We start from the raw sequence: 57671 nt of genomic DNA, 5'->3' as shown, positions 1-57671 counted from the left end.
GCGCGACTGCTGCTACACCTTGAGACCGCGCTCGTTGCGCCCCCGCACTGGCTACTCGAAGACGCGCGCGCGCTCTTCACCGCGGCGGTCACCCGGGGCTGGTCGGTTGATGGGGCGGATGGATTTGTCTACACCCTCGACTGGTCGGACCGGCCCGTGGTTCGATCCCGGATGCACTGGGTGCTGGCCGAGGCGATCGGGGCGGCGGCGACCCTGTGGCGGCGCACCGGCGACCACTACTACGAGCACTGGTACCAGACCTTCTGGGACTACGCCGTCCGCCACCTCATTGACCCGAAGACCGGAGAGTGGCACCACGAACTGGACGAGCTGAACCAGCCGGCGAACCGGGTCTGGCACGGCCGCCCCGACGTCTACCACGCGTACCAGGCCGTCCTGCTGTCCCAGGCACCGATAAAGTCCAGCCTCGCGGGTCTGTACGACCCGATGGGGACCGATCAGGTGGAGGTAGACCGGTGATCGCGGTTGTTGGCGAGGCGCTGGTCGACCTGGTCGCCGAGGACAAGGCCGGGAGCTACCGGGCCGTACCCGGCGGCTCACCTGCCAATGTCGCACTCACCCTGGCCCGGCTCGGGCAGCCAGTCCGGCTGCTCGCCCGGCTCGGTAGTGATGGTTTCGGCCAGCGGATCCGGGGCCACCTGCACGCCAACGGAGTCGACCTGACCTGGGCGGTTTCCGCGGTCGAGTCAACCTCACTGGTGGTGGCCACGCTCGACGACTCCGGCCAGGCCACCTATCAGTGCTACCTGGCTGGGACCGCCGACTGGCAGTGGACCACGGCCGAGCTACCAAGCTTCGAAGACACCGGGCTCACCGCCCTGCACTCCGGCTCACTGGCACTGGCCCTGGCACCGGGCGCGGCGGTGGTGGAAGATCTCTTCGCCCGGGAGCGGGACCGCGGGGCGCGTACCCTGTCGATCGACCTCAACCTGCGCCCCTCCATCATCCCCGACCGCGTCGGGGAGCAGCGCCGGGTGGAGCGACAGGTGCGCTCCGCGCACATTGTCAAGGCGAGCGAGGAGGACCTTGACTGGCTCTACCCAGACCGGACCATCGAGCAGGTCATGGCCGAGTGGCGGGCTGCCGGGGTGGCCTGCGCGGTGGTGACGCGCGGCGCTGCCGGTAGCTGTCTGCTGGCGCCGGACGGGGAGATGTACCGGCAGTCGGCCCGGCGGGGTGAGGTGGTCGATACCGTCGGTGCCGGTGATGCGTTCACCGGCGGCCTGCTCGCCGCCCTCGCGGACTTCGGTGCGCTCGGCGAACAGCCCGGGGCCCGTCTCGCGGCCGTCACCCCGAACCAGTGGCGCCAGGGGCTGCACCAGGCCAGCACCATCGCCGCGCTCACCTGCGGCCGGCGGGGGGCCGATCCACCCACGCTCGCCGATGTCGTCGCGGCGCTTCCCCCAGGGCCAGGGTAGCGATCTGGGCCCGGCCGGCGGGAGCGTCGGCCGGGCCCCGTTGGTGCTCGGCGGTCCCGGGCGGCGGGCTGGCGTCAGCGCGGGCCGCGGTGAACCAGCTGTGTCGGCAGGACCGAGGTCGACGGCCACGACCGGTCTCCACCGATGCGTTCGAACAGTTGCTCCGTCGCGACCCGCGCCAGTTCACGTTCGTCGTAGGCGATGACGGTCAACGGTCGCGGCATCAGATGGGACAGTTCAAAGTCGTCGAAGCCAACCAACGCCGCGTCGCTGCCTCGGTCATGAAGCTCCTGGAGTGCGCCGAGGGTGAGGCGGTTGTTGGCGCAGAAGAAGGCGGTGGGCTGGTCGGCGAGGCCGAACATGTCTGCCACCGCCCGGCTGGCCTGCTCGGGACCCTCTAGCCCACTTCGCACCAACGCCTCGTCGTACGGGATACCGGAACCCGACAACTCGGCCTGTACGCCGGCCAGCCGCTCACGCATTGTGTAGACGTTCAAGGAACCCAGTAACAGGCCGATCCGTCGGTGCCCGGCGTCGAGTAGTGAACGGATTCCGGTGCGACTTCCGCCCTGGTTGTCCAGGAGAACCACATCGGCGAGGAGTTGCCCGGGTGGTCGGTCGATAAACACCGCCGGAAGGCCCATCTCCACCTCCCGCCGAAGAAAGGAGTGGTCTGTTCCGGCGGGAACCACGAGCAAGCCGTCCACCCGGCGCTGGACCAGCTCCAGCAACAGTGTGCGCTCGCGGTCCGGATCCTCCTCCGAAGAGGCGGTGATCAGCAGTGTTTGGTGTGCCGCCGCGATCTCCGCTGCGACACCCGCGACCGTCGCGTAGAACGGGTTGGCGATTTCTTCGATGAGTAGGCCGATCGTCGCGCTGAGCTGCCGGGATCGGAGATTGCGGGCGATGCCGTTGGGCCGGAAGCCCAACTCGGAGATGGCAGTCATCACTCGTTCGGCAAGTTCGGGGCCGACGGTTGGCTCGTTGTTGACCACGCGGGAGACGGTCTTCAAACTTACACCGGCACGTCGCGCGACATCCACCATCGTGGGCCGTCGAGGCTGGGGCAGTTTGGTTGGGTGATGCAGCATTGCGCCGTCCTTGTCGGCCCGGGTCGCCGGCTCCGTGGCTGGACCCGAAAGATGGCGTGACCTTACCAATCGCGCTACTGCGAACCAAACCGCTCTAGCGTACGTGCGAAAGAACCTCCCCGCGGGTGTGGAAAGGGCTGCCTTCCGCCGCGTGCGCTTCCGGGGGAAGCTACTTCGGGGGCGGTTTTGGCGAAAAACTTACTCTTTCCGTCATGCGTGGAATTTCAGGCTTTATGGATTTTCCAGTTGTGTTGGGTGGCGTGCGACGCATGTACAGCGGGTTCGCCGGTGTTAACCAGAGCGTTCGAATGCGATGTGTGTGAACTTCTTGACGAATTTGCGCGCTGTGAGTAACGTCTCAAATAATTAACAAAGTTTACTAACTATTTGAGGAGTGTTACATGAAGAGATCACTTCGCCGGGCTCTCTGGGTTGGCGCCGTAGTCGTGTTGGCAGCCGCGTCTGTTCCGATGGCCTCCGCGTACGGAGCGGGCAGCGTCACCGCCACCTTCAACCAGGTGCAGGACTGGGGGACCGGCCACTCGGCGAAGGTGACGGTCACCAACGGCTCGAATGAGTCGGTGAGCACCTGGCGGATCGAGTTCGACCTTCCTGCCGGGACCAGTATCGGCGTGTTCTGGGACGCCGACGTCACCCGCACCGGGAACCACTACGTCGCGGTCAAGAAGAGTTGGGCCGGGCCGCTTGCCCCGGGTGTCAGCTTCAGTTGGGGGTACAACGGGACCGGCCCCTACCGAGCGCCCCTGAACTGCACGATCAACGGTGTTGCCTGTTCCGGCGGGTCTGCCCCACCAACCACGTCGCCCCCGACCACGTCACCTCCGACGAGCGCGCCCCCGACCACGCCGCCCCCGACCACCGCACCCCCCAGTGGTGACCACAAGATTGTCGGCTACTTCACGCAGTGGGGTGTCTACGACCGCGACTACCACGTCAAGAACATCCACACCAGTGGCTCGGCAGCGAAGCTGACCCACATCATGTACGCGTTCGGCAAGACGGCAGGTGGGCGCTGCGGGATCGGCGACAGCTACGCCGACTACGAGAAGGCGTACACCGCGGCGGGCAGCGTGGACGGCGTCGCCGACACGTGGGATCAGCCGTTGCGGGGGAACTTCAACCAGCTGCGCAAGCTCAAGGCCATGTACCCGCACCTCAAGGTGATCTGGTCCTTCGGCGGCTGGACCTGGTCCGGCGGGTTCACCCAGGCAGCGCAGAACCCGACCGCCTTCGCCGAGAGCTGCTACAACCTGGTTGAGGATCCGCGCTGGGCGGACGTCTTCGACGGCATCGACATCGACTGGGAGTACCCGAACGCCTGCGGTCTCACCTGTGACTCCAGCGGACCAGCCGCGTTCAAGAACGTGGTGGACGCGCTGCGTGCCCGGTTTGGCCCGTCGGCACTGATCACGGCCGCGATCACCGGCGATGCCAGCAACGGTGGCCGGATCGACGCTGCCGACTATGCCGGCGCGGCGCCCACGCTCGACTGGATCATGGCCATGACCTACGACTACTTCGGCGCCTTCAGCCCGCAGGGTCCGACCGCCCCACACTCGCCGCTCTACTCGTACTCCGGCATCCCGCAGCAGGGCTTCTGGTCCGACGCGGCGATTCAGAAGCTGAAGGGTAAGGGGGTCTCGGCCGACAAACTGCTGCTCGGCATCGGCTTCTACGGTCGAGGTTGGACCGGTGTCACCCAGACGGCGCCAGGTGGCACCGCGACCGGCCCCGCTTCCGGCACCTACGAGGCGGGCTTTGATGACTACAAGGTTTTGAAGAACACCTGTCCGGTAACCGGAACGGTCGGTGGCACGGCGTACGCCAAGTGCGGCAACAACTGGTGGAGCTACGACACCCCGTCCACCATCGGCGGCAAGATGACCTACGCGAAGAACGAGGGTCTCGGCGGAGCGTTCTTCTGGGAACTCTCCGGTGACACGACCAACGGTGAGTTGATCAGCGCCATCGCGGGCGGTCTCGGCTAGCCCGGCCGCCGCCCGATCGACCCGGGCGGGGGAGGGGCCACGGATCGCTCCTGCCCCGCCCGTGTCGGTTGGACCGGCGCTCCGGCCGGTGTGACAGACTCGCCGGTCGACGGTCGGAATCCATGGCGTTCGGAGGTGGCATGCGTACGGCGTACCGCAGGCTGGGGCTCGGCGTGCTCGGCGTGAGTCTGCTGGCGACCCTCCTCGGCTGCAGCGCGGACGAGCCGACGGAGTCCGCCGAGCAGGCGCCCGCGGTGGAGAGCGCAACCAAGGCGCGGGAGCGGGTGCAGGCGTACCTTGACGCGGTGGCGGCCAAGGACGTGGCCGCCGGCCGCAGCCAGTTCTGCGCTGTGGTGCATCCGGCGTTCGACGCCGTCGCCACCGGACCGAGCGGCGACTTCGCCGACCACTTTGAGGTGTCGCAGGCGCAGATCACCGAGGTCGGGCCCGGTCCGCGGGGCGAGGAGGTCAGTGCGACGGTGTCGGTGACCTCCGGTGCGGAGGAGTTGGTCCGCCCGCTGCTGTTCACGGTCACCCGGGACGGGGCTGACTGGTGTATCGCGAGTGAGACACCCGGCAGTACGGCGTCCGCGTCGGCCGGGGCTCCGGAGCCGACCCAAACCCCCTGATCTGGCTGTCTGACGGCCGGCGCCCGGCGCCCGACTCGGTTCGATGTCGGTGACGGATCTCTCACCTGGCGGAACGGCCCCCCTCGCGGGTTGGGTGCCGGGTCCGTCGCCGTAGGCTTTCTGGCATGCGCCAAGAGTGGCATCAGCTGAGCCATCCCGCTGTCGGTAGTCCGGTGCTGCAGACCAGCCGGCCGACCATCGATTCCGCCGAGGACGCCGCCCTCGGCCTGGACCGTTGGCGGGACCTGCCGCGCGCCCAGACCCCGCCGTGGCCGGACGATGCCCAGGTCGCCGAGGTCTGCAAGGTGTTGGAGAACGTCCCGTCGGTGGTGGCCCCGTACGAGGTTGATCAGCTGCGGCGCCAACTCGCACTGGTCTGCGAGGGTAAGGCGTTCCTGCTCCAGGGTGGGGACTGCGCGGAGACCTTCGCCGACAACACCGAGAGCCACCTGCTCGCCAACGCCCGTACCTTGCTGCAGATGGCGATCGTGCTGACCTACGGCGCCTCGTTGCCGGTGGTCAAGGTCGCCCGGGCTGCCGGTCAGTACACCAAGCCCCGGTCGCTGCCGACCGACGCCCGTGGCCTACCGGCCTACCGGGGTGACATGATCAACTCCTTGGACGCGACGCCGGAGGCGCGGGTCGCCGACCCGCAACGCATGATCCGGGCGTACGCGAACTCCGCCGCCGCGATGAACATGCTCCGGGCCTACCTTGCTGGCGGGCTGGCGGACCTGCACGCGGTGCACGACTGGAACAAGGGCTTCGTGCGGAACTCGCCGGCCGGCGAGCGGTACGAGGCGATCGCCCGGGAGATTGACCGGGCGCTGGCCTTCATCCGGGCCTGTGGGATGACCGAGGACGAGGCGTTGCGGACCGTCACCCTCTACTGCTCCCACGAGGCGCTGGCCTTGGAGTATGACCGGGCGTTGACCCGTGTCTCCGACAGCCGAGCGTACGGGCTCTCCGGGCACCTGCTCTGGGTGGGCGAGCGGACCCGGCAGCTCGACGGGGCACATATTGACTTCATTTCCCGGATCGCGAACCCGATCGGGGTGAAGCTCGGCCCGACGACGAAGCCGGACGAGGTCATCGAGCTGTGCGAGAAGCTCAACCCGGACAATGTTCCGGGCCGGCTGACCCTGATCAGCCGGATGGGCAACCACCGGGTCCGTGACGTCCTGCCATCGCTCGTCGCCAAGGTGACCGCCGCCGGCGCCAAGGTGGTGTGGCAGTGCGACCCGATGCACGGCAATACCCATGAATCGTCCAACGGCTACAAGACCCGGCACTTTGACCGGATCGTTGACGAGGTGCTGGGCTACTTCGAGGTACACCGTGGCCTGGAAACCCACCCCGGCGGGCTGCATGTCGAGCTGACCGGTGAAGATGTCACCGAGTGCCTCGGGGGTGCCCAGGGCATCGGCGATGTTGATCTGCCCGACCGGTACGAGACCGCCTGCGACCCACGGCTGAACACCCAACAGTCGCTGGAGTTGGCGTTTCTGGTCGCCGAGATGCTCCGTGGCTGACGCGAGGAGTGAGCTTGCGAGCCCCGCAGTCGGTGGCCGGTGAGGATGATGGTGGCTGACGCGAGGAGTGAGCTTGCGAGCCCCGCAGTCGGCGGCCGGTGAGGATGATGGTGGCTGACGCGAGGAGTGAGCTTGCGAGCCCCGCAGTCGGCGGCCGAAGGATACTCCGTGGCTGACGTGAGGAGTGAGGACGTCATGATCGATTTGCGTTCGGATACTGTCACCCGCCCAACCGCGGGGATGCGGGAGGCGATGGCCGTCGCCGAGGTGGGCGACGACGTGTACGGCGAGGACCCTACGGTCAACGCCCTTGAAGCCGAGGTCGCGGCGCTCTTCGGCCATGAGGCGGCGCTGTTCTGCCCAACCGGGACGATGGCCAACCAGATTTCGCTGCAGCTGTTGGTGCCACCCGGTGGCGAACTGCTCTGCGACGCGGACGCGCACGTGGTGACGTACGAGATCGGTGCGGCTGCCGCGTACGGCGGCATTTCGTCGCGGACCTGGCCGACGGTCGGTGCGGCGGTCGACCCGGACGTGGTCGCTGGCATGATTCGGCCCGACGGCTACTTTGCGGTGCCCACCCGGGCGGTCACCGTGGAGCAGACCCACAATCGGGGCGGCGGTGGGGTGATCCCGCTGGCGGCTCTGCGTGAGCTGCGTCGGGTCGCCGACGCGGCCCGGGTCGCGGTGCACTGCGACGGTGCTCGAATCTGGCACGCGCACATCGCCGACGGGGTGCCGCTGGCCACCTACGGCGTGCTCTTCGACACCCTGGCGGTCTGCCTCTCCAAGGGGCTTGGTGCGCCGGTCGGCTCGCTGGTGGTCGGCAGTGCCGACAAGATCGAACGAGCTCGGTTCATCCGGAAGCGGATGGGCGGTGGTATGCGGCAGGCCGGGATCCTCGCCGCTGCCGGCCGGTACGCCCTGGCACACCAGGTGGAGCGGCTCGCCGAGGATCACGCGAAGGCGACCCGGCTCGCCGAGGCGGTTGCCCCGTTCGGGGTCTTGGCGGCCGAGGTGCGTACCAACCTGGTCCCGTTGGATCTCACCAAGACACCGATGGACGCGCACACCTTCGCCGCCGCGGTCCGTGCGGAAGGGGTGCTGGTCAGTGTGCTCGGCCCGGACACCGCCCGCCTGGTCACCCATCTGGGTGTCGACGATGCGGCGATCAATCGCGCGATCGACGTCCTCACCCGTGCCCTGCGTACCTGATCCGTACCGCGGGTCGGGTCAGGTACGCAGTTGCTTGAGAATGGCCACGTCGCCGGCGTGGCCCACGTGCTTCTCGGAGGGGGTCTCCACCACCGTCGGCACCCCGGAGGTCGCCGGATGGCGCATCAGCTCGGCGAAGGCGGGCTCCCCGATGGTGCCCTTGCCGATGTTCTCGTGTCGGTCCCGGGTGGAGCCGCAGAGGTCCTTCGAGTCGTTGGCGTGTACCAGCCGTAGCCGGTCCGACCCCACGGTGTCTACCAGCGTGTCGAGGGTGGCGGTCATGCCACCCTCGACGGACAGGTCGTGCCCGGCGGCCCAGGCATGGCAGGTGTCGAAGCAGACACCGAGCCATGGGTGCCGGTCCACCGCATCCAGGTAGGGGCCGAGCTGTTCTACCCGGGCGGCGAGCGAGCGCCCGCCACCGGCGCTCGGCTCGACCAGCAGCATCGGCCCGTTTGCGTCACCGGCGGTGTCCAGCAGTGGCAGCAGCACTTCCCGAACCTGGCGCATCGCCGTGTCGGCGTACCCGGCGTCAACCGCGCTGCCGGCGTGGAACACCACCCCCTGGGCGCCGATCGCCGTCCCTCGGCGTAGCGCGTGTGCCAGCGTCAGCGCTGACCGCTCCACCGTCGCGGCGGTGGGCGAGCCGAGGTTGACCAGCAGGGACGCGTGGATGAACACCGGGACGCCACGCTCGGCGCAGCCGGCGCGAAACAGCGCGTCCTGCGTCGGGTTGCCGGGCGGCAATGCCCAGCCCCGCGAGTTGGACACGTAGACCTGGGCTACCTCGGCGCCCGTCGCATCCAGGTAGGGCAGGGCGGCTTTCGCCAGCCCGCCCCCAGCCGGTGTGTGCGCGCCGACCGGTCGCACTGTCGCCATCACAGGCAGCCGAGGGTGATCTGGGTACCCGGTGGTACCTGGGAGTTCTCACCGGGTGTCTGGAACCGGACGGTGCCGTTCTGGTTGAACTGCACCGCGACCGGGAAGGACTGCCCCTCCAACATCTGCTTGGCCTGCTGGCACGGCATGCCGATCACGCGGGGGACGACAACCTGCGGTGGGCCCTGGCTGACCTCCAGGCTGACCTCCGCCCCCTTCTCCACGCCGGCGCCGTCGGCTGGACTCTGCCCGATGACCTCGTTCTTGGGCTTGTCGGACTCCTTCACCGTCGGCGGTTCAACGAGTACCAGCCCGAGCTGGTTCAGGACCGAACGGGCCTCGTCCAGGGGCTTGCCGACCAGGTTCGGCACCGAGATGGGTGCCCTGCCTTTGCTCAGAGTTACGGTGACCTCGTGTCCGGGCTTGACCTCGGTGCCCGCCTCCGGGTCGGTGGCGACCACCATGCCCTCCGGCAGACTGTTGTGGTAGCTGGTGGAACCCTTGATCACCTCCAGGCCGGCCTCGGTCAGGTCGGTCGAGGCCAACTCGAACTCTTTGCCGACGACATCCGGCACCTCGAACTGCTCGGGGCCCAGCGAGAGGGTGAGGGTGATCGTGCCACCCTTCAGGATGCGGGATGCGGAGGCCGGATCCTGGGACAGGACGGCATCTTTCGGCACCTGATCGTCGTGGCGCGGATCGGCGTATCGGAGGATCAGACCGGCCCGCTTCGCCTGCGCCTCCGCGGCGGCCTGGTCCAGGCTCACCAACTCTGGGGCCTCGGTGAATCGGCCGACACCGACCCACCAGCCACCCACCGCGGCAATCAGCCCCAGCATCACGACGACAGCGGCCACCGCGAGCCGGCCGCGCTGCTCACCCATCAGCCGACGAGGCAGCGGGGCCAACCGGGACCGGACACTCTCGTTGTCGACCGCCCGTCGTCGGCCACCCCGAGGGGCCTCCTCGGGCAACCGGGCCCAGGCGGGGCGCTGCGCCGGCTGTACGGCCGCGACCACCATGGTCGGGTCACTCACCGGGGGCCTCTCGGTCACCCGGCGCAGCACCGTGGTGTGGGTATTCGGGTTACCCAACCCCTCCCGAGCCGCCTGTGCCTGGATGAGCAGCGCACCGGCGTCGGCCGGGCGGGCACCGGGATCGCGCCGGGTGGCGCGGATGACCAGGTCGTCGAGGGCCGTTGGCAGCCCCGGCACCAGGGTCGACGGTGCCGGCACATCCTGTCGGACATGCTGCCAGGCCACCTCGACCGGGCGCTGGCCGTCATACGGCACGCGGCCGGTGAGCATCTCGAACAGCACGATGCCCGCGGAATAGACGTCGGTGCGCGGGTCGGCGTGCCCATCGGTCACCAGTTCCGGTGCCACATAGGCGATCGTGGCCATCAGCTGGTTGGCCTGTGCGTCGTCGGCGCTCGCCTCCACCGCCTGGGCCAGTCCGAAATCGGCGACCTTCACCACGCTGTCGACCAGGTTGGCCGCACCTCCGGTCGGTGCCTCGGCGACCAGCACGTTTTCCGGTTTGACATCCCGGTGGACGAGCCCGGCTCGGTGCGCGGCGGCGATCGCGGCGAGCATCTGTTCGATGATCGCGAGCGCCTCGTCGGGGTTGAGGCGGTGCCGTTCGGAGAGCACGTCGCGCAGCGTGCGCCCGCGCACGTACTCCATGACCAGGTATGGCCGGTCGGCGTGGATGCCCTGGTCGTAGACCGCGACGACGTTGGGGTGGGTCAGCCGGGCGATGGTCTTCGCCTCGTCGGCGAAACGGTCCACGAAGCCCGTTGTCCGCCCCTGGGCCTCCGGGCTCGGCGCGGGATGGATGATCTTAAGTGCAACGGTGCGATCGAGGCGCTCGTCGGTTGCGGTGTATACAGTCGCCATGCCACCCCGGGCGACCCGACCGCGGATGCGGTAGCGCCCATCGATCAGTGAGCCCGGCAACGTGTCGGCGACCTGTGTGTCCATCGGCAGGAAGTCTATGTGTCCAGGGGTAGGTGGTTGGACACCGATGCTACAGGCCGGCAGTGACGTTTTGAATCCGGTGACTCGCCGGACGGCCGTTCTTGCAGCTCCGGTCGGTGCCCGGCGGCCCAGGTCCGGGGCCGTGGGGGCGCTCGCCCGATGTCGGGGCGGCGTGGCAGGGTGGTTGGGTGACCGACTCCGTACCCGCTGGCGAGCCCGCCGTGAGCCCTGCCGCCGAACCGACCGCGTGGCTGACCCTGCCGGCTGTCGCCGAGCGCCTCGACCTGACGATCAGCAAGGTCCACCAGATGATCCGGGACCGGGAGCTGATCGCGGTCCGCCGAGACGGTGCCCGTCGGGTGCCGGCGGACCTGGTGGCGACCCGAGGGGTGCTCAAGCATCTACCCGGGGTGTTGAACCTCCTCGCCGACGCCGGCTACGACGATGAAGAGATCCTGCGCTGGCTCTATCAGCCCGATGACACCCTGGCCGGCGGCACCGCCGCCGTGGCGCTGGCCGGCGACCAGGCCCGCGAGGTCAAACGTCGCGCCCAAGCCCTCGGTTTCTGACCTCGGCGTTCCCCGCCCGGTCCGGTCAAGGTCCGGATGGGCGGGGTCAGGCAGGGCGGCGAGTGGCGGCGATGGCGAGGTCGGCCAGGGCCTGGTGCGCCTCGGTATCGAGATCAACGGTGGACAGTGCGGCGAGCGCGGTGTCGGTGAGCTCCTGGATCCGCTGCTCGGCGCGGCCGAGCGCGCCGCTGGCTCCGATCAGCTCCCGCAGCCGGGCCACCCCGGCGTCGTCGAGGTCGGCGTCGCCCAGGCCGTCGAGCAACACCTCCCGGTCGGCGGGGCCGACCACCTCCAACGCCGCCGCCACCAGGTAGGTGCGCTTTCCCTCGCGGAGGTCGTCACCGGCTGGTTTACCGGTCTGCGCCGGGTCACCAAAGATCCCCAGCACATCGTCGCGCAGCTGGAAGGCCTCACCCAGTGGCAGCCCGTACGCCGAGTACGCCGCGTGGACCTCGGGGGTGGCGTCGGCCAGTGCGGCGCCGAGTAGCAACGGGCGTTCGACGGTGTACTTCGCCGACTTGTAGCGGGCGACCTTCCCGGCCCGCTCGACCGACGTGTCCCCGGTGGCCTGGGCCAGTACGTCGAGGTACTGGCCCACGGTGACCTCGGTCCGCATCTGGTCGAAGACCGGCCGTGCCCGGGCGACGGTGCGCGGGTCCAGTCCGGCGGAGTGCAGCAGCTCGTCCGACCAGACCAGGCACAGATCGCCCAGGAGAATGGCCGCCGCGTCACCGAAGCCGTCCGCGTCTCCGTCCCAGTTCGCCGACCGGTGCCGGGCGGCGAACCGCAGGTGCACCGCCGGCTCCCCTCGCCGGGTGTCCGAGCGATCGATCAGATCGTCGTGAATCAAGGCGCTGGCCTGCACGAACTCCAAAGCGGCCAAGGCGGTCGCCACCTGTTCGGTGTCGATTCCACCGGCGCCCCGGTAGCCCCAGTAGGCGAAGGCGGGCCGTAGCCGCTTGCCGCCGCCGAGGACGAATGCCTCGACCGCGTCGGCCAACGGGGCGAGAGAGGCATCAACCTCGGTCATCCAGGCACGTCGGGTCACCAGGAAGTCGGCCAGTGCCTTGTTGACGCGTTGCCGAAGCCCGGCACGGTCCACCGGGGAGACAGGAGCAGCGTAGGTCACGCCCTGACGCTAGCCGGTCGCGACGGCCGGCTACCCACCGGCGGCCTGTCGACGCGCCGGGCCCGGTCGTGCGGTGTCGACTGTGCCATGTTGCGGGGTGTCGGCCGTGCCGTACCCCTTGTCATCGTTTGCGACGGGGGAAGGTCTAGGGATCGCGGCCCCACGCCGCTAGAGTCATGGCGTGGCGCTTGGTCTTCCATCGGTTCTCCCCAATCCGCAGCCGGCGATCGGGGAGCTGATCCGCGACCGCCGGCCGACCTTCTCCTTCGAGTTCATGCCCCCGAAGACAGCGCAGGGCGAGCGGCTGCTCTGGCAGGCCATCCGGGAGCTGGAGTCGCTGCGCCCGTCGTTCGTCTCGATCACCTACGGCGCCGGTGGCTCGACTCGGGACACGACCGTGGCGGTTACCGAACGGGTCGCTACCGAGACCACGCTGCTGCCGATGGCGCACCTGACCGCAGTCAACCACTCGGTGGCCGAGCTGCGGCACGTGATCGGGCGGTTGGCCGCTGCGGGCGTGCGTAACGTGCTCGCCGTGCGCGGCGACCCGCCCGGCGACCCCACCGGCGAGTGGATCCCACACCCGGATGGCGTGGACTACGCGGAGGACCTGGTCCGCCTGGTCCGTGATGCGGGTGACTTCAGCGTTGGCGTTGCCGCCTTCCCGTACAAGCACCCCCGCTCGCCCGACATCGACTCCGACACGGCGTACTTCGTCCGCAAGTGCCGGGCCGGAGCCGATTTTGCGATCACTCAGATGTTCTTCGACGCGGACGAGTACCTTCGGCTGCGGGACCGGGTGGTAGCGACGGGCTGTGACACGCCGATCATCCCGGGCGTGATGCCGGTGACGAAGGTCAGCACCATCGAGCGGTCGGAGCAGCTCTCCGGCGCGCCCTTCCCGCCGGCTCTGGCCGCACGCTTCGAGCGGGTCGCGGACGACCCGGAGGCAGTCCGCCAGCTCGGGGTCGAGCAGGCCAGCGAGATGTGCCAGCGGCTGCTGGACGAGGGTGTTCCCGGTATCCACTTCATCACCTTCAACCGGTCCACCGCGACCCGGGAGATCTGGCGGAATCTGCGGGTCAGTACCCCCGGGTGAGCAGACGCGCCACGACACCGCGCGATCGGTGCGACGGTTGATCCGTGGTGGGCAGACAGCTGAACTGGGACCAGTACGCCACAGCCTGGGCGCGACTGCACGGTGGGTTCGATCCGCGCGCCGCGGCCCCGCCCGTCCGGGCCTGGCTGCGCCTCGCGTACCACGGGGGCTACGTGCTGGGTCGGCTACGGGTCACCCCGACCGCGGTGACCGTCGCCGGGGTGCTGCTCTGCCTCGGTGTGCCGCTGGTCGCGATACGCCCCCAGGACGGGCCCTTTCTCGGTGCGTTGCTGGTGCTGCTCGCCTCGGTGGCGGACAGTCTCGACGGCGCGGTCGCGGTGGCGAGCAACCGCACCACCCGGCTCGGGTACGTCTACGACTCGGTGGCCGACCGGCTCGGTGAGGCGGCCTGGCTGGTCGCGTTCTGGCTGCTCGGCGCGCCGGGCGCGCTGGTGGTCGCCGGTGGTGCCCTCTCCTGGCTGCACGAGTACGTGCGGGCCCGGGCGACCTCCGCCGGAATGCGAGAGATCGGTGCGGTGACCGTGGGGGAGCGGCCGACCCGGGTCGTGGTGGCCCTCGTCGGCCTGCTGCTGGCCGGGCTGGCCGGGCTGATCGCGCCGGACCTGACCGCGGGCACCAGCACCATGGCGAGCGCGGTCTGGGCGTTGCTGGCCGGCTTCGGCCTCGGACAGCTACTGGCCGCGGTCCGGGGCGCGCTGATCAACGCCAGTTGACGCTCGCGCCCCACCGGAGGCGCGCCGGCGAAGCCCGGGACCGTGGGTGGGCGGCGGCGAAGCCGAGAGAGCCCGCGGGTGGTCGGGAGAGCCCGCGCGGTAGGCGTCGGCGGACCGGCCCGGTCCGCTACCAGGCGGGGCCGATGGAGTCGGCGACGATCTGGGCGGAGAGGGCGACCATCGGCAGCCCGCCGCCCGGGTGGCAGGAGCCACCGACCAGCCACAGCCCACGGACCGGCCCCCGGTTGGGCGGGCGGAGCAGGCCGCCCGTGGTGCCGTAGATCGCCCCGCCCGGTGTACCCGTCGCACTGCCCAGATCGGCCGGCGTACGAATCTCCCGGAACAGCAACCGGTCCCGTACGTCCACCCCCCGCGCGGCCAACACGGCCAGGATCCGGTCCGCGTACGCCTCGGCGAGGCCGGGGCGTCGCCAGTCGACAGCACCGGCGGCGGTACCCTGCCGAGCGGCGTTGACCAGCACGAACCACGCCTCGTGCCCAGCCGGGCGGACCGTTTCGTCGGCGGCCACGGTGACGAAGACCGCCGGGTCCGGGGCCGGGCGCGCCCGAACCCCCCGCCCGGGCGCCCCGAAGACCGCGTCGAACTCGCTGTCGTAGGCGTCGGGGAAGAAGACGTTGTGATGGGCCAGCCCAGAGTCCCCGCGTACGCCGAGCAGCAGCACGAAGCCGGCGAGGCTGCGGTCGGTCAGCGTGGCCAGCCGTCGTGGGGTGGGTAGCAGGTCCCGGTAGAGGGTGAGCGCGTCAACGTTGGCCACCACCACATCGGCCGGCACGGGGGCGCTGGTGCCGGCGAGGCGTACGCCGTGCACCCGTCCGCCCGCCGCGTCGATCCGGGTGACCCGGACGCCGGTCCGTACCATCACCCCGAGTTCCAGGCAGCGGGTCAGCAGGGCGTCGGCGAGGGTGCCCAGGCCACCGCGGAGGTACCAGCCGCCGAAGGCCAGCTCGGCGTACGGGACGGCGACGAGGGCCGCCGGTGCCCGGCGCGGGTCAGTTCCGGCGTACGTCGCGTACCGGTCGAGCAGCATCCGGAGCCGGGGGTCGGACAGGTGGGCACGGCCCAGTCCGCGGAGCGTCCGGCCGGGCCCGATAGCGGCCAGGTCACCCAGCCGCCAGGCCAGCATCGCCAGGTCCCGGGGCGAGTCGACCCGGCGGCGCAGGACATCGCGTTCCGAGGCCGTCCAGACCCGCTCGGCACGCCGCCAGAGGCGCCGCCACTGGGCGGCGGCCCGCTCACCGAAGGCCGCGCCGACGCGGGCGGCGAACTCGTCGGAGTCGGCGCACGAATCGAGAGTTGGTCCACCCTGGGGGAAGACGTGTCGCACGATCGGGTCGAGCGGGACCAGGTCCAGGTATTCGTCGAGCTTCGCCCCGGTCGCCTCGAACAGGTCGTGGAACACCTGGGGCAGGGTCAGCAGGCTGGGCCCGGTGTCGAAGTGGAAGGGGCCGGCGGGTGTGTCGGATACGTACCGGCCGAGCTTGCCGCCCACCGTGTCACCCTGCTCCAGGAGGGTGACACGGTGTCCGGTGGTGGCCAGCCGGGCGGCGGTGGCCAGGCCACCCACCCCGGCGCCGACGATCACGATCCGCGCCATGGGTGCCTCCTAGCCGACCGGACGGCCCCGCCAGCTCAGGCGCCGTCGCCTCCGCAGATGGTACGACCGCAGGGTCAGCCAACCGAGGACCGCTACCGACGCGGGGTGCCCCAACGCGTCCGGCCACCACCGGCCGCCGGTCGCCCGGGCGCTGACCACCCGCCCGGCGACCCCGAGCAGGTAGGCCCCAGCGGCGACGGCGGCCGTCCCCGGTGCACCGCCGATCAGCGCGGCCACGACGACCAGCGCCGGGGCGGTGTAGAGCAGTAGCAGCAGCGCGACCGCCGTGGCTGCCGCCGAGGGACGACCGAACGAGGCCCACAGCGACTTCGAGTAGCCGTCGCGTAGCTGTGGCCAGTCGTCGTACATCCGACAGGTGGCCAGCCGTGAGCCGTCGGCGAGGGCGATCTGGCCGCCGGACCGCTTGACCGCCCGGGCCAACTCGACATCCTCCAGAACCCGGTCGTTCACCGCCGCGTGTCCACCGGCGGTGGTGTATCCGGCCCGGTCCACGACCAGGAACTGTCCACCGGCCGCGGCCAGGGACGGCCGGGCCGACCGCTCCATCGCGGGCAGCGGCAGGAACGTCAGCCACAACCACTGCAACAGCGGCTGAACCAGCCGGTCGGCCACCGTCGTGACCAGGATCCGGGGGTACGGCGACAGCAGCGTCACCCGCGCGGCCCGTAGCTCGCCGACCGCCGCGGCCACGGCGTGGGGGGCGAGCACCACGTCGGCGTCGACGAAGACCAGCACGGTGGCGGCCGGGTCGGCCCGGGCGGCGAGCTGCCAGCAGGCGTGCGGTTTGCCCAGCCAACCCGGAGGTGGAGCGCCGCCGTCGAGCAGGGTGACCCGAGGGTCGTCGCCGACGACCGTGCGGACGACCTCGCGGGTGCCGTCGGTTGACCCGTCGTCGAGTACCACGATCTGTAGCTGCGGCACACCGCGCTGGGCCAGCAGCGCGCGCAGGCATGGGGTGACCCGGGCGGCCTCGTCGCGCAGCGGCAGCAGCACCGCCACCGGTTCGGTCACCCTCGCCGGCGTCCCTACCGGACGGCGCAGCCAACGGCCCGCATTGACCAGGGTGTGTGTGGTCAGCGTGGCCACGCCGGCCAGGATCGCCAGCAACAGGATCATGCCGGCGCCCCACCTCGGTGGGGGCCGGCGGTGCGACGCCGGGCCGGATCGCTCATACCGACGTGCCGGCGCGACGCTGTCGTCCCGGCGGTGCTGTCCGGCCGCGTCGAGGCAGCAGCGTCGGCCGGATGCGTCGGGGCAGCAGCGTCACCGCCAGCGGCACCGCGGTCAGCGCCATGACCGCTGCGCCCCACCCGGCTGAGGCGGGCAGGCCGAGGAAGACGGCGTGGGCCAGCACGCTGGAGCCGTACGTCCACAGATAGAGCGCGAGCATCGGAGCGTCGCGGCTGTCGGTGGTGGCCACGGCGGTGCCGGCCAGTGGCCGCAGGGCGGCCATCACCAGCACCGCGAAGAGCAGCCAGCCCAGGTAGTTGCTGATGGGGATGCCGGGCAGGCCGGGCAGCGCGGGGGTGGCGTTCCGCCAGACCCAGTGCCCCTCGGCGACCATCTGCGGGTCGAGGAAGAGATCCCAGGCGGCCAGTCCGACCGCTGCCAGCGCGATTCGGCGGACAGCCGGCCCGGTGCCCCCGGTCGGCCCACCACCGGTGAGGCGGACCGCGGTCAGCCAGGCGGGCCAGGCCATCCAGGTCCAGGCGAGGGGGATGATCAGCGGTACTCCGGCCAGCTTCGGCCCGAGCTGCTCCGCGTAGTCGTAGCTGCCGAACGGGAACCCGGTGGCCACGCCGAGCGCCTCGATGGCGAAGCCGCCGCCGGTGACCACGGCGAGCAACGCCGCCGCCGTCCGAGGACCCCGGCTGAGCAGCGCGTGGCCGACCGAGAGCAGGTAGCCGAGCAGGACGGTGGCGACGGTCAGCCGGGCCCGGGTCTGCCCCGTGGTCAGGGGGTAGCAGATCTGCGCTAGTACCAGCACGGCCAACAGCGCCCAGACGGTCCGGAGGGCCTGCCCTGGCAGGGCGGCGGGCCGGGTCATGTGGGGGCCCTCCCGGAGGCGGCGGGTGGCGGGAGCGGCAGGTCCCGGCCGAGTACCCCGAACAGACGTTCGTCACCGGGGAAGCGGAAGTCGCGCAGGACGTCAACGAAGCCGAAGCGTCGGTACAGTCGCCAGGCCCGGGAGTGCTGCTCGTCCGCCTCCGGGGTGGACAACAGGGTGGTGCTCCCCTCTGCTATCCCGAGCAGGGCGCGCAGCTGGCTGGCGCCCAGCCCGTGCCCCTGCGCGGGTGGTCGGACGTGCAGCTCGACCACCTCGAAGCAGCTGGCCAGCCAGCGGCGGCGGGTGGCCGGGTCCAGCATCCGCCCCACCTGGTCGTGCCACCACTGGCCGGGCTTCCCGTGGTATCCGTAGCCGAATCCGGCCAGGTGGCCTTCGGAGGTGAGGCTGGCGACGGCGCGGAAGCCGGGGCGGCGGACGTGGGAGGCGATGTAGCCGCGCCGCGCCCTGAGTAGGTCGGCGCGGTACCCCATCGCCTCGCCGTAGACGGCCACCACGTCGTCCAGCCGCCGAACGAGGTCGTCCGGTGTCCACCGCACCAGCCTCATGCCGTTCCCACCTTCGTTCCGCCGTCCGTGGTCCAGCCCAGCACCGTCCGGTCACCGACCACGTCGCGTACCTCGAACCGGGCGAAGAGCTCCTCCGCGTACCACCCCGCGGTGGGGGTTCGCCTGATCGCGGCACGATGCTCGGGGTGACGGTACGCGAATGCGACCAGCTCCGCCGGGGTGCGCCACACGCTGACCGTGCCCTGCCAGCCCAGCGGCGCCTCGCCGACGCCGAAGCGGGCGAGCAGGCCGGGTGCGGTGTGCAGCGCGCGGGCCACCGGGGGTACCGCCTGCCAGAAGGTGACCGCCCGGGCGGGGCGGAGCCGGGCCCGGGTCAGTGCCAGCACCGGGCCGTTGGATCGCCCGCCTGGCGGGTCGCCGAACGGCTGCCGGCCGGACCACTCGCCCCGGCTGGTGAGCGGGCGTAGGTCGATCCGGACGGCGGCGCGGGCGATGCGTGCCCAGGCCCGTCCCACCGGGGAGCCGGCGAAGCCGGTGGCCGCGGCGGGGGAGTCCCACACGGTCAGCGCCGCCCACCGGGTCAGGTCCGCGTCGCGTGGACCGAAGCCGGTGCCGGTCCCGGTGCCGAGCAGTTTGGCGAAGCGGACGCCGGGCAGCGCGCGGAGCCGGCGCGGGTCGGCTGCCATCCGGGCCAGCGCCCGGGGCAGCCCGGCTCGGCTGGTCCGCCACACATGCAGGGTGACCAACTCGGGGACCGGCGCCCGGCGGTTGACCGGGCGTGGCTCGTTCGACAAGCCCGCTCACGCCACCTCGGCCGGTGTGCCGCCGGTCACCCGCAGCAGCTCCGGATAGGTGGTGGGGAAGACCGCGCGGGGTACGCCGCCAGCGGCCCAGATCTCGTCGTACTTGTCGAGGGTGGTGTCCACCAGGGTGCGTAGCGGCTGGGGGTGGCCGACCGGGGCGACTCCACCGATGACCTGTCCGGTGTGTTCGCGGACGAACTCCGGCGTGGCCCGCCGGAGTCGGGGGACGCCGATCGCCGCGGCGAGGCCGACGGTGTCCACCCGGTGCGCTCCGGAGGTCAGCACGAGCAGTGGCCCGTCGGCTGTCTCGAAGACCAGGGAGTTGGCGATCTGCCCGATCTCGACTTCGAGGGCGGCGGCGGCCGCCGCGGCGGTGTGGACGGCGTCGGGCAACAGGCGAACCAGGCTGGGTGCGCCAGCGCCGTCGAGTGCGCCAGCGCCGTCCAGCGCCTCCTGTGTCGCTCGTACTTTCGGGTGTGGGTGCATCCGGCCATTCTTCCCGGTGCGCCCCGGGCGCCTTCGTTGACCACGCCAGCGGTGGTGGCCGGTGGGTGGCGAGCCCGAGGTGGCGGCCACGGCGGTCCGGCCGCCAGGTTGACTGCGGTGGTACGGCGGCCGGCGACCCGTCCGACGTGCGGCGATGTGTGGCACACGTTGTGTTTTTGTCGACCGGAGGGTGTACTGTCAGCAGTAGTTAGAACGGGTGTTCGATACCGAGGTTTGCTTCGCATGCTCGTTCTGACCTCCGGAGTGGTGTTTCGCGGCGCTGCTCCGGGCGGGTGCGGCGCCGCGGGTCGCGCCCAGGGCCGTGGGCGGTCGCGAGCCCCGGTCCGTCAGGCGGGAGCGTCGCCCGCCGCCCTCGACCCCCGGGTGGCGGGCGACGAACCTGCTGGTCATGCCGGCCGGGTGTGGTGTGGGGAAGCGTCCACGCCCGGCCGGCCCCGCCGGTGCGTCTTCCTCCGCACCACTCGACCCGGCGGTCCGCCGGCGGATCAGGTCCGTCGGGTGGCGCCTTGGCCCCTGGAGGAGACAGCGCATGCCGATCAACCCAGCTCCAGTGCCGACGGTGCCGGCTCACGTGCTGCCGCAGCGCACCCCTGTCCAGCTCCTCGCGGTGGCCCGTTGCGGGCTCGTCGAAGCTGCCCGCACTGGCCCCGACGGTCTCCGCTACGCGGCGGCCCACCTGGCGGCTCTGCGGGCCGCCGCGGCGCTGCTCGCCGTCCATGCTCGCCCCGTGCCGACTCGGCGTAGCCGGGTTACCAGTGTCTGGGTCCTGCTCTCCGGTGTCGCCCCCGAGCTCGACGAGTGGGCCCGGTTCTTTGCCCTGGCCGCCAGTAAGCGCGCCGCTGCCGAGGCTGGCATCCCGCGGGTCGTCACCGCCCGGGAGGCCGACGACCTGCTGCGTGCCGCCGAGGAGTTCGTGCTGGTGGTGGAGGCCGCGTTGGGTGTGGCGCAGGCGCCGCCCCCGGAGGGCCGGGCGGCCTGAGTCGCGGCGCCACCGAGGGTGCTGGTAGTAGCAGAGATTCTTCTAATAAGTCCGTTTTGTGAGTTCTTGAGCTATTTGTAATGCGCTGGTCCATCAGTACAACAGCACGACAGGGGGTAGGGCCGATGGCGGGCCGCATGGTGGTCGGTTCCGCCGCGTTGGCGGGTCTGGTGCGTCCGGCGAGTGCGCCGGACCCGATCGGGGGGCAGCGGGTGCTGCCGGTCGCCCCCGAGCTGACCGGCCTGCTGCCCAACCGGGGGCTACGCCGCGGCAGCACGATTTCGGTCGCCGCTGGCCAGCTCCGGCACAGCGGCGCCACCTCCCTGGCCCTGGCGCTGCTCGCCGAGGCGTCCCGGGCCGGCTCGTGGTGCGCCGTGGTCGGGGTGCCGACCCTCGGGGCGGTCGCCGCCGCCGAGCTCGGGATCGCCCTGGACCGGCTCGCCCTCGTGCCGCATCCAGGACCCGAGTGGGCCACCGTCGTCGCCACGCTGATCGACGGGGTGGACGTCGTGGTCGCCGCCGTCCCGGCCACAGTGTCCGCGTCGGTCGCCAGTCGACTGGCGGCGCGGGCCCGGCAGCGGGGCAGCGTCCTCGTCCCGTACGGACGGTGGGACGGCGCCGACCTGACCCTTCAGGTGACCCGGGGAGTCTGGCAGGGAGTCGGTGTCGGCCGGGGCCGGCTGCGGCGGCGGGAGGTCACCGTGGCGGCGCGGGGGCGGGGCGCCGCCACCCGTCCCCGGGAGGTGACGATCTGGCTGCCCGGTGCTGGTTCGACCCGGGTGGTTCCGGATTCGACCGGCGGCACCCGGGCGGCTTCGCCCACGGGGCGTTCCGGCGCCGGGCGACTCCGGGCGGTGCCACCGGCCACCGACGCGCCCGGGCCGCTCACCCTGGCTGGTTCGGCATGACCGGGCTCCGCACGATGGTGCTCTGGTGCCCGGACTGGCCGGTGGTCGCCGCTGAGCTGGTGGAGGGGGTGCCCAGCACCGACCCGGTCGCGGTACTGCACGCCAACCGGGTGGTCGTCTGCTCCGAGCCGGCCCGGGCCGAGGGAGTGCGCCGAGGACTACGGCGGCGGGAGGCACAGAGCCGCTGCCCCCGACTCACCGTCGTCGCCCACGATCCCGCCCGGGACGCCCGAGCGTTCGAGCCGGTGGTGGCCGCAGTCGAGGAGTTGGTGGCCGGGGTGGCGGTGGTCCGCCCCGGAATGTGCGCGGTACCGGCCCGGGGCCCGGCCCGCCACCTCGGCGGTGAGGAGGTGGCGGCGGAGCGAATCATCGAGCACGTCGCCCAGGCCTGTGCGGTGGAGAGCCAGGTCGGCATCGCTGACGGGGAGTTCGCCGCCGGGCTGGCCGCCCGCAGTGGCCGGGTGGTCCCCCCGGGTGGGACGCCCCGGTTCCTCGCCGACCAGCCGGTCGAGGCGCTCGGTCGACCGGCCCTGGCCGACCTGCTGCGTCGGCTCGGTATCTGCGCCCTCGGCGACTTCGCCGCGCTGCCCCCCGGCGACGTGCTGGCCCGATTCGGCGCCGACGGTGCGCTGGCCCACCGGCTGGCCATGGGCCGGGACCACCGCCCGCTCGCGGTTCGGCGGCCCCCGGTGGACCTGACGGTCACCGCGGACCAGGACGAACCGCTCGACCGGGTTGACGCGGCGGCCTTCGTCGGCCGCGCGCTGGCTGAGCGGCTGCACGACCGCCTCGCCGCGTACGGGCTGGCCTGCACCCGTCTCGGTATTGAGGCGGTGACCGCGCACGGTCAGGAACTGCATCGAACCTGGCGGCACGACGGTCTGCTCACCGCCGCTGCCATCGCCGACCGGACGCGGTGGCAGCTCGACGGGTGGCTCTCCGGTGGCCGGTCGGGTGCCGCCCCGGTGCGACCCACCGCCGGCATCGTCCGGCTACGGCTGGTGCCCGACGGGGTGGTCGCGCTGGGGGCCCTCCAGCCCGGCCTGTGGGGGGAGGCCGGGGAGGAGCGGGATCGGGCGCATCGGGCGTTGAGCCGGATCCAGGGTCTCCTTGGCCCCGAGGCGGTGGTCACCGCGGTACTCGGCGGTGGGCGCTCCCCGGCCGACCAGGTGCGCCTGGTGCCGTGGGGCGATGAACGCCGGTCGGCCCGCCCCGGGTCCCCCACGCCGGGGTGGTTGCCGGACCGGCCGGGGGAGCCGCCGTGGCCGGGCCGGTTGCCACCGCCGGCGCCGGCGGTGGTGCTTCCCGAGCCGCTGGCCGCCACCGTGCGGGACGCCGTTGAGGAGCCCGTCGTGGTCAGCGCACGGTTGGCGGTGAGTGCGGCACCGGCGTGGCTCACCATCGGGGCCGGCCGGCCAGTGGCGATCACCGGATGGGCCGGTCCATGGCCGGTTGACGAGCGGTGGTGGGAGCCGGCGACGGCCCGGCGGCGGGCCCGGTTCCAGGTCTGCCTCGCCGACGGTGCCGCCCTGCTACTCGCGGTCGAGGGAGGCCGGTGGCTGGTGGAGGCGAGCTATGACTGATCTCTGTGGCGCCGGCGGCCCACCGATGAGCCTCTGCGGCGCTGGCGGGCGCCGATGAGCTTCCACAACCCGGATCTGCCGTGGTCGGAGCTGGAGCGGGTGCTCAGCGGTGAATCCACTCGGGGGCAACGTCGTACCCGCGATCGCGAGCGGCATCTGCACGTGGTGGACCCGCTGACGGTGGAGGCCGACGGCGGCGATGCTCCCGCGCGGGCCGGCAGGCGTCCGTACCATCCGCCGCCCGCGACAGCCCGCCCGGACGATGTGGTGCCGTACGCCGAGCTGCACACGCACACCAACTTCAGCTTCCTCGACGGTGCCAGCCACCCGGAGGAGTTGGCCGAGGAGGCCGCCCGGCTGGGGCTCACCGCGCTCGCGGTGACCGACCATGATGGCTTCTACGGCGTGGTGCGCTTCGCCGAGGCGGCGCGTGCCCTGCACCTGCCGACGGTCTTCGGCGCGGAGCTCTCCCTCGACCTACCGGGACCGCCCGGTGGCGAGCCGGACCCGCTCGGGCGGCACCTGTTGCTGCTCGCCCACGGCCACGAGGGGTATGCCCGGCTGGCCGCCACCATTTCCCGGGCCCAGCTACGCGGTGGCGAGAAGGGCCGTCCGGTCTACGGGGAGTTGGCGGAGGTCGCGGCCGAGTTGCGGGATCACGTGCTGGTGCTCACCGGCTGCCGCAAGGGCCACGTACCGGCCGCGCTGCTCACCGAGGGAGTTGACGCGGCGGCCCGGGAACTGGATCGGCTGACCGCGCTGTTCGGCACGGAGATGGTCGCGGTGGAGTTGACCGACCACGGCCACCCGATTGACGCTGACCGCAACGACGCCCTCGCCGAGCTGGCGGAGGCCGCCGGGTTACCGACAGTGGCCACCAACAACGTGCACTACGCCACTCCGGGGCGACGTCGGCTGGCCACCACCCTCGCCGCGGTCCGAGCCCGCCGTAGCCTGGACGAGATCGACGGCTGGCTACCTGCTGCCGGCACCGCTCACCTGCGTAGCGGCGCCGAGATGGCGGCCCGGTTCGCCGCCTATCCGGGGGCGGTGGCCCGAGCCGCCGGCTTCGGCGCGGAACTCGCCTTCGACCTACAGCTCGTCGCCCCGGCGCTACCGGCGTATCCGGTGGGTTCTGGGCACACCGAGATGAGCTGGCTGCGTCATCTCACGGCACGGGGGGCACGCGAGCGCTACGGCCCGCCGGAGGCGCACCCCGAGGCGTACGCGCAGCTTGAACATGAGCTGAACATGATCGAGGAGCTGGGCTTTCCCGGCTACTTCCTGGTGGTCTACGACATCGTCACGTTCTGCCGTGAGCAGGGCATCTACTGTCAGGGCCGAGGGTCGGCGGCGAACTCGGCGGTCTGCTACGCGTTACGGATCACCAACGTTGACGCGGTCCGCCACCGGCTGCTCTTCGAGCGCTTTCTCGCTCCGGAGCGGGACGGGCCACCGGACATTGACGTGGACATCGAGTCCTCCCGTCGAGAGGAGGTGATCCAACACGTCTACGCCCGGTACGGGCGGGAGCACACCGCTCAGGTGGCCAATGTCATCTCGTACCGGCCCCGGTCGGCGGTGCGGGACGTGGCGAAGGCGTTCGGGTTCTCCCCCGGCCAGCAGGATGCCTGGAGTAAACAGATAGATCGGTGGAGTTCGGTCGCCGCGGTTGATGTCGAGGGCATCCCCGAGCCGGTGGTGGCGTACGCCGACGCGGTGCAGACCTTTCCCCGGCACCTGGGCATCCACTCCGGCGGCATGGTGATCTGCGACCGGCCGGTGATCGAGGTGTGTCCGGTGGAGTGGGGGCGGATGCCCGGCCGGAGTGTGCTCCAGTGGGACAAGGACGACTGCGCCGCCGTCGGTTTGGTCAAGTTCGACCTGCTCGGCCTCGGCATGCTCGCCGCATTGCACCATGGTTACGACCTGATCGGGGCGCGGCTCGAGCTGGGCGACATGTCCCTGGACGACGCCGAGGTCTACGACATGCTCTGTCGGGCCGACGCGGTCGGGGTGTTCCAGGTGGAGAGCCGCGCCCAGATGGCCACCCTGCCCCGGCTCAAGCCCCGCTGCTTCTACGACCTGGTGGTGGAGGTGGCGCTGATCCGGCCGGGCCCGATCCAGGGCGGCTCAGTGCATCCGTACATCCGGCGTAAGAACGGCCAGGAGCCGGTCACCTTCCCGCATCCGCTGATGCGCAACGCGCTGGAGAAGACGTTGGGCGTGCCGCTGTTCCAGGAGCAGCTCATGCAACTCGCCATCGACCTGGCCGGCTTCGACGCGGCCGAGGCGGACCAACTGCGCCGGGCGATGGGGGCCAAGCGGTCGGCGGAGCGGATGGCCCGGATCGCCGATCGGCTCTACGCCGGGATGGCCGAGCGGGGCATCACCGGTGAGCTGGCCGACGATGTCTACCGCAAGCTCACCGCGTTCGCCAGCTACGGCTTCCCGGAGAGCCACGCGATGAGCTTCGCCTACCTGGTCTATGCCAGCTCCTGGCTCAAGCGGTACCACCCGGCACCGTTCCTGGCCGCGCTGCTCAACGCCCAACCGATGGGGTTCTACTCGCCGCAGACCCTGGTGGATGACGCCCGTCGGCACGGGGTGGAGGTCCGCCGGCCGGATGTCAATGCCAGCGGTGCCGGGGCGGTCCTGGAGTCCACCCCGAACACCCGGTGGGGAAGCCAGCCGGGGGAGCCGCCGCACGAGTGGGGGCTGGGTGGTCCGGCGGTCCGGCTCGGGCTGGGCAGCGTGCGTACGCTCGGTGTGGAGGTGGCCGAGCGGATCGAGACCGAGCGGGCAGCGCATGGGCCGTATCAGGATATGTCGGACCTGGCCCGGCGGGCGGGTCTGACCGCCACGCAGCTGGAGGCGCTCGCCACCGCAGATGCCTTCGCGTGTTTCGGCGTGACCAGACGGCAGGCGCTCTGGAGCGCCGGGGCAGCGGCCCAGGAGCATCCTGACCGCCTGCCCGGTACCGTGCCCGGCACGGTCGCGCCGACGTTGCCCGGGATGGCGGCGGTCGATCGTCTCGTCGCGGATGTCTGGGCGACCGGGCTGTCGCCGGAGAGCCATCCGGCCCGGTTCGTCCGGGACCAGCTCGACGCTCTGGGGGCGGTGCCGATCGCCCGGCTCGCGCTGGTGGAGCCGGGTCGGCGGATTCGGGTTGGCGGGATCGTCACCCACCGGCAGCGTCCGGCGACCGCGGGTGGGGTCACCTTCCTCAACCTGGAGGACGAGACGGGGATGCTCAATGTCACCTGTTCCCCCGGGTTGTGGCAGCGCTATCGGCAGGTGGCGAAGAACAGCGGGGGGCTGGTGGTCCGGGGCCTCCTCCACCGACACGAGGGGGTGATCAATCTCACCGCTGACCGACTGGACCCGATTGAACTCCAGGTTCGGCAGCCCGCCCGCGATTTCCGATGATCGTCAAGTGATTCGGGTTACGGTTTTTGGCTTCGGGCGGCGGAAGACTCCTGCCCGCGCTGGCAACGTGGCTCGCGCGGTAGCGAGGGGACGAACCGATGACGGGGAATCGCGCCTACAACGGTGGGGTGGCCAACACGAGCCGGACCCGGCTCGGGGCCGGGTGGGTGCCCACCCATCACGCCGAGGCCCGGGAGTACGAGATCACCGAGGGACCGGTGGCGAACTCGGTGCGTTCGCGACACGAGGAGGAAGCCGTCACCGGCGGCGAGTCCTGACCGTCCCGGGGCCTGACCGTCCCGGGGCCTGACCGGCCAGCCGTTCCGGACGGGACTGGACGTGGTGACTAGGCTGGTCGAGGTGGAGCAGACCCGAGGGCGGCTCACTGGCCCGCCGCTGACCCCGCGTACCGCTGTCATCTGGTCGGTGCTGCGCGCCGAGCTTGACCGCCGTGCCGGCACTGACCTGACCGTACTCGACGTGGGTGGCGGCACCGGCGGCTTCGCGGTCCCGCTGGCCCTGGCTGGGCACCAGGTGACTGTCGTGGACGCCAACCCCGACGCGCTCGCCGCGCTGACCCGCCGCGCCGCTGAGGCCGGGGTTGCCGACCGGGTGCATGCGGTGCAGGGCGACGGGGACGCGCTCGCCGGGCTCGTGGAGCCGGCCAGCGTGGATTTGGTGCTCTGCCATGCCGTTCTGGAGGTGGTTGACGATCCGGCGGCGGTGGTCGCCGCACTGGCCGGTGCGCTGCGCCCCGGCGGGGCCGCGAGCGCCCTGGTCGCCGGGCGGGCCGCCGCCGTGCTCGGTCGGGCCATGACCGGCCAGCTGGAGGTCGCCGCACTCCTCGCCGCCGATACCTCCGGAGCCGCCGGTCCCCGGGACCCGCTGCGGCGGCGTTTCGCCGCCGATGAGGCGGCCGCGCTGCTCACGGCCGCAGGTCTGGCGGTCGAGGAGATCCACGGCGTACGCGTCCTCACCGACCTGCTGCCCGCCGCGGTCGCCGATGGCCAGCCCGCCGCCCTGCTGGAGCTGGAGTTGGCGCTCGCCGCCCAACCGCCCTGGCGGGACCTCGCCGCCCAGTTACACCTGTTCGCCCGTCGGCAGGCATGACCGGCCCGCCGGAGCACACCCGCCGGCCTGGCGTCCCGTCGCCGTGGGCCGCGGCCGGTTCGCCGGTCGGGGCTGACTCCGGGGCGAGCGATCCGTACGGGATCCTCGCCCCCCAGTACGGCGTGGCGAGCCTCGCGGACATCCTGCCCGCCGCGCTCGCGGCGCTGGGAGTGCCCGGCGCGACCGACGTGCTCGGCCTGACTGCTGTGCTCGAAGGCGTGCGCCGGATCGCCGTGCTGTTGGTGGATGGGCTCGGCTGGCATCAGATCCCCACCGCCACGCCGTACGCACCGACTCTGGCTGGGCTGACCGCAACCGTCGGCCGGCCGCTCACCTCCGGCTTTCCGTCCACCACTCCGACCAGCCTGGTGACCCTCGGCACGGGCACTGCCCCCGGTGCGCACGGCGTGCTCGGGTTCACCCTGCGGGTCCCCGGCACCGACCGAGTGCTCAACCACCTTGACTGGGCCGGCGACCCGGAGCCGCTGCGCTGGCAACCCGTCCCCACCCAGCTGGAACGGGCCCAGGCCGCCGGGGTCCGGGTGACGGTGGTGAGCCGGCCCGAGTTCGGCGGGAGCGGCCTCACCCTGGCGGCCAATCGGGGTGGCGACTACCGGGGCGCGGCGGACGCTGACGAACTGGGTCGGGAGATGTTGGCCGCGCTGGCGGCGGGGTCCGGGCCCACCCTGGTCTCTGGTTACCACCCCGACCTCGATCGGCGCGGCCATCTCAGCGGGGTCGATTCGGCGCCGTGGCGCGCCGCCGCGGCCGATGTCGACCGACTGCTGGCTCGTCTCGTGGAGGGGCTGCCGCCGGACGCGGCGTTGCTGGTTACCGCCGACCACGGTCAGCTCGACATTCCCCCTGAGCGCCGGTTCGACCTGGATGCCGACCCGCGCCTGCGCGCCGGCGTGACGGTGGTGGCCGGCGAGCCCCGAGTGCGCTACCTGCACGTGCGGCCCGGTGCCCAGGACGACGTGGTGGCCACCTGGTCGGCCGTGCTCGGTGCCGCCGCCCGGGTCACCACCCGGGCGGAGCTGGTGGCGGCGGGCTGGTTCGGCCCGGTGCCCGAGGAGCACCTGGGCCGAATCGGGGACGTGGTGGTGCTCTGCAACGGCGACCACGCCGTGCTGGCCACCCGCTCCGAGCCGCCGATGGCGAGTCGGCTGGTGGCGTACCACGGTTCGGACACCGCGGCGGAGATGATGATCCCACTGTTGGTGGTCCGGGGCTGAGCTGCGGTTTCGCTGCCGCGTCGCTGGCCGGGGCAGGGATAACCGCACTAGCCTTCCGGGTATGGGCCGCAGCCAGTCGTTGCCGCGTGGCGGCGACCCACGTTTCGGGCCGGACGCCGACGACTCCGGCTGCCGGGTCCTGCACGTCGACATGGACGCGTTCTTCGCCGCTGTCGAGGTGTGCCGCCGGCCGGAGCTGCGCGGCCGGCCGCTCGTGGTCGGCGGGCTGGGACCGCGGGGGGTGGTCAGCTCGGCGAGCTACCCGGCCCGACGGTACGGGGTTCGCAGCGCGATGCCGACCGCGCGGGCCCGGGCGCTCTGCCCGCACGCGGTCTTCTTGCCGCCCGACTTCACCGCCTACACGACCGCCTCGCGCCGGGTGATGCAGATCTTCCGGGAGGTCACACCGCTGGTCGAGCCCCTCTCCCTGGACGAGGCCTTCCTCGACGTGGCCGGCGCCCAGCGGCTGTTCGGCCCGCCGTCGGCGATCGCCCGGCTGATTCGCGAGCGGGTGGCGACCGAGGTGGGGATCACCTGCTCGGTCGGGGTGGCGTCGAGCAAGTTCGTCGCGAAGCTTGGCTCGACGCGGGCCAAGCCGGACGGGCTGCTGGTGGTTCCGACCGCACGGGTGCTTGAGTTTCTGCATCCGTTGCCGGTGGAGGCGCTCTGGGGGGTTGGGGAGCGGTCGGCCGAGACGCTGCGTCGGCTCGGCCTGGTCACCGTCGGTGAGCTGGCGCAGGCGCCGGACGGGATGCTCCGTCGGGCGCTCGGTGCCGCCGCGGCCCGGCACCTGCACGAGCTGGCGTGGGGGCGGGACCCGCGGCGGGTCACCCCGGAGCGGGGGGAGAAGTCGGTCGGTGCGGAGGTGACGTTCGACGTTGACGTGACCGATCGGCGGGAGATCCGTCGGGCTCTGCTCGGCCTCGCCGAGAAGGTCGGTGCCCGGCTGCGCCGCGGTGGCCAGGTGGGGCGGACGGTGACGTTGAAGGTGCGGTTGGCCGATTTTCGGACGGTCAGCCGCTCCCGCAGCCTCGATGTTCCGACCGATGTCGGCCGGGAGATGTTCGACACCGCCTGGGCGCTCTACACCCTCCTGGACCCCGGGGAACCGATCCGGCTGGTCGGCGTCCGGGCTGAGCAGATCGTGCCCGTCCGGGACGCACCCCGGCAACTCGCCCTTGGTGAGCCCGCTCGGGGGTGGCGGGAGGCTGAACGCGCCGTTGACGCCGCCGCTGCCCGTTTCGGGCGTTCCGTCATCGGTCCAGCCAGCCTGTTGCGCCCCCGTGACCAGCAGCTGAGGGAAAATCAGCGCCGGCCATAGGTCGTCCCGCTTTCCGACGCGCGAGGGCCCTCGTAGACTTGTGGGTAAGCAGCTGGTTGGCTGCCACGGTCTGTCGGCCGCCCGGGCCGACCAACGTGACCGGGGAGGAGTGCCGTGCCGCTCTCGGAGCACGAGCAGCGGCTGTTCGATCAGATCGAGCGGTCGCTTGCCGAGGACCCCAAGTTCGCCTCGGCCGTGCGCGCCAGCGACCCGCGTTTCCACGCGCGGCGTCGTTTGCTCATCGCCGCCGGCGTGGTCGTCGTCGGCCTGTCCCTGCTGGTTTACGGCGCGGTGATCAAGACCCCGCCGCTGGCGGTGGCGGGTTTCGTCGTCATGTTGGCCGCGTTGGGCTTCGGGGCGCAGTCGCACCGGCGGTCGCAGTCCCCCGACCTGCATGTCGTGGGCGGGACGACAACGCGCCGCCGGTCCCGTGGGCGGTCGGGGCGTCGACCGTCAATCCTGGATCGGATGGAGGACCGGTGGCGGCAGCGCCCGGAGGGGCGCCGTTGAGACCTTGACCGTCCCGCCCCAACCGGCGACGACCGGTTGGGGCGGGTGTGTCAACGGGGGCGGCGGTCGGCGAGTAGCCGGCGCGGGCTCCAGCGTAGGGTCACGGCCCGGAACCGACCGTAGGACGACGTCAGGCGGGTCAAGACGGCAGCGGCGGCCGTCTGCCAGCGCAGCAGCACCGACGAGGGCAGGGTTGCCGCCAGCAGGCGCGTACGGCGGTCGGATCTTGCCACGAGCGCGGCCCGAACCCGGCGCAGAGCTGGCAGCAGCGGCTCCCCGGGGTGCGGATCGCGGGCGTAGCGGGCGAGTTCCTCGGCCCGGCCCAGCAGCCGTACCGCTGAACCGGCCTCGCTGTCCGCACGGAAGGTGTCGCGGGCGAGTCGGCTCGCGGTGGCGCGCGGTGTCTCCGCCCCGTTGATCCGTTGCCGGAAGTCCACCAACGTGTCCAGCAACTCGTCCCAGGCCGCGTGCGCGTCGGCCCGTGCCCGGTCCGCGTCGGCCAGCACCACCATGCGGTGGTCGTCCGAAGGTTTACCGCCGGTGGTCACCCCGGCCCGCGCGGCCGACGGCGTCCGGCTGCTGCCACTGCGCCGTCGGCGTAGGGCGGACCGGCGTAACGCCGGTGCGGTGAGCAGCACGAGCAGGGCCAGCGCCCCGACCGCCCACCAGAGCCAGGATGATCCGGGCCGGGTGGGGGTGCTGGTGCCGTTCGACAGCCCCGACAACTCCCCCTCCAGCCCCTCCTGCAGCTGGTTCTGACTCGTCTCGGAACCGGAGCCCGCCGGCCCCGCTGACGCGCTCGGCCCCGGGGCGACCTCCTCCTCCACCTCAAGATCGGGGGCCCAGTCGGAGCGGACCGACCCCGGCACGCCGTACGCGGGAGTGGCGTCGAACGGAACCCAGCCGAACCCGTCGAAGTAGACCTCGGTCCAGGCATGCAGGTTGCGGTTGGTCAGCACGTAGGCGTCACCGTCGGACCTGGTGCCGGTGGTGAAGCCGAAGGCGACCCGAGCCGGAATGTCGGCGGCCCGGACCAACCAGGCCATCGCGGCGGCGTACTGCTGACAGAAACCGACTTTGTTGGTGAGGAAGTCGACGATCTCGGAACCGCTGGTGCCTCCCTCGGTGCTGAGGGCGTAACTGAACCCGTTCTCCGTGGCGAAGTGGTCATAGATGGCCCGCACCTTGTCGTACTCGGTGTCTTGGCCCTGGGTCAGCTCGTCCACCAACGCCTCCACCGCGGGCACCGCCGGCGTGGCCGTCTGTCGGCGGAGGCTGTGCTCGGCCGGGAGTGGGCGGGCCTGCCGCAGGGCCGCCGGCGAGTAGGTCGACCGCACGTACTCGAACTCGTAGCGCTTGCCCGACGAACGCTCCCGATTGGAGAAGAGGACCTGTTGGTTCGGGTCGAAGGACCAGCTGCCGTCCAGCTTGAACTGCACCGGCTCGGCGTACACCGGCAGCAGCGGCATGTCGAAATTCGCAGTCACCTCGACCGTCGCCTGGTAGCGGGCGCGGGTGATCTCCGCCCGGTCTGGCACGGTCGGGCGGAACTCCTGGTTGATCGGTGTACCACTGGGAGAGCGGGCCTGGAAGCCACCGCTTCGCAACTGGTCGGCGGTGCCGAACCGTAGATAGGGCGGGGACGGCTCATTGGTGGTCACCTTCACCAGGTCGGTGATTTCGCCCTGGTTGAGCTGGCCCTGGAGGGCCGAGAAGAGGTCGACCTGGCCGGTTGTGCCCCGGCCCGATCCGCCCGTGCCGTCCCCGGCGCCTGAGCCGAGCGTGCTGAGTAGGCCGCTGGTCATCCCCGGCACCGCCAGCGGCAGCAGGACCGCGACCGCGACCCCCACCGCCGCGAGCCGGCGACCAGCGGCGGCAAGCGGGGAGGCCTCCCACACGTCCACCCCCCGGCCGTCGCCGGTGAATCGCCGGCCGAACCGGCGTACCCGGTCGACGTTGTCGGCGGCCAACAGCCACAGGTAACCGGCCGCGCCGACGGCGAACGGCACCGGGGGGACGCTGTTCACGTAGATGGCCACCGGGACCGAGTAGATGGCCAGCATCGGCAGACCGGCGAGTGCGGGCCGGCGCAGCCCGACCACCAACAGGTCCACCAGCACGGCGACCCCGCCGATGCCGAGTGCGGTGAGGAACAGCATTGGGTCCGTGTCGGGCACCTTCACGCGGTAGCTGCGCATGTCTACCAGCGACGCCTCTGCCAGCGCCCCGAAGTGCCCGATGGTGGCCGGGGTCGGCACTACGCCCAGCAACTCGGTGCCCGCGGGGAACAGCCAGGTCAGAGCGAGTAACAGGCCACCGAGCATGGCCAGCACCTGCCCCCACAGCGGGGCCCGGCCCAGCCGGGCCAGGGCGGCCACCGCGGCCACCGCGGCGACGGTGATGGTCGACTGGACCAGCCAGGTCCAGCGGTCGAAGATGGCTGACAACGGCGCCGCGGCGAGCAGTGTCGCGGCCGCAGCGACCAAGCCCAGATTCCGGTGGGAGTTCATGCGCGCGGCCTCCGGTTCATCGTCTGCTCGCCACGGTCTCGGCCGACGCCGCCCGGACAGCGAAGCCCTGCGCGCCCCGCCCGGCCTGCGGCCACAGGGCCGGTAGCCGGGAACCATGGTCTACGCTGATCACTCGCCAGCCACTTCGGACCAGCGCAAGCGCGGCGGCGGCGTGCGCGTCGTCGGCCTCGGCCCGGGCACCAGCCGGCAGGGTCAGCCAGGTGGAGCTGTTCTGTAGGAACGCCACGCAGGTAGCGCCGTTGCCGCGTAGCGCGGCCAGTAGTTCGGCCTCAACGGTGCTGAGCGTCCCGAACAAGCCGACGATCAGACCACCGCCGACGTGTTGCCGAACCTCCCGGATCAGCGTGGCGAGCTCGGTCCGCTGGTCGAGGCGGGCGTCGGCGAGGTTGTCCAGGAGGAGCCCGTGCCCGGCCGCCTCCGTCGCGTCGATGTCCGTGCCGGAGCCGGTGAGCAGCCGGAGCCGGTAGCCGCTCTGTCGCAGGTGCACGGCGATGCTCGCGGCGGCGGAGACCGCCCACTCGAAGCTGGCCGTCGGCCCGTCACCACAGTGCCCGTACGCCCGGGTGTCCAGCAGCACGGTGGCGCGGCTCTCCCAGGGTTGCTCCTCGCGGCGGACCATCAGCTCACCGGTGCGCGCGGTGGACTTCCAGTGCACCCGCCGCAGGTCGTCGCCCAACCGGTACTCCCGGGTCGCCGCATCATCCTCGCCGTGCACCGCCACCGACCGGGCCCGGCTGTCGCCGCTGCCCGCGTACTCGCTGGGAAGTCGGACTGTGGGCAGGGGCGTGGCCTGCGGGACCACCGTCAGCTGGTCGGTGCTGGGGAAGGCTCGGGTCACCTCGCACAGACCGAACGGGTCGGTCATCCGGACCACCAGTGGGCCGAGCCTGTATCGGCCGCGCACGTCGGCCCGCACCGTGTACGCCACCGAGCTGGCCTGCTGCGCGCCGAGCCGGTCCAACACGACCCGGGGCCGGCTGCCCAGCGCGTACGGCAGTCGGTCCTCCAGCAGGAGCGTACCGGTGGGCAGGCGGGACAGGTTCTGGAGCCGCAGCACCACCCGGGAGCTGGCGCTGACCGGTACCCGCTCTGGTTCCAGTGACCGATTGCACGCCAACTTGTAGCGGCTACGGCCAACGTAGAGTGCGGCCAGCAGCGGCAGGACCGCGAGTAGCGCCGCCACCCGGAGCAGGTCCCGTTCACCGAGGATGGCGGCCGAGATCCCCGCCGCGACCGCCGCGGCGAGGAACGACCGGCCCCGCGTGGTCAGCCCGCGCAGCCCGTCGCGCACCTCACGCCCTCCGCGGCTCGTACGGGGCGCGGCCGCTGTCGGTGGCGGGCCGGGTGTCGTACGACGAACGCCGGCGCTCCTGCGGCAGCGGCAGCCGGTGCACCAGCTCGGAGACGATCGTGTCGGTGGTGCGTCGGGCCAGCTGGGCGTCGGCGGTCGGGATGATTCGGTGCGCCAGCACCGGTACGGCCAGCACCTGCAGATCGTCGGGGAGGACGTAGTCGCGCCCCTCGAGCGCGGCGACCGCGCGGGCCGTGCGCAGCAACTGGAGGGTCGCTCGGGGCGAGGCGCCGAGGCGGAGGTCGGGAGCCTCGCGGGTGGCGGTGACCAGCTCCACCGCGTAGCGCTTGACGGCGTCGGCGACGTGCACCTGCCGGACGTGGGTGATGAGTCGGCTCACGATGCCGGCGTCGGAGACCGGCCGCAGCGACTCCAGCGGGTCGGTGCCACCATGCCCGTCGAGCATCGCCAACTCGGCCCCGACGTCCGGGTACCCCATCGCGATCCGGGCGGTGAACCGGTCGCGCTGGGCTTCCGGCAGCGGGTAGGTGCCCTCCATCTCGATCGGGTTCTGGGTAGCGACCACCATGAACGGCGTCTGCAGCGGGTAGGTCATGCCGTCCACGGTGACCTGCCGCTCCTCCATACACTCCAACAGCGCGGACTGGGTCTTCGGTGAGGCCCGGTTGATCTCGTCGCCGACCACCAGGTTGGCGAAGACAGCGCCGGGACGGAACTCGAAGTCGTGCGTCTCCTGGTTGTAGACGCTGACCCCGGTGACGTCGCTGGGTAGCAGGTCGGGGGTGAACTGGATGCGGCGTACCGAGCAGTCGATCGAGCGCGCCAGTGCCTTGGCCAGCTTGGTCTTGCCGACTCCGGGGACGTCCTCGATGAGCAGGTGACCCTCGGCGAGTAGAACGGCGAGGGCGAGTTGCACGGTGGCGGTCTTACCCTCAATGACCTGTTCGATGTTCGCCACGATCGCGTCACCGACGGCGCAGAACTCATCGTGTGGCAGCAGATCGCCCACCTCGTCCCAGGTCTGTTGGGTCACGGACGTCCTCCTCGTCGCCTCGACGGCAGCTCCGTCCGGAGCGGCTGGACCCGCCGTTGGGTTCGTGCGGTCCGCGCAAGCCTCGTCTGCCGCAGAAATCTCACTGGCCTCTCAGGCTAGCGATGTTTGACACCGCAGCCGACCGTCACCGGTGTTCCATCGCATACGTCCGGATTATTCGTCCGTCGGGGGGAGGTGTCGACGGGGCGCCGGACGGGTAGTAGTCCGCAGCCCCGACACGGTCGGTGGAGTAGGGAGAAGGCGATGGCAGCCGTGGCGGCGCCGGGGGTTCGTGGGCGACACCGGTCCGGCTGCTGCGGGCCGGCATGATTCTCGCTGTCGTCCTCGGCGGGCAGTTCCTCCTCGCTGCCGTAGCGCCGGTGTTGACCTGGTGGTTGGGGCGAAACGCCGGCTACCTGCTCGCCGTCGGTTACCTGGCCGGGGCGGGCCTGCTCCTCTCCCAGCGTCCGCTCCTGCTCGCCGACCAGGCCGTCGCCGTCTCCTGGCCGTGGCTACCGTCGCTGGGGGTCTACGCGGAGCTGCGGATGGACGCGCTCAATCTCATCTTCGCCCTGCTGGTGTTGGGAGTGGGCGCGTTCGTCATGGCGTACTGTCCGCGCTACCTGAGCCCGGACAGCCGGCACACCCGGGTGTACGTGACGATGACCCTGTTCGCTGCGGCGATGCTGGGTCTGGTGCTCGCCGACGACCTGCTGCTGCTCTTCGTCTTCTGGGAGCTGTCCAGCATCCTGTCGTTCGTTCTCATCGGGCAGGACGGTCGCCCGCAGGCCCGTGGGCCGGCGATCCAGGCCCTCGTCATCACCACCACCGGTGGGGTGGCGCTGCTGGTGGCGGTGGTCGTGCTGACCGTGAGCCTCGGCACCAGCGACCTCCATCTGATCCTGGCCGATCCGGGCCGGCTGGCGACCGGACCCGCCTGGGCGGCGGGCGCCCTGGTGATCTTCGCGGCGATCACGAAGTCGGCGCAGGTGCCGTTCCACTTCTGGCTGCCCGGTGCCATGGTCGCCCTCACCCCGGTCAGCGCCTATCTGCACGCCGCCACGCTGGTGAAGGCGGGCATCTACCTGCTGATGCGCTTCTCGGCGCTGTTTGGCGGACAGTGGCCGTGGGACCTGACGTTGATTGGCCTCGGGCTGCTCACCGCGATCGTCGGCGCGCTGTTGGCGCTCCGCCAACACGATCTCAAGGCGCTGCTCGCGTACTCCACGGTGAGCCAGCTCGGCCTGCTGGTCAGCGTCATCGGCGTCGGCACGCCCGCCTCGGACGCGGCGGCGATCCTGTACACGATCGCGCACGCCCTGTTCAAGGCGACGCTGTTCATGCTGGTGGGAATCATCGACCGGCAGGCGGGCAGCCGGGACATCCGGGCCCTGTCCGGGTTGCGGCGGGCGATGCCGATCACCGTGACGCTGACCGTGTTGGCGGCCATGTCGCTGGCCGGTCTGCCGCCGACGATCGGCTTCGTCGGCAAGGAGGCGATCTTCGAGGCGCTCATCACGGTGGACGCGGTGCCCTGGCTCGGGTGGATCGCCGCCGGCCTGGCGGTGCTCGCCGCGACGCTCACCTTCGCGTACGCCGCGCGGCTGGTCCACGGTGTCCTCTCTGGCCCGACCCGGCAGCGTGAGCTGCACGAACCGGCCTGGTCGTTCCTGGCACCGGCGGCTGTCGCGGCGCTCCTCGCCACCGCTCTCGGCCCGGCCGTCGCAATCCTCAGCCCGATGGTGGAGCGGGCCGCCAGCGATGCCCGCCCCCAGGGGCCGGCGCCCTACCTGGCCTTCTGGCATGGCTTTACCCCGGCGCTCGGGCTCTCCGCGCTCACCGTCCTGCTCGGGACGCTGCTGTTCTGGTACCGGCGCCGGACCGGCCCGGTGCTCGCGGCGATACCGACCACCCCACCGTTCACCGGCTACCTCGAGCGGTTCCGGCGTGCCCTGCTGCGCTTCGGGGCGGTCGTCGCCCGACCCGCCCAGGTCACGGCTCCGGCTCCCTACCTGGCCCGGCCGCTGCTGGCTGTGGTGGCGCTGGCGGCGGTCGCCGGGCTGCTCCTCGGTCCGCTGCCCACCGGACATCCGGACGCCACCCGACCTGGGGACTGGCTCGTGCTCGGGCTACTACTCGTCGCCCTCGCCGGCCTGTTGACCACCCGGTCGGCGCTCGCGGCGGTCGCGCTGACCGGCGCGGTCGGCCTGATCCTGGCAGCCTGGTTCCTCACCACGGGCGCCCCGGACGTGGCGCTCACCCTGATGCTGGTCGAGGTGCTCACCACGGTGGTGGTCATGCTCGCCCTGCGGGGCCGGCCCGGAAGGTTGGTCGCGCCGGGCCGACGAGTGGGCTTGATCGCCGGCGCCGGGTTGGCGGTGCTCGCCGGGGTGGCGGCGGCGGTGGCGACCGCGGCGTTGACCGGCCGCCGCGACCTGTCGCCCGCCGGCGACTGGTACCTGCGGGAGGCGTCCGCGGCCACCGGTGGGCAGAACCTGGTCAACACCATCCTCGTCGACTTCCGGGCCCTGGACACCCTCGGCGAGGCGGTCGTACTCGCGGTGGTCGCGGTTGGGCTGATCGGGCTCGCCCGGCCGGCCAAAGCCGTAGGGCAGCGTCCCGACGCCGTACGGCACGCCGTCGATCCGGTGCTTGAGCTGGCGTACCGCGTGCTGGCCCCGGTCATGCTGGTCGCCTCCGCGGTGTTGTTCCTCCGTGGCCACCAGGAGCTCGGGGGCGGGTTCATCGCCGCCCTGCTCGCCGGTACCGCGGTCGGCCTCGGCCACCTGGCGCATCCCGCGGGAGCGCCGCTGCTGGGCCGCCTCCGGGGAGCGCCACTGCTCACCGTCGGCCTGCTACTGGCGCTGGTCGTGGGCTTGGCGCCGGTGGCTGTGGGCCGGGCCTTCCTGACCCCGGTCAAGCTCCCGTTGCCCGGCGTCGGTTCGGTGTCGTCGGCTCTCCTGTTCGACCTGGGTGTGTACCTGATGGTGCTGGCCCTGGTCGTGGCGGCGGTCCGCCGGCTGGACAGCGCGCCCGCCGGCCCGGCGCCCGGGCCGATTCGGGAGCGGGTCCGATGAGCGGGCCGCTGATCGTCGGAGTGCTGGTGGCGGCCGGCGTCTTCCTCCTGCTCCGCCCCGGGCAGCTGCGGCTGGTGCTCGGCTTCGTGCTGCTCGGGCACGCGGTGAACGTGCTCCTGCTGGCCGCTGGTGGGCTGCACCGGCGGGAGCCGCCGGTCGACGGCGGCGGCCCGGAGAGCGCCGACCCGCTGCCCCAGGCCTTCATCCTGACCGCCATCGTGATCACCTTCGGTATCACCGTCTACCTGCTGCGGCTGCTGCGCCGCGGCGCCCGGCGGGGAAGTCGCCCACCGGAGACGTGGGACGGGGGGCCGCGGTGAGCATCCTGTTGATGGTTCCGGTGGTGGGTCCGCTTCTCGCCGCCGCCGTGTTGCTCACTCTTCCCGACCGGCTGGTGCTGCGCCGGGTGGTGGCGCTGCTCGCCACGGCGGCCGTCATCGCGGTGGGTGTTGTCCTGCTGGTGGCGACCTCCGACGGCGCGGTTCCGGTGCTCCGGGTCGGCGGCTGGCCGCCGGTTGTCACGATCACCTTGGCGGCCGATCCGCTGAGCGCGTTACTGGTCACGGTCTCGGCGATGGTGGTGCTGGCCTGCCTGGTGGCTGCCGCCGGGACCGGGGATGACTGCCAGCGGGCCTTTCTGCCGCTGACGATGGTGCTGTCGGCAGGGGCGTACGGCGCCTACCTCACCACCGATCTGTTCAACCTGTTCGTGCTGGTCGAGGTCATGCTCGTTCCGTCCTACGTGCTGCTGGCGCTCTCCGGCGGCCCGGGGCGTGCCGGTGCGGGCCGGGTGTACATCGCCACCAGCCTGCTCGGCTCCACGATCCTGCTGGCCGGCGTCGGACTGCTCTACGGGGTCACCGGTACGGTCGGGCTCGCGGACCTCGCCGGTACGGCCCGGGAGGTCCCCGCCGCCGCAGCCGCCGGCGGTGTCGTGCTGCTGGCGTTCGCGCTCAAGGGCGCGCTCGTGCCGCTGCACGACTGGCTGCCCCGCGCCTACCCGGTCGCCTCGCCGGTGGTCGTCGCGCTCTTCTCCGGTCTGCTCACCAAGGTGGGGCTGTACGCGATCATTCGAATCTACGCCGTGTTGTACGGCGGCGACCCGGCGTACCACCCGTTGCTGGTGGCGGTGGCGCTGGCGTCCATGGTGATCGGGGTGCTCGGCGCGATCGGCGTCGGTTCGATGCGGAAGGTGCTGGCCTTTCACATGGTGAGCCAGATCGGGTACGTGCTGCTTGGGCTGGCCCTGTTCACCGCCGCGAGTCTCGCCGCCGCCATCTTCTACCTGGCCCAGTACGTGTTGGTGAAGGCGGCACTGTTCCTGTGCGCGGCGGTGGTGGGAGCCACCCGTGGTACCGACCGGTTGAGTCGGCTGGGTGGGCTGGCCGCGTCCAGCCCGCTGCTCGCGTTGGCCTTCGGCGTCGCCGCTCTGTCCCTGGCCGGTCTGCCCCCGTTCGGCGGGTTTCTCGCCAAGTTTCTGGTGCTGCGGGCCGCCAACGAGGTCGGTGACTGGCTCGTGCTGACGGTGGCGGTGTTGGTCAGCCTGGTGACGCTGCTGTCGATGCTGAAGATCTGGGGTGTCGCGTTCTGGGGTGAGGTGCCGCGAGCGGCCCGGGAGCGAACCGCCCGCCCCGGTCTGGCGCTGCTCGGACCGCCGTTGGCGCTCGGCGCGTGCGCGCTGCTGCTTGGGCCATTGGGCGGGCCGCTGCTGCAGGTGGCCGATGACGCCGCGGCGGGGCTGCTGGAGCCGGCCGGGTATGTGCGGGCGGTGAGCGGCCGATGAGTGGCGTGGTACGGCGGGCGGTGAGCCGGCGGTGAGCGGTGGGGGGTACCGGGCAGTGGGTGGCGTGGTGCGGCGGGCCGCGCTCCGGGCGGCGCGGATCGTGGGGTTCCTGGCCTGGTTCACGGGCCGGCTGGTGCAGGCGAACCTGGTGGTGGCCCGGGAGATCGTCACTCCGGGCCTGGGGCTGCAGCCCGCGGTGGTTCGGGTTCCGCTGCGCGCCCGGACCGACTCCGAGGTGGCCCTGCTCACGCTCTTCGTCACCCTGACCCCGGGCACCCTCGCGCTGGCGGTGCGGCGGGACCCGCGGGTGATGTGGGTGCACGGCATGTACGCCGACGACGCGACGGCGTTTCGCCGCGCCGTGGCGGAGTTGGAGGGGCGGCTGTTGGCTGCCGTCCGGCCGGTCGGCGGCGGCCGGGCCGGTGGTGAGGGAGGTGGGTGACGGATGCTCCTACTCGACGTGGTGCTGGTGGTGCTCGCCCTGTCGATGACCGTGGTGCTCGGCCGGCTGATCGTCGGCCCCACCGACGCCGACCGGGCCGCCGCGCTCGACCACGGCTTCTTCGTGTTCCTGGCGGCGGTGGCGGTGTTGGCGGTGCGGCTGGACGCGCCCGGGCTGCTGGACCTGGTCCTCACCGGCACCCTGGTCAGCTTCTTGGCCACGGTCGCGTTGGCCCGGCTGGTACATCGGCGGCGGCCATGATTCGTTTGCTGGTCGCCTCCGCGCTGCTGGTCATCGGCGCCGGCCTGATCGTGATCAGCTCCATCGGGTTGATCCGACTGCCCGATGTCTACAACCGGATGAACGCCGTCGCGAAGTCCGGCAGCCTGGGCCTGATCTGCGTCCTGCTGGCGGTGTTGTTGTTGCTGCCCGGCCCCCGGACGGTGCTGGTGGGCCTGGTCGCCATCGGGCTGCAACTCGTCTCGGCGCCGGTCGGCGGGTACGCCCTGGCCCGCGCCGCCTACCGGGCCGGTAGCCCGCTGGCGGACAGCACGCGCTATGACGAACTCGGCGGGCGGGTCCCAGCGGCACCCCGGCGGCCGGGCCGCGGATGACCGGTCTGGCCGGACGGGCCCGGGGATGACCGGCTCGGGTGGCCGCGGGCGCGCTCCTGGATGCCGGCGGGGTACACTCCGGGGCATGGCCGGAGTCTTCCTGCTTCTTACCGGGCCGTGCTGATGCGCTGAACGCGCGACAGCACGGCGGCCCCTCCTGCGCGAGGGGCTTTTTCGTGCCCGTCGCCGGCCCGGTCCCGCCGGCAGGTGGCGAGCATCAACCGACACCGCACGAGACCATCCGCGCCGACTGAAGCGAGGAGAGCCATGACTGAGGCAGCCGCACCGGCCAGCGAGATTCCCCCCTTCCGCTACACGGCGGCCCTGGCCGACGAGATCGAGCGCCGTTGGCAGGACACCTGGGAACGCGAGGGCACCTTCCACGCTCCCAACCCGACCGGCCCGCTGGCCGACCCCGAGCATCCGCGGGCGGGAGCGGAGAAGCTGTATGTACTGGACATGTTCCCGTACCCGTCGGGTGCCGGGCTGCACGTCGGCCACCCGCTGGGCTACATCGGCACCGACTGCTTCGCCCGCTACCAGCGGATGGCCGGGCGGAACGTGCTGCACGCGATGGGCTTCGACGCCTTCGGGCTCCCCGCTGAGCAGTACGCGGTGCAGACCGGCACCCACCCGCGTACCACCACCGAGGCGAACATCGCCCGGTACAAGGCGCAGCTGCGCCGGCTGGGGCTGGCCCACGACGAGCGCCGCTCGGTGGCCACCATCGAGGCCGACTTCTACCGCTGGACCCAGTGGGTCTTCCTGCAGATCTACAACGCCTGGTACGACAGCGAGGCGAAGCGGGCCCGCCCGATCACCGAGCTGATCGCCGAGTTCTCCGGCGGTGTCCGGCGCACCCCCGACGGGCGACCATGGGGTGCGTTGACCGACGCCGAGCGGCGGTCCGTCGTTGACCAACACCGGCTGGCGTACGTCTCGCAGGCACCGGTCAACTGGTGCCCGGGGCTGGGCACCGTGCTGGCCAACGAGGAGGTCACCGCCGACGGCCGCTCCGAGCGGGGAAACTTCCCGGTCTTCAAGCGGAACCTGAAGCAGTGGATGATGCGGATCACCGCGTACGGTGACCGGCTCCTGGACGACCTGGAGCAGCTGGACTGGCCCGAGCCGATCAAGCTGATGCAGCGGAACTGGATCGGCCGCTCCATCGGCGCGCACATCGAGTTCCCCACCTCGGCCTCGGATTCGGACCCGGGGGGCGAGCAGCGGATCAGCGTCTTCACCACCCGGCCGGACACGATCTTCGGCGCCACCTACCTGGTGCTGGCGCCCGAGCACGACCTGGTGGACGAACTGGTACCGACGGCCTGGCCGGCGGGGGTTCCGCAGGCCTGGACCGGCGGGCAGGCCAGCCCACGGGCGGCGGTGGCGGGCTATCGCAAGGTGGCCGCGGCAAAGACCGACCTGGAGCGGCAGGCCGAGACGAAGGAGAAGACCGGCGTCTTCACCGGGGCGTACGCCACCAACCCGGTCACCGGGGCCCAGATTCCGATCTTCATCGCCGACTACGTGCTGGCCGGCTACGGGACCGGCGCGATCATGGCGGTGCCCGGTCAGGACGAGCGGGACTGGGCCTTCGCCGAGGTGTTCGACCTGCCCATCGTCCGTACCGTCCAGCCGGCCGAGGGGTTCGCCGGTAAGGCGTACACCGGTGAGGGCGCGGCCATCAACAGCGCCGTGCCCGAACGCGGCCTGGACCTGAACGGCCTGGCTGTCGCCGAGGCCAAGGCGCGGACCATCGCCTGGCTGGAGGCGGAGGGCCACGGCTCGGGCGCGGTGACCTACCGGCTGCGGGACTGGCTGTTCAGCCGGCAGCGGTACTGGGGTGAGCCGTTCCCGATCGTCTACGACGAGACCGGCGCCGCCATCGCCCTGCCGGAGGAGTTGCTGCCGGTCGAGCTACCCGAGGTGGATGACTTCTCGCCCCGCACCTTCGATCCCGCGGACGCGGAGTCGAACCCGGAGACGCCGCTGTCGCGACGCCGGGACTGGGTCGAGGTGGAGCTGGACCTGGGCGACGGTCCGAAGCGCTACACCCGGGAAACCAACGTGATGCCGCAGTGGGCCGGCTCCTGCTGGTACGAGCTGCGCTACCTGGACCCGACCAACGCCGACCGCTTCGTCGACCCGGAGACCGAGCGGTACTGGATGGGTCCCCGTGGCGAGGGCGACTGCGGGGGCACCGACCTGTACGTCGGCGGCGCCGAGCACGCCGTACTGCACCTGCTCTACGCCCGGTTCTGGCACAAGGTGCTGTACGACCTGGGGCACGTGTCGAGCTTCGAGCCGTTCCGCAAGCTGTTCAACCAGGGCTACATCCAGGCGTACGCGTACACCGACGCGCGCGGGGCGTACGTGCCGGCGGAGGAGGTGGTCGAGCGCTCCGGTGCCTACTACCTGGGCGATGTCCAGGTCAACCGTGAGTACGGCAAGATGGGCAAGTCCCTGCGGAACGTGGTGACACCGGATGAGATGTGTGCCGCGTACGGGGCGGACACGTTCCGGGTGTACGAGATGTCGATGGGCCCGCTGGAGGTCTCCCGTCCCTGGGAGACGCGGGCTGTGGTGGGGTCGTTCCGGTTCCTGCAGCGGGTCTGGCGGGCGATCGTGGATGAGCGCAGCGGCGCGTCCCGGGTGGTGGACGAACCGGCCGACGAGGCGACCCGTCGACTGCTGCACCGGATCGTGGACGGGGTCCGGGGCGATATGGACGCGATGCGGTTCAACACCACGATCGCGAAGCTGATCGAGCTGACCAATGCGGTGACCCGACTACCGGCGACGCCGCGTGAGGTGGCCGAACCGTTGGTGTTGATGCTGGCGCCGTTTGCTCCGCACATCGCCGAGGAGCTGTGGCGCCGGCTGGGTCACGAGACCTCGTTGACCTACGCCGACTTCCCGGCCGCCGATCCGGCCCTGCTGGTGGCCGAGTCGGTGACGTACCCGGTGCAGGTCAACGGCAAGGTGCGGGGTCGGATCGAGGTGCCGGCCGACGCGGCGGAGGAGACCGTCCGGGCGGCGGCGCTGGAGGCGGTCGCCGCCTCGCTCGCCGGCAAGGAACCCCGCAAGGTCATCGTGGTCCGTGGCCGAATGGTGTCCGTCGTGGCCTGAGGTCCACTCCTCAGCCCACACTGCCGATCACGGAGTTGTGGTGCCGGGCGGGTACCGGTTCGGGATGCGCCGCCCCACCACCTCCGTGCTGGATATGGGTGCGTCGGCTCAGCGCCGGCTACGAGTCCGTTCTGGGCTGCGTGCCCCGCTGGTCCGCTCGGCGCGCCACCAGCGGTGGAGGAGCACCGCGCTGGCGATCAGGCCGAGCCCGGCCGGGGCGGCGGCGAACCAGTTGACCTCGCCGGGTGAGGTGACCGCGGCGCCGACGGCGGCGTATCCGAAGGCGGTCGGCGCGGAGGCGACGACACTGCCGACGAGAAACGGCAACACCCGCGCCCCGGTGGTGCCGTAGCCGTAGCTGACCAGGCCGAAGCCGGCGATTGGCAGCAGCCGTACGGTAACGACACCGAGTACGTTCTGCCGGGTGAACCAGCCGTCCAGCCGGGCGAGGCGACCGCGAATCCGGTCGGCGACGAACTCCCGACCGAGGAACCGGCCGATGGTGAAGCCGACGGCGGCTGCCAGCAGTGCCGCGCCGAGCGCGTACGCGGCCCCTTCCACGGCGCCGAATAGCGCACCGGCGGCCAGGGTGATGAAGGTACGGGGGACCAGCGCAACGAGCAGGAGCGCGCCGCCACCGATCGCGGTGATCGGGGCGTACCCGCCCAACTGGTCGGCGAGGTCGGGCAGGGCGGCCGGGTCCGGGCGGGGAACCACCAGCAGCGCCACTCCGAACCCGGCTAGCAGAAGCAGTAGCAGGCCAAACCGGCCGGCCGCCGGGTCCTGCCCCCGCCACCAGCGGGGCTGGACGGCGGGGGGTTCCCAGCGGTGGGAGGTGCCCGGATCGTGGTGGCCGCCGCGGGGAGTGGGGTCGCGGCGACCGTCGTGGGTCACGGTCGGGCGGCGGCCACTGCGGCGTGGCGTTCGGCGCGGAGTCGGTTCGACCAGGTGTCGTCCAGTGGGGGGAGCTGGTTGACACCGACTGCCCAGCGCAGCAGCAGGTCGGCCAGGGCCGGGTTACGAGCCAGGGCCGGTCCGTGCGAGTAGGTGCCGAGCAGTTTGCCCCGCCAGGCCCCTTCGGTCCGGGTGTCGTTGCCGATCCCGGCGGTCAGCTGGGCCAGCGGCGACACCTCCGGGCCGAGGCGGGTACGCCCACCGTGGTTCTCGAACCCGGACAGCGGTGGCAGGCCCAGCCGTGAGTCGATGTTGCCGGCCAGTTCGCCGATGGCGCGGGTGGGGCCCCGGTCGGAGGAGAGGTCCAGCAGTTCCAGGCCGGCGTACTGCGTGCCCTTGGCGAAGAAAGAGGAGCCGAGGAGCTGGTAGCCGGCGCAGACGCCGAACACCACCGCGCCCTGCGCGGCGGCACGGTGTAGGCCGCCGTCGGCGATGAGCCGTTGTGCCCCGAGCGCCTGCGGGCCGTCTTCGCCGCCACCGACCAGGTAGATGTCGGCGGTGGCAGGCAGCGGTTGGTCGGAGCGGACCTCCAGCACCTCGACCGGGTAGCCGCGCCGCTGGGCGCGGCTGGCCAGAATGAGTGCGTTGCCCCGGTCACCGTAGGTGGAGAGCAGATCCGGGTAGACCCAGACGATGCGCAGGCTGTCAGAGAACACGGTCCAACTCCGCTCGGATGTCCTGGAACGCGGTGTAGTTCGCGATGACCTCCAGTCGGCCTGGTGGGACCGACTGGATCGCCTCGGTGAAGGTGCGTACGTGCTGGAACGGCACGCCGTTCACGTCGAGTCGAACGGCCAGGTCGAACGCTCGGTCACCGGTGATGAGTACCTGCCGGCCCCGCAGTGGGCTGAAGTCGACGTCGAAGAGCCAGGAGGTGTCCAGCCCGTCTGGATCGCGGGCGTTGATGGACAGCAGTGTCGGCGCCTCGTCGGCCATGTCGAACGCCTCCAGCCAGCTGGCCGGGTTCTTCGCCAGCAGCAGGCGGATCAGCCGGCCGTCTCGTTCGACCTGCGCGTACCGGCCGGCGATCGAGGTGACTGAGCTGAGCTTGAGTACGGCGTCAACCGGTCGTACGCCGAACTCGGCCGCGACGGCGAGGGCGGTGGCGGCGTTGCCGAGATTGACCGTGCCCGGGAGCTGGAGCTGGACCTTGTGCCAGGCGCCGGTCGGATCGATCACGCCGTCGTCCTCGACGGACCACTGCGGTTGTGGCCGGCGCAGCGGGCAGCCGGTGCACCACCACTGGTCGTTCTGCCGGGCGATGGTCGAGCCGCACTCGGGGCAGACCCAGGAGTCGTCGTGCCAGCGTTGGCCAGCGCTGAACCAGGTGACCTGGGGCGGGGTGAGGCGCTGGTCGTGGTTGGTCGGCGGGGTGGCGGCCCAGACCACCATCGGGTCGTCCGCGTTGGCGATGACCCGAAGCTCGGGGTGGCGGATCAGCGCCGCGCGCCAGAGCTGCGCCATCATGGCGACCTCCCGGGCCCGGTCCAGCTGGTCGCGGGAGAGGTTGAGCAGTGCCACCACGTGGGCATCGGTGGCGTCCAGCACCTGCGCCAGGTAGTGCTCGTCCACCTCGAGCACCGCGTACGGGGTGCTGCCGGCCTTGGCGAGCGCCGAGGTGTGCCCGGTGGGCATGTTCGCGCCGAACGAATTGGTGGCGACCTTGCCGAGTACGCCGACCGCGGCGGTGGCGAGTCGGGTGGTCGTCGTCTTGCCGTTGGTGCCGGACACCAGGGCGATGGCGCGGCCCGCGGCGAGGTGCGCGAGGAGCTCCGGGTCGATCTTCAGGCCGATCCAACCACCGATAACCGAGCCGTCCCCGCGGCCCGCGGCCCGCGACAGGGCCGCGGCGGTCCGCGACACGGAGCTGGCCACCTTCGCCCGTAGGGGCATTCTCGCGTCCGTCACGCGAGCGAGGTTACTCCACGCCCGGGCTCCCCAGATCGCTGCTGGCGCGGAACGCTTCGACTCGTTGCCCGATGCGGCCGAGCCGATCGGGGGCGGGAGTGGAGTCGATCTATGTCGGACGGTGGGTGGCTCCCGGCGTGGTGCTGCCCTCCACTCCGCTCCACCCGCTTTGACGTGCGGTTTTGGTGGGACGGTCGCCGCGCCGCGCGGGCGATTCTGGTTGCAGGTGGAGGGAAGTGGAGTAGAGTGGGGCCCGATGGTGCGGCCGGGAGGGCGCACCGGCCCGGGGGTCAGCGGCGCCGCGAACGCCGCTTGAAGGGGCGAGGGGGTTAGGGCCGTGTTCCTCGGCACCCACACTCCGCGCCTGGACGACAAGGGTCGGCTGATTCTTCCGGCGAAGTTCCGGGATGAGCTGGCGGGGGGTGTCGTGATCACCAAAGGGCAGGAGCGTTGCCTCTACGTATTCCCGACGCCGGAGTTCCAGCACATCGCGGATCAGCTACGCGCGCAGCCGATGACGCACAAGGCGGCCCGGGCCTACAGCCGGGTCTTCTTCGCCAGCGCGCACGACGAGGTCCCCGACAAACAGGGGCGGGTGACCATCCCGGGCCACCTGCGGGAGTACGCCGCGCTTGACCGGGATCTGGTGGTGATCGGTGCGCACACCCGGGTGGAGATCTGGGACCGGGTCGCCTGGGAGAGCTACCTTGCCGAGAGTGAAGACGAATTCGCTGACATCGAGGAGGGGGTGCTGCCCGGTCTGTAGGCGCGACGGCGCCTGGCGTACTGCGAGATCTCCAGCCGCTTTCGAGTTCCTGGCATCCCTTCCCCGGTGCCAGGCGCGCGATCCGATCGGGGGCCGTTGCCGGAAGGCGGGCGGGAGCGGATGGGGATCTGGCAGTACGACGACGGGGCGCCGTCCGACGACAGGCACGGCACGACAGACGGGACGGAACCAGTGGGGGGCGACATGGGGGAGTTGCGCGGCGCGCACGTGCCGGTGTTGCTTGAGCGTTGTCTCGAGCTGCTGTCTCCCGCGCTGGACCGGCCGGGGCAGACGGTCTACGTTGATGCGACGCTGGGGCTGGGTGGGCACGCCGAGGCAATCCTGACGGCGCATCCGCGGACCGTGCTGGTGGGGCTGGACCGGGACACCGAGGCGCTGGCGCACGCCCGCGTACGACTGGCCCGCTTCGCGGACCGGGTGCACCTGGCGCACGCCGTCTACGACGAGTTGCCCGAGGTGCTCGATCAGCTCGGCCATCCGGTCGTGGACGGGATCCTCTTCGATCTCGGGGTCTCCTCGTTGCAGCTTGACGCGCCCGACCGTGGGTTCGCCTACGCGCAGGACGCTCCGTTGGACATGCGGATGGACCAGAGCCGGGGAGTGACCGCCGAAGAGGTGGTCAACACCTATTCGCATCCGGAGCTGGCCCGGGTGCTGCGGGTCTACGGCGAGGAGAAGTTCGCGCCGCGAATCGCGTCGGCGATCATTCGGGAGCGGGCCCGGGCCCCGATCACCTCGTCGGCGCGGCTGGCCGAGTTGGTCCGGCAGAGCATCCCCGCGCCAGCCCGGCGCACCGGTGGCCATCCGGCAAAGCGAACTTTTCAGGCGCTACGGATTGAGGTGAACAGAGAGTTGGCGGCGCTGGAGACGGCGCTGCCGGCGGCGCTCGACCGGCTCACGATCGAGGGCCGGATGGTGGTCCTGTCCTACCACTCGTTGGAGGACCGGCTTACCAAGGTGGCGCTCGCGGACCGGGTTCGCAGCAAGGGCCCGATCGACCTTCCGGTCGAGCTGCCGGGGACCGGCCCGACCTTCCGGCTCCTCAGCCGAGGGGCGGAGCTGCCCGGCGAGGCGGAGGTCGCGGTGAACCCACGGGCGGCCTCGGTGCGGCTGCGGGCCGCCGAACGGCTCGATCCGACCATGCAGCAGCGCCAGCGTACCGACCGCGAACGGTACCGGCGGCGGGTCCGGGCGATGCACCAACCGGGGACGGGGTCGGCCGTGCGGCGGCCGGCCTCGGGGGATGACGGGACAGGGGCGGATGACGAGGGGGAGGGACATGACGATTGACAAGCGCGACCGCCGGCAGGGGGCCGGCGCCGGGCAGCGCACACCGCGGTCGGGGGGCCGGATCGCGGCGGAGCGGGCCACGCGCACCGGCACCCAGCCGCGGTCGGGGGCGACCCGCGCGCGGGGCACGCGTGCGTTCCCGACCCAGGGCACCGCGGCGCTGCGCCCGAGCGCGCGGACGGTCAGCACCCGAACGACCCGGCTACGGGTGGCGCCACCGGCTCCGGTGTCGGTGCCGCGCGCACCGTTCGCCACGTTGGTCGTGGCACTGGTGGTCGGTGGGGTGCTCGGCATCCTGTTGGTAAACACCAAGATCAACGAGAACGCGATTCGCCTGGGTGAGCTCCGGGAGCAGCAGACCACCCTCAACCTGCAGCAGCAGCAGCTGAACCAACAGATCACCGAGGCGGAGGCACCGGGCAACCTGCTCGAAGCCGCTCGCAAGCTTGGCCTCGTCGAGCTCGAGCCGGGTTACATCCAGCTGCCCGACGGCGGCGCGGCCATTGATGTGCCACAGCCGGGCAGCGGGCCATCGTCGGGGGTCGGCCAGCCGGGTACCGGGGGATAGTCGTGCCGCCCAGATCGGAGGAGCCGCGCCGGGACGCCAAGGGGTCCCGGCGCGGTCCGTCCCGCGCCGACAGTTCAGCCGATCCCCGTCCGGCCGAGTCGGGTGGTGGCATCTCCGGTGCCCGGGCCTACACCCCTCGCGGCCGCAGCATCGGCGAGCAGCGGCTGGGGGAGGCCCGCGCAGGTCGCGCCGAGCCCCGTCGGGCACCGCAGGGAGGTCGCGGTCGCTCCGGTGACCCGTTCCGGCCGGCACTCCAGGTGCTCAGCGGAGGGCGGGCCGGTGCTGCCCGGCGGGCGAACCCGCCGCGTCGCACCTCCGTGGTGCGCACCGTGCCCCGGCGTCCACCGGCGGAGGAGCCACCGCCGCGGCGACGCCCGCCGCGCCCAACCTCAGCTCGGCCGAAGCGACGCCGCCGGCTGAGGCCACCCCGCCTGGCCGACTCCGGCCGTCGGCTGCGGCTCGGCACCGCGCTGGTGCTGACCCTGTTCACCGTCATCGGTATCCGGCTCGTCGTGCTGCAGGTCGTGGAGAATCCGGACTACGCCGGCGCCGGAATCGACGACCGGCTGAAGGTCGTGGTTCTGCCGGCGCCTCGTGGTTCGATTCACGACCGGGACGGGGAGGTGCTGGCGCACAGTGTCGAGGCGCGGTATGTCTTCGCCGACCCGACCCAGATCGCCGATCCGGTGGCCACCGCGCAGGCACTCTCCGAGCCGCTCGGTATCCCGGCGTCGAAGCTCGCCGATCGGATGCGGAAACGCGACGGGCCCAACGGGAACGAACTGCAGTTCGTATACCTCAAACGGGGGGTGGACGTTGACCTGGCCGAGCAGATCGAGGATCTTGGGCTGGCTGGTATCGACACCCGCCAAGATGAGCGACGGGAGGTCCCCGGAGGGGATCTGGCCGCCAACCTGATCGGCATCACCAGCCAGGAGATGGTCGGCCTGGAGGGGCTCGAAGCCGGCTACGACAAGGTGCTCGCTGGCAAGGACGGCCTGGAACGCTACGAGGCGGGGCGGGGTGTGCAGATCCCCGGGGGCTTCAGCGAGACGACCGAGGCGAAACCGGGCAGCTCGCTGTGCCTCACCCTCGACCGGGACCTGCAGTACATGGTCCAGGCCAAGCTGGCCGAGGCGATGGAAGCGGTCAACGGCTCGACCGCCACCGCGGTCGTCCTGGAGGTGGGCACCAGCGAGGTTCTGGCCCAGGCCTCCTACCCCACCTACAACGTCGCGAACTGGGGGGAGAGCGACCCGGCCGACCGGGATGACGTGGCGACCACGTTTGTGGTCGAACCGGGGTCGGTGCACAAGGCGATCACGTTCGGCGCCGCCCTCCAGGAAGGCGTCATCACCCCGGACACCACGCTGCCCGTACCCAACACCATCCGCCTCGGCGGCACCCCGTTCTTCGACACCACCAAGGTGGACGGCCGACGGATGAGCCTGGCGGGGATGATGGCGTACTCCTCCAACGTCGGCACCATCGCCATCGCCGACCGGCTCGGTCCGGAGCGGCTCATCGACTACCAGAAGCGCTTCGGGCTGGGTGAGCCGACCGGTGTCGGGCTGCTCGGCGAGGCGAGCGGCGCGGTGCTGCCCGCCGACGAGTGGAGTGCCTCGTCGCATGGGTCGGTGCCGATCGGGCACAGTGTGGACGCCACCGCGATCCAGATGGCTGCCGCGTACGCGACCATCGCCAACGACGGCACGTACGTCGCGCCGCGCCTGGTGAAGGAGATCGTCGGGCCGCGGGGAGAGCGGACAACGCCGGAGGCGCCGACGACCCGGGAGGTGTTGACCCCGGAGACCGCCGCCGAGCTGCGTACCCTCCTGGAGGCGGTGACCACCGTAGACGGCGCGACCGGTCGGGCCGCGGCGGTCCCCGGCTACCGGGTGGCCGGCAAGACCGGCACGGGCACGCGGCTGGTAGACGGGCAGAAACAGCCCGGTGAGGTGGCGGCGTTCATCGGGATGGCCCCGGCTGAGAAGCCCCGTTACGTGATCGCTGTCTTCGCCCACACTCCCAATGGTGGGGGTGGCGACATCGCCGCGCCGGTGTTCGCCGACATGATGCGGTTCACCCTGCAGCACTATCGGGTGCCGCCGTCGCAGGTCCCACCGCCCAACTTTGACGTCTTTCCCCGCTGAGCAGCGTAGACGGGACATCATCGGTGCGTGCCGACGAACCACCGGGGCGGCTGTGCGGCCGGAACCGGACGACCGGGTAGGGTCTGACGCCGTGTCCGGCAAACCTCGCCCTCGTAGCGTGACCGGAATCCGGCTCGGTAACCTCGCCGCTCGGCTCGCCGCCGAGTCCGGCGCGGACGCTGTTGATCTCCGGTCCGGTCCAACGGAACCGACGGTCACCGGAGTGACACACGCCAGCCAGGAGGTCCGCCCCGGCGACCTGTACGCGGCCCTGCCCGGTGCCCGGCGGCATGGCGCCGAGTTCGTCTCGGCCGCGGCCGAGGCTGGTGCGGTGGCCGTGTTGACCGACCCGGATGGCGCGGCGGCGACCGCGGAAGCCGGTCTGCCCATGCTGGTGGTGCCGGACCCGCGGACCGTGCTGGGGGACCTGGCCAGTGTGGTGTACGGCGAACCGACCGCCGGGTTGACGGTGATCGGGGTGACCGGAACCGCGGGCAAGACCTCCACGGCGTACCTGGTTGAGTCAGGACTGCGGGCGGCCGGGCACACCACCGGCCTGATCGGCACCGTGGAGACCCGCCTCGGTGATCTGGTGATCGACAGCGTCCGGACCACGCCCGAGGCGACCGACCTGCACGCCATGCTCGCCGCTGCCCGAGAGCGCGGCGTCACCGCCGTGGTCATGGAGGTGTCCAGCCACGCCCTGGCGATGGGGCGGGTCGGCGGCGTCCGGTTCACCGTCGGCGGCTACACCAACTTCGGCTCCGACCACCTCGACTTCCACGCCGACTCCGCGGACTACTTCGCCGCCAAGGCGAAGCTCTTCGACGGCCGCTGCGCGGTGGAGGTGCTCAACCACGACGACCCGGCGCTGACTCCGCTGCGCCGACCCGCCACTGTGACCTACTCCGCGGCCGGCGACCGCGGCGCCACCTGGTGGGCCGACGAGGTCGGTGGCGAGGGGTACGCGCAGCGCTTCACCCTGCACGGCCCGCGCGGGCTGACCCTGCCCGCCAGGGTGGCCCTGCCCGGTCGACACAACGTCGCCAACGCGCTGCTCGCCGTCGCGGTGCTGGTGGCGGCCGGGGTGGCGCCGCGGCCCGCCGTCGCGGGAGTGGCCGACTGCGGCGGCGTTCCCGGTCGGCTGGAGCTGGTGCCGTCCCCCGGCCCGGTGCGCGGCGTCGTCGACTACGCACACAAGACCGATGCGATCGTCGCCGCGCTGGCCGCCCTGCGGGAGTTCAGCACCGGTCGGCTGATCTGCCTACTCGGCGCCGGCGGTGACCGGGACCGGGGCAAGCGGCCCCTGATGGGCGCCGCCGCCGCCCAGGGAGCGGATGTGGTGCTGGTGACCGACGACAACCCGCGGACCGAGGATCCCGCCGAGATCCGGGCCGAGGTGCTCGCCGGCGTGCGTCGGGCCGACACCGAGGTGCAAATCCTGGAGGTGCCTGGTCGGCGTGCGGCGATCACCGAGGCGGTCGAGCTCGCTGAGCCCGGGGACGTGGTGGCGCTGTTGGGCAAGGGGCACGAGCAGGGGCAGGAGGTTGGCGGACAGATGCATCCCTTCGACGACCGCACGGAGCTGGCGGCCGCGCTGCGGGCCCGCTTCGGCGACCGGCCGGGGCAGCCGTGATCCGGCTGAGCCTGGCCGAGGTGGCGGCGGCGGTTGACGGTCGGTTGGTCGCCGCCGACCCGAGCGTGGTGGTCACCGGCTCGGTCGAGTTCGACTCCCGCAAGGTCGCGCCAGGCGGGCTCTTCGTCGCCTTCCCCGGGGAACGGGTGGATGGGCACGACTACGCCGACGGGGCGATCCGGGCGGGCGCGGTGGCGGTGCTCGGCACCCGGGTGCTTCCTGGCGTGCCGATGGTGCTGGTAGCCGACGCCCAGCTGGCGCTGGGGCGACTGGCCCGCGCGGTGGCGGATCGGCTGCCCGAGCTGACCGTCGTTGGGCTCACCGGCTCCTCCGGTAAGACCAGCACCAAGGACCTGATCGCTGCCCTCACCTCTCGACTGGGGCCGACGGTCGCCCCGCCCGGCTCGTTCAACAACGAGCTGGGGCACCCCTACACGGCACTCCAGGCCGACCCGGGCACGCGTTACCTCGTGTTGGAAAAGGGGGCCCGCGGGGTGGGGCACGTCAGCTACCTCTGCGAGGTGGTGCCGCCGCAGATCTCCGTGGTGCTCAACGTGGGGGTGGCCCACATCGGTGAGTTCGGTTCCCGAGAGACCATCGCCCTGGCGAAGGGGGAGCTGGTGGCGGCGCTGCCGGCGGAGGGGCTGGCCGTGCTCAACGCCGACGACGACCTCGTCGCCGCGATGGCGACGCGAACCCGGGCCCGGGTGGTCCGTTTCGGCGAGGCGGCCGATGCCGATGTGCGCGCCGTTGACGTGGTGCTGGACGAGCGGGGCCGGCCCTCGTTCACGCTGGTGACTCCGGAGGGGCGCGCGCCGGTGCGGCTCGGGCTGACCGGCCGGCATCAGGTGTCCAACTCGCTCGCCGCCGCCGCGGTCGCCCGGGAACTGGGAATGCCGGTGACCGAGCTGGCGACCGCCCTGGGTGAGCTCGGGCTGGTCTCGAGTCGCCGGATGGATGTCTTCGAGCGGGTGGACGGGGTCACCGTCATCGACGACTCGTACAACGCCAACCCCGCCTCCATGGCCGCCGCCCTGCGGGCGCTGGCCGGGTTCGAGCGGCGGCGCACCATCGCGGTGCTCGGCTACATGGCCGAACTGGGGCCGTACGAGCAGGAGGGGCATGTCGAGGTCGGGCGACTCGCCGCCGAGCTCGGGGTGGACCGCCTGCTCGTGGTGGGCGAGGCGGCGGCCCCAATCCATCAGGGCGCAACATCGGTACGTGACTGGGAAGGAGAATCGGTGCAGCTCACCGATCAGGCGGACGCTGTCGAGGTGCTGCGGGGAGACCTGCGGCCCGGTGACGTCGTCCTGGTGAAGGGCTCGCGGTACCGCACCTGGGAGGTGGCGGACGCGCTGCGCGCCGACGCCGGGACCGATCGGGGCGCGGGAGCGGACGGTGGCCTGGCATGAGGGCAGTCATCGTCGCGGTCGGGGTGGCCTTCCTGGTCTCGCTGTTCTGTACCCCGATTGCGATCAAGGTCTTCACCCGGTTGAAGGCCGGCCAGCCCATTCGGGCCGAGGGACCGGTGATGCACCAGGGCAAGAAGGGCACGCCGACAATGGGTGGGGTGGTCTTCATCCTGGCCACCGTCATCGCGTATGTCGCCGGTCACCTGGCCCTGACCACGCTGCCGGACGCGCAGATCGCTCAGGTCGAACCGACCATCACGGCGCTGGTGCTGCTGGGGCTGATGGTGTTCTCCGGCGCGGTGGGTTTCATTGACGACTTCCTGAAGGTCCGCAAGCGGCACAGCGGTGGCCTCAACAAGCGCGGCAAGCTGCTCGGCCAGATCCTGGTCGGCGCGGTGTTCGGGGTGATCGCGCTCTACTTCCCGAGCACCATGACCGACTCTCAGGGCGCGTTGACCAACACCGAGACGGTCGGCAGCACGACGTTGAGTTTCATCCGGGACATCCCGGCGCTGGAGCTCACCAAGGTCGGTGCGGTCATCCTCTTCATCTTCGTGGTGATGGCCGCCACCAACGGCGTCAACCTCACCGACGGTCTGGACGGTCTGGCCACCGGTGCCTCGGTGATGGTGCTCGCGGCGTACGCGCTGATCGCCTTCTGGCAGTACCGGCACTGGTGCGCGGACCCGAACTACACCCAGGAGTACTGCTACGCGGTACGGGACCCGCTGGAGATCGCGTTGATCGCCGGCGCGGCGGCCGGTGCCTGCGTCGGGTTCCTCTGGTGGAACACCTCGCCGGCCCGGATCTTCATGGGCGACACCGGGGCGCTGGGCCTGGGTGGTCTGATCGCCGGGATGGCGATGTCGACCCGGACGATCCTGCTGCTGCCGATCATCGGCGGACTCTTCGTCATCATCACGATGTCCGTGGTGATCCAGATCATCTCGTTCCGGACCACCGGTAAGCGGGTCTTCCGGATGTCACCGTTGCAGCACCACTTCGAGCTCGCGGGCTGGAGCGAGGTCAACATCGTGGTGCGGTTCTGGATCATCGCCGGCATCGGGGTGGCGATCGCCCTGGGCCTGTTCTACAGCGAGTTCCTCGCCCGCGTCGGTTGACCGGACGCAGCTTCTCGACACGCCGGGGAGATGGTTGCGAGGGCCACGCCTCCCCCACCCGCGATGATGGTCGGGTGGGGGAGGGACCAGATCAAGAGGACAGCCCGGGAGCGGGGCGGCGCTGGCCGCCGGGGAGTACGCGTACCGCCGAGGTTCCGCCGGTGGCGCGGGCACCGGAGGCGCCTCCAGACGCTCCGCCCCTGCGCGGCCTGAGCGCCGCCGGCGGGTTGGCCGCGCTGCGTGGCCTGCTGGACCGGCCGCTGGCCTCCTACTACCTTCTGCTGTCCAGCGTCGGCCTGCTGCTGTTGATCGGTCTCACCATGGTCTTCTCGGTGACCAGCGTGGAGGACTTCGCCCGACGCGGCGATGCCACCGCGTCGTTGACCGAGCAGGCCTTCTTCGCGGTGTTCGGGATCGTGGCCTTCTGGGCGTGCCAGCGGCTGCCGGTCCGCACCTTCCAGGCGGTCGCCTGGCCGGCCCTCGGTGGCGCGGTGGGGTTGTTGCTGCTGCTGAATCTGGTGCTTGTGCTCAGCTCGCTGGCCGACGTCGGCCAGATCGGCCCGTTCTCCGCAGACCGGAACTGGCTGTACCTCGGGCCGTTCCAGCTCCAACCCTCCGAGCTGGCGAAGTTCGCCCTCGTGGTGTGGGGGGCGGACGTGCTCGCCCGGAAGGGCGCCCGGCTCGGCTGGTGGCGGGAGTTGGCCACGCCGCTCTTCCCGGTGCTGGGGCTGCTGTTCGTGCTGGTCGGCTACAACGACCTCGGCACGTTGCTCTGTCTGCTGGCCCTGGTCGTCGGGCTGCTCTGGGCGGCCGGGGTGCGGTTGCGGGTCTTCGCGGTGTTGAGTGCGATCGGCCTGCTCGGTGTCGGTCTGCTGGTGGCGGTCGCCTCGTACGGCGCCGGGTCGAAGGGGTCGGGCGAGAAGGGCGAGGGCAATTTCCGGCTGGAGCGGCTGACGACTTTCTTTGACCCGCCGCCGCTCGACACCTGCAAGGCGGACGAGTGTTACCAGATGCTCCAA

General features: G+C 71.6%; 49 protein-coding genes (2 of these 49 only partly in view). 33 read left to right on the top strand and 16 right to left on the bottom strand.

All coding sequences use genetic code 11. The annotated features are described in order from the left end of the window. Positions 1 to 480 carry the 3' end of an AGE family epimerase/isomerase gene (locus tag B118_RS0105125; protein ID WP_027645210.1) on the top strand. It extends 798 nt beyond the left edge of the window, so 480 of the gene's 1278 nt are visible here — the last part of the coding sequence; its start codon lies off the left edge, out of view; its stop codon occupies positions 478 to 480. Then, positions 477 to 1439 carry a carbohydrate kinase family protein gene (locus tag B118_RS0105120; RefSeq protein ID WP_018810867.1) on the top strand — a complete coding sequence of 321 codons (963 nt, stop codon included), beginning with the start codon at positions 477 to 479 and terminating at the stop codon, positions 1437 to 1439. Before B118_RS0105125 ends, B118_RS0105120 begins: the two co-directional genes overlap by 4 nt. 74 nt (positions 1440 to 1513) lie before the next feature. Here the strand turns inward: B118_RS0105120 and B118_RS0105115 are convergent, their stop codons facing one another. Further along, positions 1514 to 2530 (bottom strand): LacI family DNA-binding transcriptional regulator, encoded by a 1017-nt coding sequence (locus tag B118_RS0105115; protein ID WP_018223221.1) that lies wholly within the window; start codon positions 2528 to 2530, stop codon positions 1514 to 1516. 401 nt (positions 2531 to 2931) lie between these two features. Between B118_RS0105115 and B118_RS0105110 the strand changes: the two genes are divergently transcribed. From B118_RS0105110 to B118_RS0105095, 4 genes are all read left to right on the top strand, one after another. Beyond that, positions 2932 to 4539 carry a glycosyl hydrolase family 18 protein gene (locus B118_RS0105110; RefSeq protein ID WP_028192459.1) on the top strand — a complete coding sequence of 536 codons (1608 nt, stop codon included), beginning with the start codon at positions 2932 to 2934 and terminating at the stop codon, positions 4537 to 4539. Between the two features lie 140 nt (positions 4540 to 4679). Beyond that, positions 4680 to 5168 (top strand): hypothetical protein, encoded by a 489-nt coding sequence (locus tag B118_RS0105105; protein ID WP_026185793.1) that lies wholly within the window; start codon positions 4680 to 4682, stop codon positions 5166 to 5168. Positions 5169 to 5293: 125 nt separating this feature from the next. Next, positions 5294 to 6700 (top strand): class II 3-deoxy-7-phosphoheptulonate synthase, encoded by a 1407-nt coding sequence (locus tag B118_RS0105100; protein WP_026185794.1) that lies wholly within the window; start codon positions 5294 to 5296, stop codon positions 6698 to 6700. 195 nt (positions 6701 to 6895) lie between these two features. Then, positions 6896 to 7915: a threonine aldolase family protein gene (locus tag B118_RS0105095; RefSeq protein WP_018223225.1), complete on the top strand. Its 1020-nt coding sequence runs from the start codon at positions 6896 to 6898 to the stop codon at positions 7913 to 7915. Positions 7916 to 7933: 18 nt separating this feature from the next. Here the strand turns inward: B118_RS0105095 and B118_RS0105090 are convergent, their stop codons facing one another. Further along, a complete protein-coding gene (locus B118_RS0105090; RefSeq protein WP_028192458.1) occupies positions 7934 to 8797 on the bottom strand; it encodes a deoxyribonuclease IV in 864 nt (287 codons plus the stop codon). Beyond that, positions 8794 to 10776, bottom strand: coding sequence for a Stk1 family PASTA domain-containing Ser/Thr kinase (gene pknB / locus B118_RS0105085; RefSeq protein WP_028192457.1), 1983 nt, complete (start codon positions 10774 to 10776; stop codon positions 8794 to 8796). Before pknB ends, B118_RS0105090 begins: the two co-directional genes overlap by 4 nt. Before the next feature lie 185 nt (positions 10777 to 10961). On the opposite strand from pknB, the gene B118_RS0105080 reads away from it, so the two are divergent. Next, positions 10962 to 11342: an Rv2175c family DNA-binding protein gene (locus B118_RS0105080; RefSeq protein WP_018223228.1), complete on the top strand. Its 381-nt coding sequence runs from the start codon at positions 10962 to 10964 to the stop codon at positions 11340 to 11342. Between the two features lie 46 nt (positions 11343 to 11388). Here the strand turns inward: B118_RS0105080 and B118_RS0105075 are convergent, their stop codons facing one another. Then, positions 11389 to 12471 carry a polyprenyl synthetase family protein gene (locus B118_RS0105075; protein WP_018810874.1) on the bottom strand — a complete coding sequence of 361 codons (1083 nt, stop codon included), beginning with the start codon at positions 12469 to 12471 and terminating at the stop codon, positions 11389 to 11391. Positions 12472 to 12652: 181 nt separating this feature from the next. On the opposite strand from B118_RS0105075, the gene metF reads away from it, so the two are divergent. Both metF and B118_RS0105065 read left to right on the top strand, forming a co-directional pair. After that, complete coding sequence (gene metF, locus B118_RS0105070) at positions 12653 to 13570, top strand: methylenetetrahydrofolate reductase [NAD(P)H] (protein WP_018223230.1); 918 nt, start codon at positions 12653 to 12655, stop codon at positions 13568 to 13570. A 44-nt stretch (positions 13571 to 13614) separates the two neighbouring features. Beyond that, complete coding sequence (locus B118_RS0105065; RefSeq protein WP_026185796.1) at positions 13615 to 14304, top strand: CDP-alcohol phosphatidyltransferase family protein; 690 nt, start codon at positions 13615 to 13617, stop codon at positions 14302 to 14304. A 127-nt stretch (positions 14305 to 14431) separates the two neighbouring features. On the opposite strand, the gene B118_RS0105060 is transcribed toward B118_RS0105065, so the two are convergent. Genes B118_RS0105060 through B118_RS0105035 form a run of 6 tightly spaced genes read right to left on the bottom strand, consistent with a single transcriptional unit; the run spans position 14432 to position 19803 of the window. Next, a complete protein-coding gene (locus tag B118_RS0105060; RefSeq protein ID WP_018810876.1) occupies positions 14432 to 15919 on the bottom strand; it encodes a phytoene desaturase family protein in 1488 nt (495 codons plus the stop codon). A gap of 9 nt (positions 15920 to 15928) precedes the next feature. Beyond that, a complete protein-coding gene (locus B118_RS0105055) occupies positions 15929 to 17056 on the bottom strand; it encodes a glycosyltransferase family 2 protein (protein ID WP_018810877.1) in 1128 nt (375 codons plus the stop codon). Positions 17057 to 17108: 52 nt separating this feature from the next. Next, positions 17109 to 17987, bottom strand: a complete 879-nt coding sequence (locus tag B118_RS0105050; protein WP_018223234.1) for a carotenoid biosynthesis protein — start codon at positions 17985 to 17987, stop codon at positions 17109 to 17111. After that, the gene (locus tag B118_RS0105045) at positions 17984 to 18553 is read right to left on the bottom strand and encodes a GNAT family N-acetyltransferase (protein ID WP_018223235.1); all 570 of its coding nucleotides are present in this window, start codon (positions 18551 to 18553) and stop codon (positions 17984 to 17986) included. The genes B118_RS0105050 and B118_RS0105045 overlap by 4 nt, the downstream gene beginning before the upstream one ends. Next, complete coding sequence (locus B118_RS0105040) at positions 18550 to 19308, bottom strand: monooxygenase (RefSeq protein ID WP_018223236.1); 759 nt, start codon at positions 19306 to 19308, stop codon at positions 18550 to 18552. The genes B118_RS0105045 and B118_RS0105040 overlap by 4 nt, the downstream gene beginning before the upstream one ends. 6 nt (positions 19309 to 19314) lie before the next feature. Then, positions 19315 to 19803 (bottom strand): YbaK/EbsC family protein, encoded by a 489-nt coding sequence (locus tag B118_RS0105035; protein ID WP_018223237.1) that lies wholly within the window; start codon positions 19801 to 19803, stop codon positions 19315 to 19317. Positions 19804 to 20353: 550 nt separating this feature from the next. On the opposite strand from B118_RS0105035, the gene B118_RS0105030 reads away from it, so the two are divergent. The 9 genes from B118_RS0105030 (at position 20354) to B118_RS0104990 (ending at position 30899) form a co-directional block, all read left to right on the top strand. Next, positions 20354 to 20803 (top strand): SAV_6107 family HEPN domain-containing protein, encoded by a 450-nt coding sequence (locus B118_RS0105030; RefSeq protein WP_018223239.1) that lies wholly within the window; start codon positions 20354 to 20356, stop codon positions 20801 to 20803. Positions 20804 to 20928: 125 nt separating this feature from the next. After that, entirely contained in the window at positions 20929 to 21711 is a 783-nt protein-coding gene (locus B118_RS0105025) for a hypothetical protein (RefSeq protein WP_018223240.1), read from the top strand. Beyond that, positions 21708 to 23294: a DNA polymerase Y family protein gene (locus B118_RS0105020; RefSeq protein ID WP_018810880.1), complete on the top strand. Its 1587-nt coding sequence runs from the start codon at positions 21708 to 21710 to the stop codon at positions 23292 to 23294. Before B118_RS0105025 ends, B118_RS0105020 begins: the two co-directional genes overlap by 4 nt. Positions 23295 to 23348: 54 nt before the next feature. Next, positions 23349 to 26723, top strand: a complete 3375-nt coding sequence (locus B118_RS0105015; protein WP_028192456.1) for an error-prone DNA polymerase — start codon at positions 23349 to 23351, stop codon at positions 26721 to 26723. A 98-nt stretch (positions 26724 to 26821) separates the two neighbouring features. After that, positions 26822 to 27001, top strand: coding sequence for a hypothetical protein (locus B118_RS0105010; RefSeq protein ID WP_018223243.1), 180 nt, complete (start codon positions 26822 to 26824; stop codon positions 26999 to 27001). Positions 27002 to 27062: 61 nt separating this feature from the next. After that, positions 27063 to 27833, top strand: a complete 771-nt coding sequence (locus tag B118_RS0105005) for a methyltransferase domain-containing protein (RefSeq protein WP_018223244.1) — start codon at positions 27063 to 27065, stop codon at positions 27831 to 27833. Continuing rightward, the gene (locus tag B118_RS0105000) at positions 27830 to 29068 is read left to right on the top strand and encodes an alkaline phosphatase family protein (RefSeq protein WP_028192455.1); all 1239 of its coding nucleotides are present in this window, start codon (positions 27830 to 27832) and stop codon (positions 29066 to 29068) included. The genes B118_RS0105005 and B118_RS0105000 overlap by 4 nt, the downstream gene beginning before the upstream one ends. A gap of 61 nt (positions 29069 to 29129) precedes the next feature. After that, positions 29130 to 30389, top strand: coding sequence for a DNA polymerase IV (locus B118_RS0104995; RefSeq protein ID WP_018223246.1), 1260 nt, complete (start codon positions 29130 to 29132; stop codon positions 30387 to 30389). 114 nt (positions 30390 to 30503) lie between these two features. Beyond that, a complete protein-coding gene (locus B118_RS0104990) occupies positions 30504 to 30899 on the top strand; it encodes a DUF3040 domain-containing protein (RefSeq protein ID WP_018223247.1) in 396 nt (131 codons plus the stop codon). A gap of 50 nt (positions 30900 to 30949) precedes the next feature. Here B118_RS0104990 and B118_RS0104985 read toward each other — a convergent pair whose 3' ends face one another. From B118_RS0104985 to B118_RS0104975, 3 genes are read right to left on the bottom strand one after another with little or no spacing between them, the layout of a single operon-like run. Further along, positions 30950 to 33409, bottom strand: coding sequence for a transglutaminase TgpA family protein (locus tag B118_RS0104985; RefSeq protein ID WP_028192454.1), 2460 nt, complete (start codon positions 33407 to 33409; stop codon positions 30950 to 30952). 16 nt (positions 33410 to 33425) lie between these two features. Beyond that, complete coding sequence (locus B118_RS0104980; RefSeq protein ID WP_018223249.1) at positions 33426 to 34721, bottom strand: DUF58 domain-containing protein; 1296 nt, start codon at positions 34719 to 34721, stop codon at positions 33426 to 33428. A 1-nt stretch (position 34722) separates the two neighbouring features. Further along, a complete protein-coding gene (locus B118_RS0104975; RefSeq protein ID WP_018223250.1) occupies positions 34723 to 35775 on the bottom strand; it encodes an AAA family ATPase in 1053 nt (350 codons plus the stop codon). A 326-nt stretch (positions 35776 to 36101) separates the two neighbouring features. Here B118_RS0104975 and mbhE point away from each other — a divergent pair, with 326 nt between their 5' ends. The 7 genes from mbhE (at position 36102) to leuS (ending at position 44823) form a co-directional block, all read left to right on the top strand. Then, positions 36102 to 38852, top strand: coding sequence for a hydrogen gas-evolving membrane-bound hydrogenase subunit E (mbhE, locus tag B118_RS0104970; RefSeq protein WP_018810886.1), 2751 nt, complete (start codon positions 36102 to 36104; stop codon positions 38850 to 38852). Further along, complete coding sequence (locus tag B118_RS0104965; protein WP_018223252.1) at positions 38849 to 39172, top strand: sodium:proton antiporter; 324 nt, start codon at positions 38849 to 38851, stop codon at positions 39170 to 39172. Before mbhE ends, B118_RS0104965 begins: the two co-directional genes overlap by 4 nt. After that, positions 39151 to 40635 (top strand): monovalent cation/H+ antiporter subunit D family protein, encoded by a 1485-nt coding sequence (locus B118_RS0104960; RefSeq protein WP_028192453.1) that lies wholly within the window; start codon positions 39151 to 39153, stop codon positions 40633 to 40635. Before B118_RS0104965 ends, B118_RS0104960 begins: the two co-directional genes overlap by 22 nt. A 55-nt stretch (positions 40636 to 40690) precedes the next feature. Beyond that, positions 40691 to 41077: a Na+/H+ antiporter subunit E gene (locus tag B118_RS0104955; RefSeq protein WP_018223254.1), complete on the top strand. Its 387-nt coding sequence runs from the start codon at positions 40691 to 40693 to the stop codon at positions 41075 to 41077. Between the two features lie 3 nt (positions 41078 to 41080). Further along, positions 41081 to 41338, top strand: a complete 258-nt coding sequence (locus tag B118_RS0104950) for an MrpF/PhaF family protein (RefSeq protein WP_018216379.1) — start codon at positions 41081 to 41083, stop codon at positions 41336 to 41338. After that, positions 41335 to 41691: a monovalent cation/H(+) antiporter subunit G gene (gene mnhG, locus B118_RS0104945; RefSeq protein WP_018810888.1), complete on the top strand. Its 357-nt coding sequence runs from the start codon at positions 41335 to 41337 to the stop codon at positions 41689 to 41691. The genes B118_RS0104950 and mnhG overlap by 4 nt, the downstream gene beginning before the upstream one ends. Positions 41692 to 41958: 267 nt before the next feature. Further along, on the top strand, positions 41959 to 44823 hold the full coding sequence (gene leuS, locus B118_RS0104940) for a leucine--tRNA ligase (protein ID WP_027645221.1): 2865 nt from the start codon (positions 41959 to 41961) through the stop codon (positions 44821 to 44823). 108 nt (positions 44824 to 44931) lie between these two features. Here the strand turns inward: leuS and B118_RS0104935 are convergent, their stop codons facing one another. Genes B118_RS0104935 through B118_RS0104925 form a run of 3 tightly spaced genes read right to left on the bottom strand, consistent with a single transcriptional unit; the run spans position 44932 to position 47670 of the window. Next, positions 44932 to 45717, bottom strand: a complete 786-nt coding sequence (locus B118_RS0104935) for a TVP38/TMEM64 family protein (RefSeq protein WP_018810890.1) — start codon at positions 45715 to 45717, stop codon at positions 44932 to 44934. Then, the gene (locus tag B118_RS0104930) at positions 45714 to 46433 is read right to left on the bottom strand and encodes a type 1 glutamine amidotransferase (RefSeq protein WP_018223258.1); all 720 of its coding nucleotides are present in this window, start codon (positions 46431 to 46433) and stop codon (positions 45714 to 45716) included. The genes B118_RS0104935 and B118_RS0104930 overlap by 4 nt, the downstream gene beginning before the upstream one ends. After that, the gene (locus tag B118_RS0104925; protein WP_018223259.1) at positions 46423 to 47670 is read right to left on the bottom strand and encodes a MurT ligase domain-containing protein; all 1248 of its coding nucleotides are present in this window, start codon (positions 47668 to 47670) and stop codon (positions 46423 to 46425) included. Before B118_RS0104925 ends, B118_RS0104930 begins: the two co-directional genes overlap by 11 nt. 352 nt (positions 47671 to 48022) lie before the next feature. Here B118_RS0104925 and mraZ point away from each other — a divergent pair, with 352 nt between their 5' ends. The 8 genes from mraZ to B118_RS0104885 all read left to right on the top strand — a co-directional run. Beyond that, positions 48023 to 48451 (top strand): division/cell wall cluster transcriptional repressor MraZ, encoded by a 429-nt coding sequence (gene mraZ / locus B118_RS0104920; RefSeq protein ID WP_012014432.1) that lies wholly within the window; start codon positions 48023 to 48025, stop codon positions 48449 to 48451. Between the two features lie 204 nt (positions 48452 to 48655). Continuing rightward, positions 48656 to 49762 (top strand): 16S rRNA (cytosine(1402)-N(4))-methyltransferase RsmH, encoded by a 1107-nt coding sequence (gene rsmH / locus B118_RS0104915; protein ID WP_033660477.1) that lies wholly within the window; start codon positions 48656 to 48658, stop codon positions 49760 to 49762. Continuing rightward, on the top strand, positions 49752 to 50330 hold the full coding sequence (ftsL, locus tag B118_RS0104910) for a cell division protein FtsL (RefSeq protein WP_018826754.1): 579 nt from the start codon (positions 49752 to 49754) through the stop codon (positions 50328 to 50330). Before rsmH ends, ftsL begins: the two co-directional genes overlap by 11 nt. A gap of 2 nt (positions 50331 to 50332) precedes the next feature. Then, positions 50333 to 52483: a peptidoglycan D,D-transpeptidase FtsI family protein gene (locus tag B118_RS0104905; protein ID WP_026270606.1), complete on the top strand. Its 2151-nt coding sequence runs from the start codon at positions 50333 to 50335 to the stop codon at positions 52481 to 52483. 52 nt (positions 52484 to 52535) lie between these two features. After that, positions 52536 to 54119: a UDP-N-acetylmuramoyl-L-alanyl-D-glutamate--2,6-diaminopimelate ligase gene (locus tag B118_RS0104900; RefSeq protein ID WP_456300021.1), complete on the top strand. Its 1584-nt coding sequence runs from the start codon at positions 52536 to 52538 to the stop codon at positions 54117 to 54119. After that, positions 54116 to 55531 (top strand): UDP-N-acetylmuramoyl-tripeptide--D-alanyl-D-alanine ligase, encoded by a 1416-nt coding sequence (locus B118_RS0104895; protein ID WP_018223264.1) that lies wholly within the window; start codon positions 54116 to 54118, stop codon positions 55529 to 55531. The genes B118_RS0104900 and B118_RS0104895 overlap by 4 nt, the downstream gene beginning before the upstream one ends. Continuing rightward, positions 55528 to 56652: a phospho-N-acetylmuramoyl-pentapeptide-transferase gene (mraY, locus tag B118_RS0104890; RefSeq protein WP_018223265.1), complete on the top strand. Its 1125-nt coding sequence runs from the start codon at positions 55528 to 55530 to the stop codon at positions 56650 to 56652. The genes B118_RS0104895 and mraY overlap by 4 nt, the downstream gene beginning before the upstream one ends. 227 nt (positions 56653 to 56879) lie before the next feature. Next, positions 56880 to 57671, top strand: partial view of an FtsW/RodA/SpoVE family cell cycle protein gene (locus tag B118_RS0104885; protein ID WP_238323862.1) — the 5' portion only. The gene runs 615 nt beyond the window's last position; only the first 792 of its 1407 coding nucleotides appear in the window; the start codon lies at positions 56880 to 56882; the stop codon falls past the right edge of the window.

This window comes from Salinispora pacifica CNR114, assembly GCF_000514775.1.
GTDB lineage: Bacteria > Actinomycetota > Actinomycetes > Mycobacteriales > Micromonosporaceae > Micromonospora > Micromonospora pacifica.
This window is presented reverse-complemented; position numbering and strand designations above follow the sequence as displayed.

Excerpts from the sequence above, each read along its gene's own strand:
- B118_RS0105115 (WP_018223221.1), bottom strand. The coding sequence starts at position 2,530 with ATGCTGCATCACCCAACCAAACTGCCCCAGCCTCGACGGCCCACGATG.
- B118_RS0105110 (WP_028192459.1), top strand. The coding sequence starts at position 2,932 with ATGAAGAGATCACTTCGCCGGGCTCTCTGGGTTGGCGCCGTAGTCGTG.
- B118_RS0105105 (WP_026185793.1), top strand. The coding sequence starts at position 4,680 with ATGCGTACGGCGTACCGCAGGCTGGGGCTCGGCGTGCTCGGCGTGAGT.
- B118_RS0105100 (WP_026185794.1), top strand. The coding sequence starts at position 5,294 with ATGCGCCAAGAGTGGCATCAGCTGAGCCATCCCGCTGTCGGTAGTCCG.
- B118_RS0105095 (WP_018223225.1), top strand. The coding sequence starts at position 6,896 with ATGATCGATTTGCGTTCGGATACTGTCACCCGCCCAACCGCGGGGATG.
- pknB (WP_028192457.1), bottom strand. The coding sequence starts at position 10,776 with ATGGACACACAGGTCGCCGACACGTTGCCGGGCTCACTGATCGATGGG.
- B118_RS0105060 (WP_018810876.1), bottom strand. The coding sequence starts at position 15,919 with ATGGCGCGGATCGTGATCGTCGGCGCCGGGGTGGGTGGCCTGGCCACC.
- B118_RS0105055 (WP_018810877.1), bottom strand. The coding sequence starts at position 17,056 with ATGATCCTGTTGCTGGCGATCCTGGCCGGCGTGGCCACGCTGACCACA.
- B118_RS0105050 (WP_018223234.1), bottom strand. The coding sequence starts at position 17,987 with ATGACCCGGCCCGCCGCCCTGCCAGGGCAGGCCCTCCGGACCGTCTGG.
- B118_RS0105045 (WP_018223235.1), bottom strand. The coding sequence starts at position 18,553 with ATGAGGCTGGTGCGGTGGACACCGGACGACCTCGTTCGGCGGCTGGAC.
- B118_RS0105035 (WP_018223237.1), bottom strand. The coding sequence starts at position 19,803 with ATGCACCCACACCCGAAAGTACGAGCGACACAGGAGGCGCTGGACGGC.
- B118_RS0105030 (WP_018223239.1), top strand. The coding sequence starts at position 20,354 with ATGCCGATCAACCCAGCTCCAGTGCCGACGGTGCCGGCTCACGTGCTG.
- B118_RS0105025 (WP_018223240.1), top strand. The coding sequence starts at position 20,929 with ATGGCGGGCCGCATGGTGGTCGGTTCCGCCGCGTTGGCGGGTCTGGTG.
- B118_RS0105020 (WP_018810880.1), top strand. The coding sequence starts at position 21,708 with ATGACCGGGCTCCGCACGATGGTGCTCTGGTGCCCGGACTGGCCGGTG.
- B118_RS0105015 (WP_028192456.1), top strand. The coding sequence starts at position 23,349 with ATGAGCTTCCACAACCCGGATCTGCCGTGGTCGGAGCTGGAGCGGGTG.
- B118_RS0105010 (WP_018223243.1), top strand. The coding sequence starts at position 26,822 with ATGACGGGGAATCGCGCCTACAACGGTGGGGTGGCCAACACGAGCCGG.
- B118_RS0105000 (WP_028192455.1), top strand. The coding sequence starts at position 27,830 with ATGACCGGCCCGCCGGAGCACACCCGCCGGCCTGGCGTCCCGTCGCCG.
- B118_RS0104995 (WP_018223246.1), top strand. The coding sequence starts at position 29,130 with ATGGGCCGCAGCCAGTCGTTGCCGCGTGGCGGCGACCCACGTTTCGGG.
- B118_RS0104985 (WP_028192454.1), bottom strand. The coding sequence starts at position 33,409 with ATGAACTCCCACCGGAATCTGGGCTTGGTCGCTGCGGCCGCGACACTG.
- mbhE (WP_018810886.1), top strand. The coding sequence starts at position 36,102 with ATGATTCTCGCTGTCGTCCTCGGCGGGCAGTTCCTCCTCGCTGCCGTA.
- B118_RS0104965 (WP_018223252.1), top strand. The coding sequence starts at position 38,849 with ATGAGCGGGCCGCTGATCGTCGGAGTGCTGGTGGCGGCCGGCGTCTTC.
- B118_RS0104950 (WP_018216379.1), top strand. The coding sequence starts at position 41,081 with ATGCTCCTACTCGACGTGGTGCTGGTGGTGCTCGCCCTGTCGATGACC.
- mnhG (WP_018810888.1), top strand. The coding sequence starts at position 41,335 with ATGATTCGTTTGCTGGTCGCCTCCGCGCTGCTGGTCATCGGCGCCGGC.
- leuS (WP_027645221.1), top strand. The coding sequence starts at position 41,959 with ATGACTGAGGCAGCCGCACCGGCCAGCGAGATTCCCCCCTTCCGCTAC.
- B118_RS0104925 (WP_018223259.1), bottom strand. The coding sequence starts at position 47,670 with ATGCCCCTACGGGCGAAGGTGGCCAGCTCCGTGTCGCGGACCGCCGCG.
- rsmH (WP_033660477.1), top strand. The coding sequence starts at position 48,656 with ATGGGGGAGTTGCGCGGCGCGCACGTGCCGGTGTTGCTTGAGCGTTGT.
- ftsL (WP_018826754.1), top strand. The coding sequence starts at position 49,752 with ATGACGATTGACAAGCGCGACCGCCGGCAGGGGGCCGGCGCCGGGCAG.
- mraY (WP_018223265.1), top strand. The coding sequence starts at position 55,528 with ATGAGGGCAGTCATCGTCGCGGTCGGGGTGGCCTTCCTGGTCTCGCTG.